Source organism: Aquimarina rhabdastrellae, from assembly GCA_947387485.1.
GTDB lineage: Bacteria > Bacteroidota > Bacteroidia > Flavobacteriales > Flavobacteriaceae > Aquimarina.
In genome coordinates, this window is sequence record CANDNT010000019.1 from 1 (window position 1) to 57,671 (window position 57,671).

At 32.7% G+C, this 57,671-nt stretch carries 38 protein-coding genes, 2 tRNA genes and 1 pseudogene (1 of these 41 running past the window's edge); 17 read left to right on the plus strand and 24 right to left on the minus strand.

What is annotated here, in order from left to right; translation table 11 throughout:
* Positions 1-549: 549 nt before the first annotated feature.
* Entirely contained in the window at positions 550-738 is a 189-nt protein-coding gene (locus ACYEKI_RS18660) for a hypothetical protein (RefSeq protein ID WP_459212732.1), read from the plus strand.
* Positions 739-1,250: 512 nt separating this feature from the next.
* Here ACYEKI_RS18660 and ACYEKI_RS18665 read toward each other — a convergent pair.
* Positions 1,251-2,477: a tyrosine-type recombinase/integrase gene (locus tag ACYEKI_RS18665; protein ID WP_459212733.1), complete on the minus strand. Its 1,227-nt coding sequence runs from the start codon at positions 2,475-2,477 to the stop codon at positions 1,251-1,253.
* Between the two features lie 749 nt (positions 2,478-3,226).
* On the opposite strand from ACYEKI_RS18665, the gene ACYEKI_RS18670 reads away from it, so the two are divergent.
* The 4 genes from ACYEKI_RS18670 to ACYEKI_RS18685 all read left to right on the plus strand — a co-directional run bounded on the left by ACYEKI_RS18670 (position 3,227) and on the right by ACYEKI_RS18685 (position 9,420).
* Positions 3,227-4,888 (plus strand): hypothetical protein, encoded by a 1,662-nt coding sequence (locus ACYEKI_RS18670; RefSeq protein WP_459212734.1) that lies wholly within the window; start codon positions 3,227-3,229, stop codon positions 4,886-4,888.
* Between the two features lie 35 nt (positions 4,889-4,923).
* Positions 4,924-5,970, plus strand: coding sequence for a hypothetical protein (locus ACYEKI_RS18675; protein ID WP_459212735.1), 1,047 nt, complete (start codon positions 4,924-4,926; stop codon positions 5,968-5,970).
* A gap of 24 nt (positions 5,971-5,994) precedes the next feature.
* The gene (locus tag ACYEKI_RS18680) at positions 5,995-8,559 is read left to right on the plus strand and encodes a hypothetical protein (protein WP_459212736.1); all 2,565 of its coding nucleotides are present in this window, start codon (positions 5,995-5,997) and stop codon (positions 8,557-8,559) included.
* A gap of 72 nt (positions 8,560-8,631) precedes the next feature.
* Positions 8,632-9,420: a hypothetical protein gene (locus tag ACYEKI_RS18685; RefSeq protein WP_459212737.1), complete on the plus strand. Its 789-nt coding sequence runs from the start codon at positions 8,632-8,634 to the stop codon at positions 9,418-9,420.
* Between the two features lie 152 nt (positions 9,421-9,572).
* Here ACYEKI_RS18685 and ACYEKI_RS18690 read toward each other — a convergent pair whose 3' ends face one another.
* A complete protein-coding gene (locus ACYEKI_RS18690) occupies positions 9,573-10,112 on the minus strand; it encodes an RNA methyltransferase (protein WP_459212738.1) in 540 nt (179 codons plus the stop codon).
* 479 nt (positions 10,113-10,591) lie between these two features.
* Here ACYEKI_RS18690 and mutS point away from each other — a divergent pair, with 479 nt between their 5' ends.
* The 3 genes from mutS to ACYEKI_RS18705 all read left to right on the plus strand — a co-directional run bounded on the left by mutS (position 10,592) and on the right by ACYEKI_RS18705 (position 13,452).
* A complete protein-coding gene (gene mutS / locus ACYEKI_RS18695; protein ID WP_459212774.1) occupies positions 10,592-13,183 on the plus strand; it encodes a DNA mismatch repair protein MutS in 2,592 nt (863 codons plus the stop codon).
* 94 nt (positions 13,184-13,277) lie between these two features.
* Positions 13,278-13,349, plus strand: a tRNA-Gly gene (locus ACYEKI_RS18700).
* An 18-nt stretch (positions 13,350-13,367) separates the two neighbouring features.
* Positions 13,368-13,452 (plus strand) — tRNA-Leu (locus tag ACYEKI_RS18705).
* Between the two features lie 736 nt (positions 13,453-14,188).
* On the opposite strand, the pseudogene ACYEKI_RS18710 reads toward ACYEKI_RS18705, so the two are convergent.
* The 3 genes and pseudogenes from ACYEKI_RS18710 to ACYEKI_RS18720 all read right to left on the minus strand — a co-directional run.
* Positions 14,189-15,025, minus strand: a pseudogene (locus ACYEKI_RS18710) (recombinase family protein); the annotation flags it as partial.
* Positions 15,026-15,060: 35 nt separating this feature from the next.
* Positions 15,061-15,249 carry a hypothetical protein gene (locus ACYEKI_RS18715; RefSeq protein ID WP_459212739.1) on the minus strand — a complete coding sequence of 63 codons (189 nt, stop codon included), beginning with the start codon at positions 15,247-15,249 and terminating at the stop codon, positions 15,061-15,063.
* 120 nt (positions 15,250-15,369) lie between these two features.
* Entirely contained in the window at positions 15,370-16,002 is a 633-nt protein-coding gene (locus ACYEKI_RS18720) for a hypothetical protein (protein ID WP_459212740.1), read from the minus strand.
* A gap of 237 nt (positions 16,003-16,239) precedes the next feature.
* Here ACYEKI_RS18720 and ACYEKI_RS18725 point away from each other — a divergent pair, with 237 nt between their 5' ends.
* The 3 genes from ACYEKI_RS18725 to ACYEKI_RS18735 all read left to right on the plus strand — a co-directional run bounded on the left by ACYEKI_RS18725 (position 16,240) and on the right by ACYEKI_RS18735 (position 19,576).
* Positions 16,240-16,374: a hypothetical protein gene (locus ACYEKI_RS18725; RefSeq protein ID WP_459212741.1), complete on the plus strand. Its 135-nt coding sequence runs from the start codon at positions 16,240-16,242 to the stop codon at positions 16,372-16,374.
* An 11-nt stretch (positions 16,375-16,385) separates the two neighbouring features.
* Complete coding sequence (locus ACYEKI_RS18730) at positions 16,386-17,723, plus strand: hypothetical protein (protein ID WP_459212742.1); 1,338 nt, start codon at positions 16,386-16,388, stop codon at positions 17,721-17,723.
* 1,427 nt (positions 17,724-19,150) lie between these two features.
* Positions 19,151-19,576: a hypothetical protein gene (locus ACYEKI_RS18735; RefSeq protein ID WP_459212743.1), complete on the plus strand. Its 426-nt coding sequence runs from the start codon at positions 19,151-19,153 to the stop codon at positions 19,574-19,576.
* 545 nt (positions 19,577-20,121) lie between these two features.
* On the opposite strand, the gene ACYEKI_RS18740 is transcribed toward ACYEKI_RS18735, so the two are convergent.
* The 9 genes from ACYEKI_RS18740 to ACYEKI_RS18780 form a co-directional block, all read right to left on the minus strand.
* A complete protein-coding gene (locus tag ACYEKI_RS18740) occupies positions 20,122-21,021 on the minus strand; it encodes a hypothetical protein (RefSeq protein ID WP_459212744.1) in 900 nt (299 codons plus the stop codon).
* Between the two features lie 81 nt (positions 21,022-21,102).
* Positions 21,103-21,570: a hypothetical protein gene (locus ACYEKI_RS18745; protein ID WP_459212745.1), complete on the minus strand. Its 468-nt coding sequence runs from the start codon at positions 21,568-21,570 to the stop codon at positions 21,103-21,105.
* Between the two features lie 314 nt (positions 21,571-21,884).
* Complete coding sequence (locus ACYEKI_RS18750; protein ID WP_459212746.1) at positions 21,885-22,115, minus strand: helix-turn-helix transcriptional regulator; 231 nt, start codon at positions 22,113-22,115, stop codon at positions 21,885-21,887.
* Positions 22,116-22,599: 484 nt separating this feature from the next.
* Positions 22,600-23,214, minus strand: a complete 615-nt coding sequence (locus ACYEKI_RS18755) for a hypothetical protein (RefSeq protein ID WP_459212747.1) — start codon at positions 23,212-23,214, stop codon at positions 22,600-22,602.
* The gene (locus ACYEKI_RS18760) at positions 23,198-29,158 is read right to left on the minus strand and encodes an Ig-like domain-containing protein (protein WP_459212748.1); all 5,961 of its coding nucleotides are present in this window, start codon (positions 29,156-29,158) and stop codon (positions 23,198-23,200) included. Before ACYEKI_RS18760 ends, ACYEKI_RS18755 begins: the two co-directional genes overlap by 17 nt.
* 16 nt (positions 29,159-29,174) lie before the next feature.
* Positions 29,175-32,870 carry an RHS repeat domain-containing protein gene (locus ACYEKI_RS18765; RefSeq protein WP_459212749.1) on the minus strand — a complete coding sequence of 1,232 codons (3,696 nt, stop codon included), beginning with the start codon at positions 32,868-32,870 and terminating at the stop codon, positions 29,175-29,177.
* Between the two features lie 138 nt (positions 32,871-33,008).
* On the minus strand, positions 33,009-33,260 hold the full coding sequence (locus ACYEKI_RS18770) for a hypothetical protein (RefSeq protein WP_459212750.1): 252 nt from the start codon (positions 33,258-33,260) through the stop codon (positions 33,009-33,011).
* 358 nt (positions 33,261-33,618) lie between these two features.
* A complete protein-coding gene (locus ACYEKI_RS18775; RefSeq protein ID WP_459212751.1) occupies positions 33,619-34,053 on the minus strand; it encodes a hypothetical protein in 435 nt (144 codons plus the stop codon).
* Positions 34,054-34,451: 398 nt separating this feature from the next.
* Complete coding sequence (locus tag ACYEKI_RS18780) at positions 34,452-34,697, minus strand: hypothetical protein (RefSeq protein WP_459212752.1); 246 nt, start codon at positions 34,695-34,697, stop codon at positions 34,452-34,454.
* A gap of 76 nt (positions 34,698-34,773) precedes the next feature.
* Here ACYEKI_RS18780 and ACYEKI_RS18785 point away from each other — a divergent pair, with 76 nt between their 5' ends.
* Positions 34,774-35,208 carry a helix-turn-helix domain-containing protein gene (locus ACYEKI_RS18785; RefSeq protein WP_459212753.1) on the plus strand — a complete coding sequence of 145 codons (435 nt, stop codon included), beginning with the start codon at positions 34,774-34,776 and terminating at the stop codon, positions 35,206-35,208.
* Between the two features lie 28 nt (positions 35,209-35,236).
* Here the strand turns inward: ACYEKI_RS18785 and ACYEKI_RS18790 are convergent, their stop codons facing one another.
* On the minus strand, positions 35,237-35,419 hold the full coding sequence (locus tag ACYEKI_RS18790; protein ID WP_459212754.1) for a hypothetical protein: 183 nt from the start codon (positions 35,417-35,419) through the stop codon (positions 35,237-35,239).
* A gap of 157 nt (positions 35,420-35,576) precedes the next feature.
* Between ACYEKI_RS18790 and ACYEKI_RS18795 the strand changes: the two genes are divergently transcribed.
* Positions 35,577-36,011: a helix-turn-helix transcriptional regulator gene (locus ACYEKI_RS18795; RefSeq protein WP_459212755.1), complete on the plus strand. Its 435-nt coding sequence runs from the start codon at positions 35,577-35,579 to the stop codon at positions 36,009-36,011.
* On the opposite strand, the gene ACYEKI_RS18800 is transcribed toward ACYEKI_RS18795, so the two are convergent.
* Together ACYEKI_RS18800 and ACYEKI_RS18805 are read right to left on the minus strand one after the other, a co-directional pair.
* Complete coding sequence (locus ACYEKI_RS18800; protein WP_459212756.1) at positions 36,006-36,215, minus strand: hypothetical protein; 210 nt, start codon at positions 36,213-36,215, stop codon at positions 36,006-36,008. The genes ACYEKI_RS18795 and ACYEKI_RS18800 overlap by 6 nt on opposite strands.
* A 3-nt stretch (positions 36,216-36,218) precedes the next feature.
* Positions 36,219-37,025 carry a hypothetical protein gene (locus ACYEKI_RS18805; RefSeq protein WP_459212757.1) on the minus strand — a complete coding sequence of 269 codons (807 nt, stop codon included), beginning with the start codon at positions 37,023-37,025 and terminating at the stop codon, positions 36,219-36,221.
* 697 nt (positions 37,026-37,722) lie between these two features.
* On the opposite strand from ACYEKI_RS18805, the gene ACYEKI_RS18810 reads away from it, so the two are divergent.
* The 4 genes from ACYEKI_RS18810 to ACYEKI_RS18825 all read left to right on the plus strand — a co-directional run bounded on the left by ACYEKI_RS18810 (position 37,723) and on the right by ACYEKI_RS18825 (position 47,855).
* The gene (locus ACYEKI_RS18810) at positions 37,723-38,799 is read left to right on the plus strand and encodes a hypothetical protein (protein ID WP_459212758.1); all 1,077 of its coding nucleotides are present in this window, start codon (positions 37,723-37,725) and stop codon (positions 38,797-38,799) included.
* Between the two features lie 237 nt (positions 38,800-39,036).
* Positions 39,037-44,664, plus strand: coding sequence for an AAA family ATPase (locus tag ACYEKI_RS18815; protein WP_459212759.1), 5,628 nt, complete (start codon positions 39,037-39,039; stop codon positions 44,662-44,664).
* Positions 44,665-45,289: 625 nt separating this feature from the next.
* A complete protein-coding gene (locus tag ACYEKI_RS18820) occupies positions 45,290-46,597 on the plus strand; it encodes an AAA family ATPase (RefSeq protein ID WP_459212760.1) in 1,308 nt (435 codons plus the stop codon).
* A 1-nt stretch (position 46,598) separates the two neighbouring features.
* Positions 46,599-47,855, plus strand: a complete 1,257-nt coding sequence (locus tag ACYEKI_RS18825; RefSeq protein WP_459212761.1) for a tetratricopeptide repeat protein — start codon at positions 46,599-46,601, stop codon at positions 47,853-47,855.
* Between the two features lie 105 nt (positions 47,856-47,960).
* On the opposite strand, the gene ACYEKI_RS18830 is transcribed toward ACYEKI_RS18825, so the two are convergent.
* From ACYEKI_RS18830 to ACYEKI_RS18860, 7 genes are all read right to left on the minus strand, one after another.
* The gene (locus tag ACYEKI_RS18830) at positions 47,961-48,251 is read right to left on the minus strand and encodes a helix-turn-helix domain-containing protein (RefSeq protein ID WP_459212762.1); all 291 of its coding nucleotides are present in this window, start codon (positions 48,249-48,251) and stop codon (positions 47,961-47,963) included.
* 369 nt (positions 48,252-48,620) lie between these two features.
* Positions 48,621-48,779, minus strand: a complete 159-nt coding sequence (locus ACYEKI_RS18835) for a transposase (protein ID WP_459212775.1) — start codon at positions 48,777-48,779, stop codon at positions 48,621-48,623.
* Between the two features lie 459 nt (positions 48,780-49,238).
* Positions 49,239-52,223: a type I restriction endonuclease subunit R gene (locus ACYEKI_RS18840; RefSeq protein ID WP_459212763.1), complete on the minus strand. Its 2,985-nt coding sequence runs from the start codon at positions 52,221-52,223 to the stop codon at positions 49,239-49,241.
* A 10-nt stretch (positions 52,224-52,233) separates the two neighbouring features.
* Positions 52,234-53,586 (minus strand): restriction endonuclease subunit S, encoded by a 1,353-nt coding sequence (locus ACYEKI_RS18845; protein ID WP_459212764.1) that lies wholly within the window; start codon positions 53,584-53,586, stop codon positions 52,234-52,236.
* Positions 53,586-55,373: a type I restriction-modification system subunit M gene (locus ACYEKI_RS18850; protein ID WP_459212765.1), complete on the minus strand. Its 1,788-nt coding sequence runs from the start codon at positions 55,371-55,373 to the stop codon at positions 53,586-53,588. Before ACYEKI_RS18850 ends, ACYEKI_RS18845 begins: the two co-directional genes overlap by 1 nt.
* A 68-nt stretch (positions 55,374-55,441) precedes the next feature.
* Complete coding sequence (locus ACYEKI_RS18855) at positions 55,442-56,407, minus strand: hypothetical protein (protein ID WP_459212766.1); 966 nt, start codon at positions 56,405-56,407, stop codon at positions 55,442-55,444.
* A 3-nt stretch (positions 56,408-56,410) separates the two neighbouring features.
* Positions 56,411-57,671, minus strand: the 3' portion of a protein-coding gene (locus ACYEKI_RS18860; RefSeq protein ID WP_459212767.1) for an AAA family ATPase. 332 nt of this gene lie beyond the right edge of the window; the window shows 1,261 of its 1,593 coding nt (coding positions 333-1,593); its start codon lies off the right edge, out of view — the gene reads right to left on this strand; the stop codon is at positions 56,411-56,413.

The following is a 57,671-nucleotide window of genomic DNA, read 5'->3' on the forward strand; positions in this document are numbered from 1 at the left end:
AATTGATTAGAAAACTAAAGCTACAAAATTTAACCAAATCCTTACGGTGATATACAGGTAAAATATATGGTTATTATTCCAAGTAAACAGTTAAAAAGTATAACGGTCACTTTAATCTTTGATATTCTATCTTATTAGATTTTACCGTTGAGAATACCATCAATATCAAGTAATAAGTAATAAGTAATAAGTAATTAGTAATTAGTGATGAGTAAAGAGTATAACTCAAGATCAAATCGTTAAGACAAAATCACTTTAAACTTCGATATTTTACATTCGGTATTCTTACTTCTTGTCGTTGTGACTACCATCCAAAGTGAGGTTACTCCCAAGACCAGGTAGGAAAATCCATTCTGTAATTAAGTTGTGAATACCATCAATATCAAGTAATAAGTAATTAGTGATGAGTATAGAGTGTAACTCAAGATCATCGATATAAAATCACTTTAAACTTTGACATTCTACCTTATTACTTCTTGTCGTTGTGACTACCATCCAAAATGAGGTTACTCCCAACGGAAGAATACCTTCAATTTTCACAAGGACGTTGTGAATACCTTCCAAAGTGAGGTTACTCCCAACAGTATTCAATTTCATTACGGAGATCATAAAGTTGTGAATACCATCCAAAGTGAGGTTACTCCCAACTCAAAAACAGGTACCGATACCTTTAACGTAGTTGTGAATGCCTTCCAAAATGAGACTACTACCAACGGGGGTAGAATCGGTAGATTTTAACACTAGTTGTGAATACCATCAATATCAAGTAATAAGTAATTAGTGATGAGTAAATAGTATAACTCAAGGACAAATCATTAATACAAAATCACTTTAAACTTCGATATTTTACATTCTACATTTTTACTTCTTGTCGTTGCGAATACCATCCAAAGTGAGGTTACTCCCAACACAGTAATTGATATGCACTTAGATTCTTTCGTTGTGAATACCATCCAAAGTGAGGTTACTCCCAACCATGGCATATTATATCAGACAAATCAAAGAGTTGTGAATACCATCCAAAGTGAGGTTACTCCCAACGTAACACTGTTTTTAAAAGGGATAAACCCTTATAAAACCTATGATTTCTATAAAGAATAGGATTAAAAAAACAGTTAGTAACTACTATTCTCATGTTAACAAAGATACATTTTTTCAATCCTAATAAAAACTAAGAAAAGTTATGATTGCTTTAGGGCAATTAATACTAAAAAAATATCCCCTAGATAATCTCTAAGGGATGATGTTTTTTAAGAGACATTAGAGAAACTAACAACATCTTGTAGGGCTTTATCTGTAGCAGAATGGTCAAAATAACGTTGATAACCCATAGTAACATTAATATCAGAATGACGATAAAGTTTTTGTAAACTTCTCATCGATATTTTATTTCCAGCAATAGTACCAAAAGTATGCCTAGCAATATGACAACTGACGTTTTTTTCGATTCCAGCTTTTTTACCAATGATTTTTAGATGATAGTTCATAAGGTTTTTTGTTGATTTGATTTTTTGATATATAGCTTTTTTGTTTTTAGGATCAATTCCTTTAAGGAAAGGAAATATATAATCATCATGGCTTGTCTTTAAAGGCTTAAGATGCTCTAGAATTATAAACGCTTCTTCTGGTATTTGTAAAGAGTCTCTTTTTTGATTTTTACCCATTTCATAATATAAACGACCATCATGAATAACATTCCATTTCATTTTGATAACATCAGAAACACGTATACCTGCTAAATAAAAAGAAAATAGAAAACATTGTTGAGTAAGCCAACGAGTTTTCATATATGGGATTTCAACGGTAGCAAAACGTATTAATTCATCTTCAACTAATCCAATGCGATTAGGAGATTCTCCTTTGATCTTATATTTATACGTTGTACCAAAAGGATAGCAATCTCTAGGAATAACTTTATCTCTAATGGCAATATTGAAGATTTTACGAATGTAAGAAAGATTGGATTTGATGACACTTTTTTTATAATCGTTCATTTCTAAATAAGCTATAAAATCTTTGATAAGTTTTGGTTGAATTTCATGAAAACCTATATCTTCATTTCTAATATATTTTTTGAATCTTTTATTATTACAATCGTTATCAATATGAGTTGCAAATTCTTCTCTTTTTAACAAGGTTTCTACCTGTTCATTAGATACATCAAAAAAAGAAACATTAACGCGATTGTTTTTAACACGTTTAACTAAAGTATCAATATCTAGAACTCTATTTTCGATATTATGCTCGGTGATGATTTTTTGAGCTAAAGCGTGTTTTTGTTTTGCAAGTGAATTTAGATTTTCGGCAAAAGGATGAGAACGGCGAACTTCACTTTTTTTAGCATTCCAGTATTTTTCCTCTAGCCATTCGATATGGATATATTTAGGTTTACCATCTTTGGTAATTCTTAAAGCAAAGGAAAATTGACCATGTTTGTTTTTGTTACTTTTGTACAATAGAATTTTAAGAGTTGCCATAAAATGTTTGTTGTTTGATGAATTATAAAACGGGCAATCTAATATTAAATATCTATTAAAAAAATAATGAAATCACATACATTCTAATGAATTCTTTGAAGTTTCTATAAAGGTGTGTTTCCTTGTTTTATCAGTGTTTAAGCGCTTTTTTGTGTATCTCAATACATATTTATTCTTTTTGCGGCAATGGGAAAAAGAATAAGCTTAATAAGTCTAAAATGTTTTTTGAGTGATAAATGAATAATAATAAATTGGTTAGTTTTGAGTGAAATTCGTTACTTCGACTCCGCGATCGAATTAATCTAAATCAACTATCGATAATCTTAACTCTGTATTCGACATTCATTATTCAACATTCATTGACCAGCTTGTCGATGAATTCTTCTTAAATCAAACTCGTAGCCTGAGTCTGTCGAAGGCTAATCCCATAAAGCAAAAATGCTAGTTTCACAAAAAAGCTAACCAAGCTATTTCTTCAACCATAACTTACTAAATAATTATAAAATAACCCTACGGTAAAAAGACAAAAGATAGGGGGATTGCACGCAGACAAAAAAGTATAAGAACTACGTAGTTTAGTGTATCAAAAATACGGTAGAACGATATCAACATAAACTATACAATGCAGTAAAAAAATAAGATATCATCTATAAGATTAAGAAATCTATTGTTCATCTCATTGATAAAAAAAGGATTATAAAACACTATTACTTAGTAAATATTAATTAATTCTATAATCACACTAAATTATGTCACAAAACAATCCGTTGGTAAAAATTACCAACTCGTTGTCATATGCTATAGATGTATATGATGTGTTTAATCCTGCTACAAATGGAGAAACTAAGCCGTACACTTACACTAAGCTAACAACACTAGCTGCCGGAGAAACTCAAGAGGTACAAACGATTAGATTAGCCTCACAATTGCAAGCGATGTATACAGGAAAAATCACTAAGCTTAATGATTTTTACTTTCATCAGTTTCCTATTAAAATAATGTCGGCAGTGCAATTCTCTTTTGGTACCCCACCACCAATAGAGTATACTGTAGCATCTACAGATGAGGATGCGATGGTACAGTCGTTCTTATTTCACAGATTTGCTATGGCAAACCCTAACTCGGCATTGACCAAGAATTTGTATGCAGCCTTAAAAGAAGGGAGCGTAGATAAAGTAAATCAATTCTTTGCAGGAACAAAAAACTTTAAATCATGTACGCTAAGCTCTTGGAATGCGGTAATGACGTGGTTACAGATGTTTACCTCTGGATGGCAAGGCCCATATTACCTGTATGAAAAAGCACCTAACCCAGCGCCACAAGGATATGTACCCGTATTGGTAGCAACGATGAATATTGTATCTACAGCTACAGAAAATACGGCGATCCTTAAGATGTGTACAGAAGATTCAAAAGGAAATCCAGTCTATGCATCAAACCCACAAACCACAACCATTATCATGAATGGCGACGGTACTATGGTCGATAGCAATCCAGGACAAGACGTATCTGTTAGCCTAACTCCAGTATGGATGAATGTGATCCAGACCAGTATGAAAGATGGCGTACCAGTATCTAGTTATATCTCTGGCCCTACAGTAACAGGTACAATAGCAGGTAAAGAAGTAGTGTCTTCTCAAACAGCGAGACAATTACCAGAAAAGCCAGCAAACAAAAGCAAAGAGTCATCGTTTGATGCAGGATTTAACAAGCTGTGTCAAAGCGTAGGACTGATCGTGGGGTTATTGATGCTAGGAGATTTTGGAAAAAAAATGTTCACATCTGCAAAGGATAAAATCACGTCCAAAAAAGAAAAAGCGAAATCCAAAGAAGAGTTCGAAAAAGAAGAAAAAACTATAGATGCTACACCTAACGAGGATATCGTAAATGAGGCTACAGCCAAAGAATCCACATTTAATAGTGATGCTTCTGATATTGCTAGTAATTATTCTGATATCTCTGAATCCTTACAAGAAAATATAATGACAGAGAGTATGAATAATACCATGACAGATATCCAAAGCGAAATTACAGAGCAATTACAAGATGGATTAACACCTACAACAAATTATGAAGAAGCGGTAAGTGATCTTAATAATTCGTTTACAGATGTACAGCAAAAAATCAATGATGGAGATTTAAGTGCAGCAAATAAAGAAATGAATACTGCCGCAGAAAATATCGAGACCACGATAAAAGAGAACGGTAATAGTATGGAGCAATGGGAAAGTGAATCTCTAGAAAAATCTGCCGATACGGTAAAAAATGCTTCAGAAGAATCTAATTCACTTGACGAAGCTCAAAAAGAATATGATAACGAAATAGAAAACGAAACAAACGATTCTGGTTTTAACGAAGACGGAGATTTTGCAGAAACAGAACCTATAGAATCTTTTGAAGCAGCAGTATAAAAAAATAAATCACACACTTTTAAAACCCAAAACAAATGATTATTACATGGTATACAGATCCATCAAAAGGATCTTTTACAGAAGGGAGTACAAAATTCTCATCATATTATCAGTTTGATACCGTATCACAAAAATTTGTACGCATCCGTTTAGAATTAGGGAGATCACCTTCTTCTTCTGGAGGAGACCAAGGGGATACAGGAGCTTTTTTTAAATCAAAAAGATATGTAGGCTTTAGCAACGACCCTACAGTACGTTCTTCTCAACCAGCAAAATGGAGTATTAATAAAGAAGGACAACTTTGTTTTGATGGCAAAGCTTTGCAAACCACACCTAGCAAAGGATTAAATACATACGATACCTCGTCTAATGTGTTTAACGATTCAACGTTTATTCACAAAGGCAATAAAATAACCGAAGAGCCTAACCTACCAGAAGACATAGCGCCTAAGCATTTGAGTTTGATAGCAAATGATGCCGTGATTAAAGGCGGAGGTGTAAACCTTACCGCTGCAAATGCTAGTGGAACAGATTTGGCTACAGCCTTAAAGACAAAAGTAGGAAGTATCGTAGGTAAAGATTTTAAAGATATTACAGACAATGATTTACTGGCAAAACTTAAAGAACAGATTTCGACCATCAAAACCAACGAAATTCAGCCATCCAAAGCCTCTCTTGATACAGCACTAGAAGACGTAAATAAATTACTTACAGAAATCAAGACACAGATAGAAGAGGGAATGTTGATTCCTAATCAAAATCTAGAAAAGGCAGCACTGGATTTAAATGCAAAAATCGAAGCAGCGCAAAAAGCCTCTACATCTGGCGAGGGAATCAAAGAAGCTATTGCAAATCTTGCCAAGTCAAAAACGGCATTAAATACACAGGTAGAAGCAGTAGAGTCAAAATCGTATGAAGCATTAAAGAATCAAGTAGAACAGTCTGATGCAGCGGTAAAAACAGCACAGGCAGATAGTGAACGATGGGAGAATATCGATACAGAATATGCAAATGCAGAAAAGGCAAAAACGATTAATGAATACGAAGAAAGTATAGGAATTGCAGAAACCGAAACGGTATAAATTAATGTTTAGAAATCAAATTCTATGAGTACTACGTATCCTAAGATTACTATAAAGAACTCATTAAAGAAAGGTATCGTGATTTACGATGCCTTTCAAAATGATGAGCAAGATAAAAGTGTCGCTAATTATTTTGGGACATTGACGGCTATCACCACTGTAGCAGCTGGTGAAGAACATACTTTTACACCTATACATGGGCCTATTTCTACCTATATTATTTTTGATACCGATAACAAACCCATTACGCGAGAGTTTTCGATAGGAATGAGTCCAGAAACGTTTACCATTACTCAAGTAGCAGTTGATGTAATGGATTGTACAGAAGCATTTTTAAAACTCATTCAAGATTCACCTACTAATGCAACGGTAGTACAATTTCAGCGTTTGATACAACATGGTAAAGCATCTGCTCAAGAGGTAAATCAATTTTTTCAAAAAACAGAAGACTATAATACGGTAACGTTTATCTCGTATATGCTGGCTGTAGTAGCACTGGCACGTACCCCTAAAACCATAGATAAACCACCACAAGAACAAGAATATAGTTTAAGTACGCTAGCAACATATATGGGATTTGATTGGCCATCGAGTATACCCGATGTAACCCTTTCTCATGTACATTGCTCAGAAACCAGCGAGGCTGTTAAAGTAGGAGGAGAACTCAACATCAATAATGTCACCTTTGCAGATGGCGTACTAGCACATATACTATCCTTTTTACCAGAACCTACTATTAACTTTGCTATTGAGTTTATTTATAATGATGGCTTGTCTACAGGAGTAACCTGTTTAACCTTTGGGTTAGATGAAATTGAGATTCCGATAACAAAGAATAAAGCCTTTTCTATCGAAAAACCAACCATGCTATTGACCTTAAACCCATTGTTTAAGTTTGTAGTATTTGAGATTAAAGCAACCATCCCGTTTAACATTTTTAATAGCCCTACTATTGACGCAAACATTGCGATGACAATAGACAATGTAGAAGCTGAGATAGGAGTAGAACTCACTGGTAATTCGTCTACGCTATTAACACCACCAGGAATAAAAGGATTGCACTTTGACTCTTTTGGGATAGGTATGGGATTAATCTTTGAACCTGCTGGTTTTGCAATAGGATTAGAAGGAACATTTCATATAGGTAATCAAGGACAAGTAGCATTAACAGACGATAAGTTTGCGATTATATGTGAGATGGAAGATGAGGTGCCTAATCCATTATACCTTGCCTTTTATGTTCCTAAGTTGGATTTAAGCGAAGTGATTACACTGTTTACCAATACAACAGTAGATATAGATATACCTGTGACTTTTGAACAGTTATCCTTCCGTTGGGCAGAAAATCCTATGGAACCTGTAATCCTGCCAGATGGTTCTCTAGCACCTATGGGATATGGTTTTAGTGGATATATGAATGTATTTGGTTTAAAGTTTTATGGCTATCTAGAAATAGATATGAATACTGGGATACATGGAACCATTACCATGAGCAAACTAGCTTTTGGAAATTTATTAACTATATCAGGTGATGGTAAAGGAGTAACTATAAAAGAAATTAATGGTAATGCAGTACCTAATAATACCATCCCGAAAACAGCTGCTGATCAAAAAGCAATAAAAGAAGCCACAACCAAGCAATTGATTACTGCTGGAGGACCAGAAATGACCATAAGTACATCATCATCACCATATTTTACAATGGATGCAAAAATAAGTTTGTTTGATTTGGTAAACGAAAAAATTGATGCATCGATAAGTAATAATGGTATTGCTTTTGAACTGGATTATGGCGCAGTACTACAGACCAAAATGTCTTGTGTGTTAAAAGATTATCATAATTTTTCTGGTAACTTTTCTTATGGTATAGATATCAATGTACCATTACCTACTATAGCAGGATTTAGTTTAGGATCGATTCACCTAGATACAGCTTGTTCAGTAAAGTTTGCAATAAGTACTTCTACAGCAGCAATCAAATTTGCCATACAAGGAGCATTTAAATTTGAAGGGGCACATTTACATTTTGGTCCTTTTGAAGCTGCTATTGATATTAGTAAAATTACAGAGGTAATATCTGCTATAGGAGCATATATAGTGGCTCATGCCAAAGATATTTTTGCCGATTTTATTCAAGAAGCACAAAAATGGGCTGGATATGTTAAAGATGCTGTTATCCATGGCGTAACAGATGTAGCCAAAGGATTAAAAGAAGCCTATAATAAAACAGCTACAGAAACCGCATCGATTATGAACTCGGTAGGATATACGGCAACAGATATAGCTTCGGGTATTGGTAGCGCTTATAACTATTCTGCAACACAAATTGCCAAAGCGATGGAAGCAGGTTTTGGTGCTACAGATCAAGTAGTGGCAGATGCTTTTAAAGGTATAGGCATAGGAGCAAAAGCTACAGCAGAAGCGTTACATGATGTCTTTGAATTAGATCCAAAAGATGTGAAAAATGTAATGATAGCAGCACAATACTCAGAAGATGCAGTAAAAGATGCTTTTGAAAGTATAGGAGGCGCATTTAAAGATGCCGCAGATAAAATATGGGGAGCGGTGAGCCATTGGGATCATTGGTAATACTCCTTATAAAATACTATCCAGTAGTGTGATGCTACTGGATATGTTTTTTGGAAATTAAAAGCATTAAAAATGAAAGAAATAATAGCACCAACCACAACATCTTCTTCTTTTTCTGTTTTACAGCGGCTTTATGATAAGGGGCAAAAACATATCATGGAATGGTCTATACAGTTAACTGCCGAGACCGTGCAAGTGCGATATAAGCCTACTGTATATGTATATCCTAGACCTGATTTAAAAGTATATCAAAGTGTATACAATTGTTTACAAGAACTCCAGTGTCCAGAATCAATACTAGCACTACAACAAACAACTCATAAAACAGCCATGTATCAAGGTTTGAGAATACCAGAAGAATCCCATATACCTAAATGTTTGTTTATTCATGAAACAGAGCAAAACTTTATTCATGCTTATCGCTGGCAAACCAAAACAAGTTATGATCAATGTTATTATCACTATCAAAATACAGGGAAAATAGCAGCAAATACCACACGTATTCATAAAACATTGCAGCCATTTTTAAAAGCTATAACGACAGGAGAGGAATTTTATAAGTTTTATGGGATATGGACTCAAGAATTTGAAGGACAGAAGAAAGAAGTATACCTTTCGTTTCCATCACGACCACAATTTAAATGGGTATTACAGGCTATACAACCATTAGTATGTAAAACTGTATATGAACAATTAAAAACATTTGCTCAATTACCGTTTAAAAATATAGGATTTGATACCGTAGTACATCAAGAAAATCCCGTGATGACGATTTATTTTACATATATCCTTGATAAGACATTTCCTGCTAATTATAAAGAAATGCAGCAGTTGAGTTATGATCCCATAGAGGTAATATAGTTTTTGGGTTATTCTTAATTCGATTTTTATCGAAAGTCGGAATATGTATTACGATAGATATGACAATTTCTTTTGTTTAGTTTTCTTTAGATAAACTGTTTAACGAAAACTAATCAACTCATTACTAATCACTCGTCACTTAATAAAAAAACTTAAAACTTTAGTTTACTAAACAAATCCCATAAGACTACACCAGCACTTACAGAAATGTTAAGAGAATGTTTTGTACCGTATTGGGGGATTTCGATTACCGCATCACTTGAAGAAACAATAGCTTGTTGAACCCCTTTAACTTCGTTACCAAAAACTACAGCATAAGTAGTATCTGGTTGAGGTTTAAGGTCTTGAAGCATTACGGCATCTTCGGCTTGCTCGATAGCAAGAACTTGAACTCCGTCTTTTTGTAATGCATCAACGAGTGCAATGCTATCTTCTACATGTTCCCATACAACAGTATCGGTTGCACCTAACGCAGTTTTCTGGATATCTTTATGAGGCGGTGTCGCAGTGATACCACAGAGGTATATTTTCTGGATTAGAAAAGCATCAGAAGTACGAAATACAGAACCTATATTATTAAGACTTCTAATATTATCAAGAATCACAATGATAGGCGTTTTGGCAGTAGCCTTAAATTCGTCTACCGTAATACGATTAAGTTCGCTATTCTTTAATTTTCTGTTCTTATCCATAGCCGCAAAAATATAAAAACTATTGAGTAGGACTATAGTTTTTTTGAGATCAAGACTAATTGTTGTGTTTTTGTATAAGTGACGAGTGATTAGCGATGAGAGATGAGTGAGATTGAATCTATAATTTAAAAGGTTTTTTGTTGTGAAATTGGTTAGTTAGGTAGTTTTTGAGTGCTGTCATCTCGACAAGCTCGATGACCAGACAAGCTCGATGACCAGACAAGCTCCATGACCAGACAAGCCCTGTGATAAGTATAAATCTAAAATTAAAACTCGTTAAGCTACATTCGATATTCATTAGTTATCAATTGGTCTATCGAAAGTATAGCGTAAAATTTGAAATGAGATAAGGCGATGACTAAAAGAACTCTTAAACAATTTCAAAAACGGAAATAGAATGATTATTTTAGCAGCTGATAAAAAATTGATTACCATTGACTGCAAAAAAAGCTAAAAAAGCAAAGAAGGAAACCCCATTAATGAAGCAATACAATAGCATCAAAGCCAAATATCCAGATGCATTGCTACTATTTAGGGTAGGAGATTTTTATGAAACTTTTGGACAAGATGCAATAAAGACAGCAGAGATTCTCAATATCATTTTGACCAAAAAAGGAGCAGGAACAGAAGGAGAAACAGAACTAGCAGGTTTTCCGCATCACTCCTTAAATACTTATTTGCCTAAGCTTGTTAAAGCAGGAGAACGTGTAGCGATTTGTGATCAATTAGAAGATCCTAAACAAACCAAAACTATCGTAAAGCGAGGTGTAACAGAATTGGTAACACCAGGAGTTGCACTTAATGATGAGGTACTACAAAGTAAGAATAACAATTTTTTATGCGCAGTACATTATGGAAAGAAACAATTGGGTGTGGCTTTTCTAGACGTGTCTACGGGAGAGTTCTTAACAACTCAAGGAGACGAAGCTTATATCGATAAGTTATTACAAAATTTCGCGCCAAGCGAAATCTTAATTGTTAAGCAAAAGAAACAAACGTTTTTTAAAGATTTTGGAGAAGATTTTCATACGTTTTTTCTTGAAGATTGGGTGTTTAAAGCAGATTATGCAGAGGAGACTTTAAATACACACTTTGAGACGAGTTCGCTTAAAGGATTTGGGATAGCACACCTACAAGAAGGAATCATTGCTGCAGGAGTAGTGTTACATTATTTGGGCGAAACACAACACCATAAACTACAACACATCACTCGTATTAATCGCATTGCAGAGGATGAATATATCTGGATGGATCGTTTTACGATTCGTAACCTAGAATTATATCACTCGGTATCTAATAATGCAGTAACTTTATTAGACGTGATTGATAAAACGATTTCGCCTATGGGAGGTCGTTTGCTTAAAAGATGGTTAGCATTACCTTTAAAAAATGCTGTAAGCATACATAAGCGACACGAGGTGGTACAGTACTTTTTGGATAATACAGGATTGCATCAAGAAGTACAGCAGCACATCAAGCAGATAGGGGATTTAGAACGTTTAATTTCTAAAGTAGCTACAGGAAAAGTAAACCCTAGAGAAGTGATACAATTAAAAAACTCTCTAGAAGCGATAGTACCTATTAAAGCAGCAGCATTACAAAGTGGTAATGAAGCCTTAAAAATAATAGGAGATACACTACATGATTGTGAGTTGTTACGTCAAAAAATTACAGCTACACTTAATGAAGAAGCTCCAGTTAATATCCTTAAAGGAAATAGTATTGCAAGCGGTGTTATAGAAGAACTAGATGAATTGCGTTCGATAGCTTTTTCTGGGAAAGATTACTTAGATAAGATGCTAGAACGAGAAATGGAAGAAACAGGAATTACATCACTTAAAATAGCATCTAATAATGTATTTGGATACTATATAGAAGTACGTAATACACATAAAGATAAAGTACCCGATACATGGATTCGTAAACAAACTCTAGTAAGTGCAGAACGCTATATCACCGAAGAGTTAAAAGAATACGAAGCTAAGATTCTAGGAGCAGAAGAAAAAATACTGATACTAGAGCAGCAAATCTTTGCTGATTTAATTACATGGATGAACGAATATATCCAACCAGTACAGCTTAATGCAGGATTGATAGGGCAGCTAGATTGTTTAGGATCGTTTGCACAACTAGCGGTAGAAAATCGCTATGTACGACCAGTAATTGAAGAGAGTTATGACTTAGAAATTAAAAATGGTCGCCATCCTGTAATCGAAAAACAGTTGCCTATAGGAGAAGAATACATCGCAAACGATGTTTTTTTGGATAGAGATCGCCAACAGATGATTATGATCACAGGACCTAATATGAGTGGTAAATCGGCGATACTAAGACAAACAGCTTTGATTGTATTGCTAGCGCAAATGGGATGTTTTGTTCCAGCCGATAGTGCTAGAGTGGGTATTGTAGATAAGATTTTTACACGTGTAGGAGCGAGTGATAATATCTCTATGGGAGAATCAACCTTTATGGTCGAGATGAATGAAACGGCAAGTATCTTGAATAATATCTCTGATCGAAGTCTGGTTTTACTAGATGAAATAGGTAGAGGAACGAGTACGTATGATGGGATTTCGATAGCATGGGCAATAAGTGAATTTTTGCATGAACATCCTACAAGACCTAAAACACTATTTGCAACGCACTATCATGAATTAAATGAGATGTGTGAAACCTTTGGGCGAATCAAGAATTATAATGTAGCGGTAAAAGAACTTAAAGATACCGTATTATTCTTGCGTAAGTTAGTTCCAGGAGGAAGTGAACACAGTTTTGGGATTCATGTAGCAAAGATGGCAGGAATGCCACAGCAAGTAATACATCGCGCAAATAAGATGTTAAAGAAGTTAGAAAAATCACATAGTAGTGACGAACTAGCCGAAAAGATAAAAGATGTACAAGAAGATGACGAAATGCAATTGAGTTTCTTCAATCTTGATGATCCTTTATTAGAAGAAATCAAAGAAGAAATACTACATACAGACATAGATACCTTAACTCCAGTAGAAGCATTGATGAAATTAAATGAGATTAAACGTATGTTAATCAGGAAGAAAGGGGTTAAAGCGTAAATTTTTTTAATTTTTTTCTTGAAAAAGCTTTGTAGAACGTAGAAATGTTCTATCTTTGCATCCGCAATCACGATTGCTCGTTCATACAAAGAATGCGAAAGTAGCTCAGGGGTAGAGCATCACCTTGCCAAGGTGAGGGTCGCGGGTTCAAATCCCGTCTTTCGCTCTGAGTACGCACTAACACGCTGAAGTGGTGGAATTGGTAGACACGTTGGACTTAAAATCCAATGACCATTTAGGTCGTGCGGGTTCAAGTCCCGCCTTCAGTACTGAAAGGGAAAGATCATTAGAGATAGGATCTTTCCCTTTTTTATTTTCACTAGTATTCTTTGAGATTGAGGGAATTAGCATAAATAAAGAGTTCACTCTTAAGGTTCGATAACAGTCATTTTCATAATCAAATAGAATACCTTCAGGAAATACAATATGTTGAATAGTTTTTTTAAGCGGTAGATTTCCTAACTCCCACGTTTTTGACAAGTTAAGAGACATATGTAAAGCTATATTAATCGATTTGTTAAGGTTCGATAAATTAACAGGTTTTTTAGCAGCAGCAATATGTAATTCCTCAATTTGTGAATCCAAACGAGATTTAAATTTATCAAATTGTTCTCTTGAAATTTCTTCAAAAACATAACGTTCTTCAAGACGATCAATCTTTTGTTGTAGCTCTAGAATTTTGTTTTGTCCTTTTTCAGCTTGCTCAATTTCATATTGAAATTCTTGTACAAAAGCATTTTTAATAATTTCACGATAAGGAACAATTAAACGCTTATCAGCTAATTGATATTTTTGAAGCTCAGCAATAAATTTTTGATGCATGATTTTGGCACTGCGATTTTCCTTACTACCACGACGATTATTTTTATAATAATACAATCCTTTTTTCTTCACGAGATAGCCTGTGTAATTCGTACCACAAGAAGCAGCCTTTATAAACTGTTTAAGCGGCAGATTTTCATCATCACCATGATGTGATACTCCATAGTTACCATTACGGTTAACAATCTTATTAACGCGAAGAAAAAGCGATTTAGAAACTAGGGGAGGATGTTTTCCTTCAATTACCTCATTTGGGAGGTGAGAAGAAACAATTAAGCCACAATAAAAAGGATTCCTAAGAATGACTCCAATGCGTTTAGGAGTTAATTCAAGCCCTTTTTCTTTTAACTGTCTAGAGATTTCAGCCATGGATAAATCAAGATTAGCCTTTAGCTCAAAAGCAATTTTTAGTAATTCACCATCCTCATTAATTACAATGTTTTGTTCTTTGTGCTTTCCAGCTCCTAAATTGGTATAGCCAATAGGGACATTACCCATCCAATAGCCTCTGCGAAGTTTTTCCTTAATCCCAGTAACAATTTTATCACGACGAAGCTCATTATCAAATTGACTAAAGATATAATATAGATTTTGTTGAAAAGCTCCAGCAGAAGTAGAGGTGTCAACTTCTTGAGTAGCAGAAAGGGTTTTAATTCCTTGTTTCTTTAACTGTTCACTGATAGAAGCTCCATTAGCTCCAGTACGAGAAAAACGATCATAAGAATAGACAATGATATAGGCGACATTTTTATGCCGTTTTACATAGGAAAGCATTCGTTGAAACTCCACACGTTCATCACTACGAGCAGACTCATAAGTACCACCAAAATATTCAACTATAGTATACCCTTTGCGTTTGGCAAAGAGTTCACAATATTTACGCTGAGTATCTAAACTAGCGTTATTATCAGCTTGTTCTTTAGTAGAGACTCTAGTATAGATCACTGCATTGGTATTAGAGCGCATTTGATCATGAGTACTCGTTTTTGCAAATTGTTTAAAAATAGATAAATCGTTCATAAAGAAGTGTTGTAATAATTAAGCAGAAATAAAGATTAAGTGTCACGTAAACTACTGACAATAGCCTTAGCAATAGTTTCCATTTGATGAATTAACTCTTGAGCTTGTTGATTAGAATAATGTTCTAAACCTTCAAAACTTTTTAAACGTTTAGGAGTCATAGGCTCAACAGGATTAAAAATATTAAAATTATTTAAGTCATTGGTACATTTTTTAGATGACATAAAAAGAAAGAAGTGCTTAGCAATCAGAGGTCTTACTGAGGGATAAGCGATTTTCACTGTAAACACAGGTCTTAGTGTTTAAAAATATATAAAAATGAAAATTATCAAGAATAAAACAGATTAAGTTTTTGTATTGATAATATCATTTAACTTATGAAACATTTCTCCTTGCATGCGATACGCATTTTGGAGTTCGACTTGTTGGGCATTGCATTTGGCTGTCAAAGCTTCCATTTGTTTGCGGAGATTAGCTTTTTCAGTAATTTGCTGTACAATAAGTCCGAGAATGGTCGTATTAGAATCTGATAACTCAGTTGAGAGTTCACGACCAAAAACAAGTTTTTCATTAGCAAGAAGATAAGCATAGACTTCTTGTTTGATATCAAGAGCCATATCTTGATGTTGCTCCATGAATTTATCGATAAGTTTAAGAACTTGATCTCTTCTTAAAATAGCTTCAACTTCAGGCGCAATAACTTCTTCGGCAGAAAAAGAGACATCTTCTTTAAAGAAATAATTTGCATCCAGGTTATAGTTCTGAATAAAATGAGCTAAAGACTTTAAAGGAACACCGCTAGATTTCTTTTGCATTAAAGAGATAAAGATTCTATTGGTGGGATTAAGTTCAATAGCGAGCCCATTAAGACTATGAGGTTCTTTTCCCTCTTTTCTATTATGAGCAATAACATATTTAGCAGCCTCTAAGAAACGTTCATAGACGCGTACAAGCGTAGGGTCATCCCAATTTTTCATTTTTAGACGATTCAATTGAACATGATTTTGATATAACAATGATAGTTAAAAAATAACAAAAAATGAAAAGATTGTCTTTTAAATTGATTTTTTAATTATTTTTGAAGTTGTAAATACAAAAGACTTACGATCTCTAATCGATGATCAATTACTTTCCCAAAAATCGATAGTAAGTCTAAACTATGCCCAAAAAGGGTATAGCCTGATATATGTTCAATTGAAAAACACAGCAATAAAATGGAAAAGCAAAAAATAGAAAGAAAACCTGTTGCATCTAATTTTAAAGAACTAAAAAAGAAATTAGATAAATACAGATCTCTGAAATTAAAAAAACGTCCAACAACGATCTATAGAGCCTCACTAGAATCTTAAAATACAATACTATGTATTATTTGAATTATACCCATACGCTAAGAGCGTTAGATGGTTATGTTGCGGTGCATAATAAAGAAAAGACGAATTACAAGGAAAGAGTGCGACCAGCAATGGTCGCAACAGCACAACAGTTATTAAAAATCTATGGAATAGCCCTAGCTAAAGCCTATAAAAGAAAGGCGTTTACCAAAGAGGAATTACCAGCACTACGTACCAATAATGTGCAATTAGCAAAACTGACACATGCCAGTACACGAACTGTACAAAGACACCTAGTGCGATTACAAGCAGCAGGAATCATAACCAAAAAGAAATGGAATGGATCAAAAGCACCATTTGAGCTATGGTTTACGGCTAAAGTATTGTCCTTAAAACTACCAGAAATGCCAGCAGCAGTAACAGCAGCTACACTATTAGATAAAGAAACGGTTGTTAATAACCCTGTGGAAAAGCCTGTTAATAAGCTAAAAAACGAAGTAGATTACAACTTTTTGTCGTATACTGATAATCAGTGTTTTAAAAATAAAAATACGACAATAGGTCGCCATACAGATACTAGTAACACTACTAGTAACATAAATAACAGAATAATAAGGGTTAATAAGTTATTAACCCCCATAGAGAAAATTCAAAATTTAAGTAAAAGGTTAACAGGATACACAGGACAAGAGCGGACTCCGTTACCGCTACGACCTAGTTTGCGAACAGGATACACAACTGGAAACACACAAGAAAAAGCCCTGCAAAAAAACAAAGTACAGGAAAAAGTTGTCTCGTGGGAGGATAAGCCGTCAGAACAGGACAAAAAAATAGAAAGGCAAACTGCCCGCGAGTCACTCCTGCAAAGCTATGCTGAGAAATTATGGGAGGAGGCAAAAAAGAAACTCTACAGAAAGACGCATTTGAGCATGACCCAAGAAGAAATCGCAAAAGAACTCCTGTATGAGTGGTATGCTCCAGTCTCTAATGAAAAATTAGCACAGGTACATGGGGTCTATACCAAACGGATAGAGCTAGTTAGACGATATGTGAATCTAGCCCCTGATGTGCGATATGTACAATTACCCTATTTGTTTTTTGATCCAGAAAATCCAAATGGATTTACACGAACAAAAACATGGGTACATCAAGATTCGGCATATCAAAAGCGCAAACGCATCCAACGGAAATTCTTTGCTATACTGAATTATTTCAAGAGTAATGAAACAGCAGAAAGTAGCAAAGCTATTCCACGATTAGAATGCTTTAAACGCTGTGAAGCAGCTATAAAAACACTAAAGCGACCAGAATTATTACAGGAGTTTTATAAAATCTCGTATCAAATAGTACAACCCGAATCTTCATAAAAAGAAAAACCTCTAATGACAATGTTAGAGGTTAATTCTTTAAATATAACAGTAATTCAAACAATACCCTGGTTAATTTGAGATTATGTGGAAATTTTTGAATGGTGTATTTTAATAAAAACTTCTCGAAACAAAAGTAATCAAGGAGACTATCAGGTAGCTAAACCTGATGTTATTTAAAAGTTATATTGTGGTAAAACCATAATTTATAAGATAATGCAATAGTTTTTGTTGTTAAAAAACATATAAAAAATTATTTGATGTTAAAATAAATAAATGATATTTCATATCTTTGAAAAACTAAAGATGATCTCTAACCATAGACTAAGACCTGTGTATGGAGTCTAATTAAGAATTTTTATAGTACAAAAAACGTTATAAGACCTTAACGCAATATAAAAAGTAATTAGCATGATTGGAGGAAAATAAACAACTAAGACCTGTTGTTGTTTTCTTTGTGAAAGCTTCACAAATTAATCTTATCTAAAGTAAAGAAGACGCTAAGTCCTGCGCTTCCTACTTCCAAAAAATAGAGTTATAAATGCACTTTTTTTAAGAGCCAATATTATTATGCCTTGTAGAAGGGAAAGCTACAAGAAGTATATTCATATACAGGAACTTTAAGAAATGGTCATAAGAACATCAATGTATTATTTATAAGTTGATGATGTTTTCATAGTTGTTTAGTGCGCACATCAACTATGAGAATATAAAATCATTTATAGATAAGCTATAAACTAAAAAGAATTTAATGGTAGAGTAGAAGGGGAAGTCTTGCTATTACTGGTTCGGGAGAGATTGGTTCTTTTCCCGAAAAAGTTGCTATTATTTCTGAGGAGAAAATTCTATAGAGCTGGGAAAAAGTAGAGGATCTTCGGGAAGCCTTGTTATTACTGGTTCGGGAGAGATTGATACTTTTCCTGAAAAAGTTGCTATTATTTCTGGGGAAGAAAATTCCCTAGAGCTGGGGAAAAGTAGAGAATCTTCGGAAAGCCTTGCTATTACAGGTTCGGGAGAGGTTGGAACTTTTTCCGAAAAAGTTGGTGCTATTTCTGGGGAAGAAAAATCCCTAGAGCTGGGGAAAAGTAGAGAATCTTCGGGAAGCCTTGTTATTACTGATCGCGGAAGAATTGACACTTTTCCCGAAAAAGTTGCTATTATTTCTGAGGAGAAAATTCCCTAGAGCTGGGGAAAAGTAGAGAATCTTCGGGAAGCCTTGATATTACTGGTTCGGGAGAGATTGACATTTTTCCCGAAAAAGTTGATGCTATTTCTGGGGAAGAAAATTTACTAAAGCTGGAGAAAAGTGAAGCATCATTGGAAAGCCATGTTATTACTGGTTCGGGAGAGGTTGGAACTTTTCCAAAAAAGTTGATGCTATCTCTGAGGCAGAAAATTTCTTAGAGCTGGAAAAAAGTACTGATTCTTTGGAAAGCCTTGCTATTACTGGTTCGGAAGAGGTTGGTGTTTTTCCCGAAAAAGTTGGTGCTATTTCTGGGGAAGAAAAATCCCTAGAGCTGGGGAAAAGTAGAGATTCTTCGGGAAACCTTACTATTACTGGTTCGGAAGAGATTGCTACTTGTCCCAAAAAAGTTGCTGTTATTTCTGGGGAAGAAAATTCCCTAGAGCTGGGGAAAAGTGAAGCATCTTTGAAAAGCCACGTTATTACTGGTTCGGGAGAGATTGACACTTTTTCTGTAAAAGTTGATGCTACCTCTAGGGAAGAAAATTCCCTAGAGCTGGGGAAAAGTACAGATTCTTTGGAAAGCCTTGTTATTACTGGTTCGGAAGAGATTGCTACTTTTTCCGAAAAAGTAATGATACTCTTCAGGAGAATTTTTGAACTGAAATAGTTTAAGCCTCAAAAAATACAGTCGATATTGTAAAGAAAGATATTCTCAATTCTAGAAAATCATGTTATTTTTTAAATGTAAACCATAAAATAAATATGCTTAAACCATAGTTGTATTTCATTTGTACTTAGATGTCAATCCATTGTAAAATACCTTAGTTTTTAGTCATAAAAAAAGATGTAATACGTGTAATGTTACATCGACTAACGATTCGCTAAGAAAAAGAAATTAACCGTTAGTTTATCTAATCATTATAAACTAACATAAACAATACAACAGTTTCATAATATACTGTTCGTTTTTTGATTGATGAATGAGCCTCTAGTATCCCTCACTAGAGGTCTTCATTTTTTATAGGGTAATAGCATGGCATGAATACTTCTTTGTTTTGGTTAAAGAATAAGAGACGAGTAGAGCATTCGTATTTTGCTTTAAGCAAAAGTTATACAACCTTAGATGCTTTTATAACAATGATTAGGTAAGAGGTTGTTTTTAAATAACTTTTTATGACTTATATTTCTTTGGTTATAACCATATCCAATAGTTTAGTTGCTATTCTTTTTTATCGTTCGATTTAAAACATAGCCGGAAATCCCCCCTAATAATGTCCCAAGAACCTCTCCTGTAATCATTTTGGCTAATCCTAAAATCAAGATAGTTGTCGTTAATAAAAATACTGTAGCTACGTCTAATAAGGTCTTTTTATTAAGAATCTTTGGAGCATCTTTTCCTTTTTTATATGCCCAATATGAGGGAACTAAAAACAATACTAAAATGGTAATACAAAATGCAGGGATTCCAAACCAAATGGCAATTCTATGAATGCTATTATTTTCTTGTTTCTTATCATAAATACTCATGATATTTCTTTCTATAACAGCAACCTCTTTTTGGAGTATAAGGAGTCTTTTTCGTACTTCTGTTAAGGCATTATCAATACTTGAAATAACCTTTTGTTGATCTGCTTTGATTTTTTCTATAGCAAACGTATTGAGAATTCGTTGTTCTTCTTTATCCGATAATCCTATAAGAATACTATTGTTTTGAAGACTTATACTTTTTGGATATTGCGCTTTTGTATTTAATAAAAAGTGTTTTGGAGCAATTTCATGTATCTCGGCTATATTGATGGTTGAACGTAAACTCAAGGCGTTTTCAATCTCATCAATTAGTTCATCTATGGTGATTTCTTCAGCCGTATATTGTTGCCATACTTTTTCTATTTGTGTTAAAGAAATCTGCTTGATTTGAGATAATTCATCAACTAGAATAGTTTGTACTAATTTCCAATCTTTTTGTTCGTTATGTATCGTCGTAATTTCCTCTTCGAGTTTGTTGATTAAACGAATTTGTTGAAACTCACTCTCTGGTACTACAAATTTAGTGTCTTGAGCAAAGAAGAATGAATTGTTAAAAAATATAAGTACAAAAAGTAGGCGATACATGATAGCTGTTATTTTATAAAAATCAAAAGCCCTCCTTCTTTATAGAGAGCTCTTAAATGCATTATATTGTAATGTAAAATACTAATTATTATGTAAATAAAAAGATTTAGTCTGTGGAATATAAACGATCTGTGCAGCACAAATGGTTGCGCATCCTCCTTGTTTTAAACATCGGTTAATTAAAATGGTACAAGAATTACTTCCAGAACATGTTCTTGTCCAACTGTTATTTCCATTTTCACATTCTATGGTATATCTTCCTGTAGAAGATCCTAATGCTTTTTCTTCTGAAGTAATATCTAATACTATGGATAATTGTTCTTGTTTGATGTTGTCTATGACCATTAACTCACCTGTTTCATTCCAGTGATAATCTACATAAACTGCTACATCGTCTTCTGTGGTTAGAGAGGTGATTTTAGAAAAGAAATCTGTTGGTGTTAATGCTTCTTGGGTGGTAGTTGTGATTTCATCTTTAGAACATGACCATATACTCATTGCAATACAGATTACAATCAGCATAGAGTCTTTGATAGTAAAAAATTTCATGATTTTTCAGTAGTTTTTGATTTTTAGGCTTGATTAAAATTGGTTTTATGTTTGTTTTGATGTTAGTAGTTTTAATCCTCTGGTTTTACAAATATAGCTGATAACGTGGTTTTTACGATATGGTTTTACCATATATCTACTATGGAAGTTCTCGGTGATTTTATAACTATTTTATGCTAAACCTCAGTGTTTAAGGGAGTTTTGAAATACTGAAACTAACGTATTTAACCCGATTAAAATACACTTAAATATATGAAAATCATTAGTTTTGATGAATATTACACAAGGTTTTTTACTTTAAAATAACTTTTTATTTATAGAATTCCTTGATTTTTGAGTATGCAGGCTAACTGAAACATAGTTTTAGCTTTGGTATGATCTCTAAGTTTTTTTAATTGTTTTTCTACGGCACTCTTACTGGATGGTGTAAATCCTCTTTGTTCTAAATAAAGAGCGATTTCGATTTGTGTATATCCTTTTGCTAATAAACGGACAATACGTTTTTCTTCACGACTTAGTCGCAAAGGGGGTGTTGATGATTTCATGTAATGTGGCTAGTTTTTAACTCTAAGATAATGACTTTATACTTAGTTTTAATGTTAATAGCTTGTGAGATTACCTAGAAAGATATGCTATAGATAAAACAGAAAAGAATAATAGATAAATTGATAAAAACATTAATTTCCTAAGAACTAAAATTCTTTTTAATTGCTTTTTTAAAGCTGAGTTATTTGTGCTATTGATGACTTCTTTTATATATTTAATACTGATATACACGTTTTTAGTTTCAAAACCATGTCTTTTAAATAATTTAGCACTATTGTCTTTATATAATAAATATACAATTGCTGTAAAGAGTATAATAGGTATCAACTTAAATGGCTTATGATAAAGACTTATTTGTTTTTAGATATATTAGGAAATCACGAAATTCTATGATAGTTTCTCTTTTTTAAATTAGAATCTAGTAAAATAAAAGGCAAGTTTTTATAAAAAACTTGCCTTTCGATCAATTATATAATTAAAAAATTATTTTTGCATTTCTTTAAAGGAGTATTGATTTCCATCAATCGAATATTTTTTCTCCATTAAATCTAACAAACTTTTATCTATATTTTTGGATTCATCAAAAGATTTTGTCTCATAAAATTTATTATCTATATCAGAAAAATATATATATTTTTTCCATCCAGTACTTGAATCATAATATTCAAAAAACAACTCATTCTTTTTCGAAAAAGCAAAAGAAAAATCTTCTTCTTCAATGGAATATATCTTTTGAAGAGCTATTATCTTATCTTCAAGAGTGATATAAAAGATATTAATTACTGGATCCACTTTAAAATTGCTTCCAATTTTATTATTATATTCTAATTTAAGTATATGATAAATATAATTTTCATTTTTAAATTCTTTATTCGATAAAATCCCTTTTTCAGGATAATCTTTTCCTATTATATCATAGTGCTTTAAAAGCCGTAATTCGTTCACTTCACTACTTAATGCTTTATCTCTATAATATTTAGTTATTTGTTTATCTTTATTTAATTGCTCGTTTGTATTTTCAATAATTAATGTATTATTCTTGTTTTTACATGAAATAATAAATAAACAAAAACACATTAATTTAATTACTAAATTCAACTCCTTTAAGTAATTCATTTCTTTTTTTATTTGATATTAATTTTTCTCCATCATTTCCATTTGAAGACGTACTTTTAAAATCTTGAAAATTTAATATAATATTTCCATCTTCATCTTTTGAAATTCGTACAATTCCTTTAATACTTTGATTACCATCTTCATCTTGACTTTTAAAAAATACATCTTTATAAGCTACGTTTGCATCTAATAAAGATGACTTTTTTATGAAAGGACTACCATTCCACCTTAATTCTTTACCTATTTCGAAATGTAGATGTTCATTAGCACCAGATAAACCACTTGCATTACCTGATGTACCAGATAAACCTATTTCTTGCCCTGCCTTGACGATATCACCTTTTTCTACATTAGTTGATTGTAAATGTGCATAAAAATGATAATATATATCTGTAACTTCTTCTATGATCTTATCTTTACCATTATAACCGACTACTTTTGTATAGGTATGAGTTGTTTTTATAGTAACATAATTTCCATAAGAAGAACTCTCTCCTTCAGCAACAACTTCTCCTTCCATAGAGGATCTAACACTTGTTCCTGAAGCTGCATATAAATCATGCCCTGCATGCCATTTTGTTCCATTATTCCTTGTATATCCAGCTCCTAAATTACTTGCTCTATTAACTCTCATTCGTTCCATATCAGGAAGGACATTCTCACAAGGGATACCTGGTGGACAAGGGGAATTGCCATCAGGGTCGATGAAATAAATAGGGTTATTAAATGAATACCCATATGGATTTTTATCTAATTGAATCAATTCATCTGCTAATAGATCAATATTCATCCATCTTCCTAAAGTAGCATCATAATTTCGAACACCAAAGTCATACCAATCTAACCCTAATTCTGCATTTTCTTCTTTGTTAACAAAACCATAATTATGCTTTCTTCCTATTACAAGATTATTATATCCCTTTTGTATCATTCCAAAAGGATAATAATGCTTTTCTTCTTTAATCTCTGTATTTTGATATATAGTACCATTGTTATCCATATCCTGATATGATAATCTAATATTCCCTAGATGGTCTTTATATTGGTAAATATAATCAAAAGTTTCATCTCCTTTAGGTTCTATATAGCCTTCTGCATGATTAAAGAACTCTAATACTCCGTTTTTATAGATAAAATTGCCAGCGTACTCGGTTATAGTGCTATTACTACCTTCGGTTGCAATTTTCTTTTGCTTAATTCCTGTGGCATCGTATACATAGGTAATGTTTCCGTTATGTTCGGTATTAGCAATGTTTACTCCTGTAGGTAGGTTTAAGTGGTTATAGCTGATATTCGTAATTCCTTTGTTACGGTCAATTACCATATTTCCATTTACATCATACTCATAATCATTTCCTGAGTGGGCATATTTTTTAAATCCAAAGGGTTGTGTTACGGCATCGTTTACACTTAATAGTTTGTTTCCTGCATCATAGCTATAGGTTAGGTTATCCATCATTCCAAAGCTTGTTGCGGCTTCGTTTAGGTGTCCTTTTCGCTCTAGACTCAAGATGTTCCCCATCTTGTCATAGCTTACACTACTTAAATCATAGCGTCCGCTATTGCTTATGGCTGCTGTGATTCTGTTTAAGGCATCATAGCTGTAGGTATAATGTCTTAAGGTGTTATCATTAGCTGTTTTCCAATGCGTCTCACTGATATTTCCGTTAAATAAGGCTGTTGCGCCTTGTTCTGGAGTATCATAGTTGAGTCTAAACCCAAACAGATCTGTTCCCAGATTCTGAGTATCATTGATCTGTTTTAACCATCCGCGTACGTTATAGCTATAGTCTACACTTTGTAATGCTGCTGTTGCGGTTGTTTTTCCTCCTACATCTTTTCTGATCAGCTGTCCTAATTCGTCATAGTGGTTGCTTAGGATACGTTCTGTAGGTAGTTCATTGATCTGTTGTTCTTGTGTCAATAAGCGTCCCATATGATCGTAAGTAAACACATCTGTTGTACATAGGATTTTTCCGTCCTTGATATGCTTGGTAAAGGTCTTTAATGGTTTTCCTACAAAGTCTAACTGCGTTAGTGTCCATGTATCTGTGCCTAGGTATTCATTCTTTACTAGGTTCTCCCATAAGCGTCCTTTTTCGTCATAATAATTAGTCGTCGTTATCCATTTATCGGTATCGAGTACGCGTACTTGTCCTACTGTTAGTAATCCTTTTACCGCTGTTGTGGCTGTCATTCCTTCCCAAGTTATGTTGGTTGTTCCTGGATCTAATGGTGGAATGCTTCCTAATGCATAATCATCGTAATAGTTAATCGTCAGTAGTGTCATTCCTGTAGTTGGGAACGCATTCTGGGTATAGTAAAAACTAAGTCCTTCTACTTGCTGTACAGTTGTACGTGCTTCCCATAGGGTAGTGCTTTGGTTCACTACTGTTTGTAAGGTTACTCTATTACGACTATCATTGATCTTTCCTGTATACACTATACGTCCTAAGGCATCGTATTTGGTAAATAACCAAACGCCTTGTGCTTTTAGATTCGCATCTTGGCTTAATACGGGTTGGTCTAGTTTGTTATATACGATAGTTTCCCATCCTTTTCCGGGTACTTTCTTTTCGATCAATCGATTTCTATAATCGTATTTGTATTGATAACAAAGTTCGGCAAGCTCACTTTGACTTACGCCATCTGCTGTTGTTACTTTTGGTGGTACTACATAGGTTAGGTTTCCATACAGATCGTATACATAATAGGTATTGTGTGCGATCTCGTTATTATAGGTACGTTTTAGGATTATTCGTCCTAATTCGTTGGTATATTCTTCGGTGGTATGGTCTTTTCCTGTTGTCCAGTTTTCATCTTTGGTAATGGTTTTATGTAGGCGTTCTGCTGCATAATTCCCTTCTTTAACTAGGCTTGCTACTCCTGCTGTTATCGCTACTTTAAAGTGTACTACTTGATCGGCTATGGTATTGGTTTCCCATCCTGATTTAATAGTATGGTCTGCACTATCGTCTGTACTGGCTTTCCATTGTTTTCCTGGTGCTGCTTGTTTTAGTACTCGGTTTAATGGTGAGGGTTCAAAGATACTTTCGCTATAGGCATTCACCTCGTTTACTGCCATTGCATTAAAGTCGGCTGCATATTTGTTTTGATAATAGCTTTGGATATCCTGTTCAACATTTACGGTTGTATAGCTTCCGTTTGGTGTTTGGGCTTCATATGGTAAATATTGCTTGGATTGTCTTCCGATAGCATCATAGGCTAGATGGGTGATGATGTCTTTTTTATTTGGACTGTTTTTGATGCCTATTTGTTGTTTGGCTCTTCCTAGTCCATCGTAATAGGCTACGGTTTCGATCACATCGCGATTTTGTCTTAGTTCATCGGCTGCTTCTAATTCGCGTTGGTATACTCGTGTATACACATAGTTTTCGTCACTTAAGCTTGGTGCGATATAATAGTCTTCTAGACATCCTTGCTCAGTTCCTGCTATAGTAGGACAGTTGTCATCGGCATTGGCTACATATCCTGTAGGTTGTTCACAGGCTTGTTGGCTAGTATTGGCATCTCCAAATCCATCTCCATCTACATCGGCATACCATGTAGGGATAGTTCCTATGGCATATTGTATCGCTCTGGCTGTACTCCAGCATCCATCGCTACTTCTTGCTCTTAGGTAATATTGTGTTCCACTGGTTAAGCTTATTGTAGTAGTGCTATTGGCACTGCTTGTTCCAGTGGCACTTGTTTGCCAATAATAGGTCACTCCGCTTGGTGGATTACTTCTGGTTAGTACACTTTGCCCACATTCGTTGCTTATGTTTACTGTAGGCGGGGTTGCTGGTACTGTCTTTACATTATAATTAATGGTTCTTGCTGTACTCCAACAGCCTTGACTATTTCTTGCTCTTAGGTAATAAGTAGTCCCACTTGTCCTAGTAATACTATTGGTGCTATTAGCACTGCTTGTACCTGTTGCGGTATTTTGCCAATAATAGGTTACCCCACTTGGTGGATTGTTTCTGGTTAGTTTAGTACTTCCACAATCTTGGGTGATACTTGGTGCTGGTGGGATTGCTGGTACGGCTTTGATCGTATAATTGATAGTTCGTGCCGTACTCCAACAGCCTTGACTACTTCTTGCTCTTAGGTAATAGGTTGTACCACTTGTTCGTGTTATTGTAGCATTAGTACTAGCGGTACTAGTCCCTGTTGCGGTATTTTGCCAATAGTATGTTACCCCACTTGGTGGGTTGTTTCTAGTTAGTATACTACTTCCACAGTTATTGTTTACACTTACTGCTGGTGGGGTATTGGGTACAGTTTTTATGATATAGTTCACTACTCTTGCTGCGCTCCAACAGCCACTGCTATTGTTTCTGGCTCTTAAATAATGTTTGTTCCCTCCAGTTGCTGTCCATGTAGTTCCTGCTAGCAAAGTTGATGTGCTTGTTCCTGTTGCTGACGATTGCCAGTAATAGGTTACTCCACTTGGTGGATTGGCTCTGGTTAAGGTTGTACTTCCACAGTTTTGGGTAATGCTTGGCATCGGTGGGCTTGTAGGTACTGCTTTTACGGTATAGAATACTGAGGTTGCTGTACTCCAACAGCCTTGACTGCTTCTGGCTCTTAGGTAATACTGTGTCCCACTGGTTCTAGTCAGGATTGTGCCACTACTAGCTGTACTTGTTCCGCTAGCACTACTTTGCCAATAATAGGTTACTCCACTTGGTGGATTGCTTCTGGTTAGTATAGTACTTCCACAGTTTTGGGTAGTACTTGGTCTTGGTGGTGCGCTAGGTACTGTTTTGATACTGTAATTTACTGTTCTTGCTGCTCCCCAACAACCTTGACTGCTTCGTCCTCTTAGGTAATAGGTACTACCACTTGTTCTGGTAAGAGTTGTTCCACTACTAGCTGTACTGGTTCCTGTTGCTGTATTTTGCCAATAATAGGTTACTCCACTTGGTGGATTACTTCTGGTTAATACACTATTTCCGCAGTTGTTACTTACGCTTACTACTGGTGGGGTACTTGGTACCGTTTTGATACTATAATTTACTGTTCTTGCCGTACTCCAACAGCCTGTACTATTGTTTCTTGCTCTTAAGTAATAGGTGCTACCACTTGTTCTGGTAAGGGTTGTTCCACTACTAGCTGTGCTAGTTCCATTAGGGTTACTTTGCCAATAATAGCTTATCCCACTTGGTGGTGCTGTTCTTGTTAGTTTGGTATTCCCACAGTTTTGGGTAATACTTGGTGTTGGTGGGGGTGTTGGAAACGCTTTTATGCTATAGTTAATTCTAATGGCTTGACTCCAGCATCCTCCTTGATTGTTTCTTGCTCTTAAATAATAGGTATTCCCACTAGTTCTGGTGATACTTACACTACTATTTGCTGTACTTCTTCCTGTGGTGCTACTTTGCCAATACCAAGTTTCTTCACTTGTTGGATTTCCTCTGGTTAGTATCGATTGTCCGCATTGATTGTTTACTGTGGCGGTAGGGATGGTACTGCCTACATAGTCTTCGTCTATCTGTCCATCGCAATCATTGTCTATCCCATCACATACATCTGAGGCATTGGGATGTAGGGATGCATTGCTATCATCACAATCTAAAGCATTGGCTACATATCCATTGGGAATATGGCAAATACTAAATGGTCCTTGTGCATTAGGATCTCCATAGCCATCCCCATCGGCATCTCTCCAATATTGTTTATTGGGTTTATTAGCATTGCTATCATTACAATCTCGATCGTTGTCTACATAACCTGAGGGCTTGGTTGCACTACATCTGGTTTGTGAGGCATCTCCTAATCCATCCCCATCGGCATCTTTATACCAGATTTTTCCTCCTGGTATATCACAGGGATCGTTACTGCCGCCTCCTGAACTTAATTGGGCATAGCCTATACTACTGCATAAGCATAGCCAGAGTATATATATGTATTTTTGCATGTCTTTTGATTTGATGTTATTCTTGGGTTTTATAGTGGTATTGATTTTCGGATACCAATTTGCCTGCTGCGTCTTTTACCTGTAGTAGCCTATTGTGTTTATCATACTCATAATAGATCGTATACCCTTTTGGATCGGTAATACTGGTTACGCCTATTAATGGATCATAGGTATAGGTGGTTACTAAGGCTTCGGGATGTGCTGCTCGCAATTCGTTTAGCTTTTCGCGTAAAGCGCCCTCTTTTCCTACGTCACCTATGGTACGGTCATCATCCTTATTAGACAATTCTCTTACTATGGCATTGATGTCTATCGTTGGTGATTCTGTATCAAGCTGTTCAAAGTTTTGGATTTGTGCAATGATATAGCGATCTCCATATCCCCATAGGTATTGCGTTTTAGTACCATCAGTCTGTTGTTGTCTAATTGGACGTCCTACTTGATTGTAAGTAAATTCTGCACGTTGTTCTAATGGATCTTCGCCTTTGGCAGTATAAACACGATAGGGTACAGTTTTGCTATAACTTTGTTTATAAGTACTACGCTGCATCCCGATACGTACTCCATCTTGATAGGTCTCTGTCTGGATTGGTGTGCTCACTCGATTGGCTGCTATTAAGGCTTGGATTCCGGCTACTTCTTCTGTTTCAAATTCTCCTCCAGATATGCTTGTTCCATTCTCGATGTCTTTTGGATAACGGTAGGTCATCTTTTGTAGAATACCTTCGCCTTGTTGGGTTGTTTGGTTTCGTAATACATAATCCACCGTTGGGTCATATTCATACTGGGTTGTCGTGGTGATTTGCTGGTCTCCATAATAGCTTGTTGCTCGGGTCTCTATCAAATGTCCTGAGGATATGCTTGCTACATTGACACGTCCATTAAGCGAGGTATAACGTTTGTTTATACATCCTACGATGTTCATATGTGGATAGTCCTCTGGTCGGTTACAAACTAATGGTCTTCCTGGTTTTAAGGCACATAATGATCCGATACAACTCCATTTTGGCTCTAGGTGTTCTATACTGATGGTTCCATCTTCATTGGCTCTAAAGGCTACATATTTTTGCTCTGTATTTTCTACCGTGACCACACTCATCCCTGGTACGGCATCGATATTATAATCTCTATATATGGATTGTTCGCGACTTAGGGTATCTCCGCTGGTGGTATAGCGTAATACTTCTTTGCTTTTTCCTGCTTTAAAATCTGCTCTAAAGTTATTGTAATATGGGGCTGTAGCTACGGCTACTAATCCTGATTTTCCTCCGTAAAACTGATACTCGGTATATCCGTTTTTCATCCCTTGTAGCTCTACTAGTGAAGGGATGTTTCCGCCTTCATCTTCGCCTTCGCCTTGCGGGTCATTATCTACCACAGCTACTGGAGCTACGTTGATTTCTCCATCAATCTCAAATACGTTTTTATAGCCTATATGTACGCCACTTCCTGCTCGTGCTACGCTGCTTCTGCTTATCGTAGTGGTATAGACAAAGGTTTCTCCATCGTGAGATTTTGAGGTGGAACTGCTATAGAGTTTAGGTTCATAGATATTTGATGCCGAGGAATAATCGCTGTCTATAGTCTCTGTATAGCGGTAGTTTTTTATGGTACTGATCTTATTGCTTTCACTATAGTTGGTACGTTTTTTTAGGCGAATTCCTGGATGAACTTTATGGGTCACCACATTGGTCTTATAATGCTTGGTTATTTTTAATCCTACACTAGCTTGTACTGGATTAGGATCTGTTATCACATCTGGATCAGAAACCACCGTTGGAGATCCTGCTACGGCTATGGTTAATTGATACAAGCCTGCCTCGAGTTCTACATTACGGTCTAGTTCACTGCCTCCGCTTTGTTTATACCATACTACTGGAGCTGGGTGATTATCAAAATTTCCGCCATAGCCTACAAAGTCTTCGTATGCTATTTCTCCGCTTGGTCTACTGATTAAAAAGACTCCGAATTGTGAGGAACTTTGTGGGTTGCTAAAGTCTAATTCGTATTTCCCTGTACTTGGGATACGGATGATTCTTGAGACAATCTTTGGGGGTGTTCCATATTTATCCCTACAGTTTCCTAAACATCCTGTGCCATCGCCTTGGTCTCCTCTTACGGTTAATGTCGCTATCGTTTCTGAGGGACGTGCTTTATAGGAAGAACTTTGGTGTGATTCGTATTCAAATACCGTCTTTCCGCCTGTAGGATAGGTGATTGCTGTTAAGGTTCCTATTCTTGCTGTTAATGGATTGGGGTCTCTTTTTGCTCCTGTAAAGTGGGCATTTCCTAATTGTAATTCTGGGTATAAGTCGGTGTTTCCTGTTGCGCCATTATTATAGCCTAAATAGTCTTGTCCTTTGCTTTTTAATGATGGAACTTTTTCTGGTTGTTCATAGGCAAATCGATAACTGTTTTTATAGGTCTCTTCTTGTCCGTAATAGTGTAAGGCGTCTAGCTTTAATCGAATCTCGTCTGGATCACTGTTCTCTGCTGTTTCACTTGCGTTTAATCCAAAGTAACTGTGTTCAAATACTACTTTTTGTAGTGCTATAGCTGTTTGTGGATCAAAAACACTGATAGAGGCAATTCCTGATTTAACATTAGTTGCTTCTATTCCTCCTGAGCCTGCAATCTCATAGGTTCTATCGTATCGCTTTTTATATGCTAGATTCACAATGGTTTTGCTATTGTGCTTGATACTTGATAAAAATACTTCTTGGTTATGGCTTATCGGTTGAAAGGTGGAATAGCTATCTACTCCTGTATAGTTCTCTTCAAAATCTTTGATGGTATTGGTTACCGTCACTGCCTCATGTAAGAACTGTGGGCCTGTAAAGCTTCCATAATCTGTATAGATAAAGTCATAGGTATCTAAACCATTTGGGGAAATCATCTTGGTTAGTCTCCAACTCGCATTATAGTCTTTTTCTATATTATGGGTTCCTAAAGTAGCATCATTTCCTAGAGAATATACTCTTTCTGCTTTTTCAAAATAAAACCTTGTCCCATCTTCGTTAGTGATAATCCATGAGTTTACATCTCCATCTTGATAGGCTATATCTGCTTCTGCTTTGATTCTTGGGTTATTTAAGACTCTTGGTCTAAAGTTATCTCGATAGTCTAAAACGATATGGGCATTAAGTCCAAAGGCATTTACACTAAAATAGTCTGGATGGGTATCTATCGCATTTCTATTGATATGATCTAAGTATTGATAATAGTCTATAGCTACTTCTACTGAAGCAAAGCGGGTACGGTTCTCGATATATTGCTCGGTTTGTGCTCTGGTTAATGCCGAATGCATTAATCCTCCTATGGTGTTATCTGGTAGTCCGTTAACCACTCTACTTACTGCGCCTCCCATGCTTAGGTTCCATCCTAATCCTGAGGGTGTCGAGGGTTGATTGACTTTGATTCCTGAGGCATCATAGGTTAGTCCTATTGGGATGTCCATCTCTAAGCCTTTGTAACTAACTATAGGGATGTCTATCTGTGGGGTTCCTGTATAATGATTGGCAGGGATCTCTCCGTACTTTTGAAAGGCGGCTGCTTCGGGGGCTAATGGCAAACTAAAACTACGCTCCATCTGTGCTAGATAGTCTGGGCCTTCTTCGCCTTCACCATTACCATCGTCTCCGATTTGGGCATAACTGATACTGCTTATGATACACACCAATAGCGTGCACCACAGCTTGCTGTAGTGTTTCATACTCGTTCGTTTTTTGAATTTTTGATTAATTTTTTTAACGCTACAAATTTACGGGTTAACTGTAATATGGGCAAATCTTGCCTCAGGGGATTTTTCCCCTTTTTTATGGAATTTTCTCGCATATATTTCGATTTATGATTATTTACTTATTGTTCGTGACTTTAAATACAATTGGCTTGCTCGACTGATTAATTCTTGTGCTTTGGGTATGGATAATTTGGAATCATAGCATCGATACATCCATAGATATAGGATTATTTCATAGGGTTGATCTTTAAAGAGTCGATGCATAAAGCGATCAAATGGGATATCTAAATGTTTTAGAATTGCACAGAGATAATTCCCCTCGGCTATGGCTGCTTCTTGTTTGGCTTGATAACTGCTTGTCATTACTTTGATATTTGAATTTATGATATGATAGAAAGGCACACTCCTTATAATTAAGGAGCATGGCTCTTTCTGGGCTATTGATGGAATAGACCTCCGTTATTTTCTTTGCTGTTTTTATAAAGAGGTCATTAGTTAGAAAATGACCTCTTTGATTGCACTAACTGAACTTTACCCTATAGTCAATGTTAGATTTTTGGAATGTCGCGCTCTATCGGGGAGGTAATAAGCTAGCGACATTCCTTGTCGCTGGGGTAGCGTTATTTTCTTTGATTTGAAGCCAAGCGTAGCCTAACCCCATGTCTCGTACTACACTTGGGCTTCTTCTTCAATCAAACTATATTGTGCTGTTATTTTATTTTTAATTACTTATCCAGATAGCTTTGTCTTTAGGATGGTAAAACATCTTAAATGTTGTCATATCTGTAAGTAACTCGGATAGACAATTAGATATAAGGGGGATACTGCTTGTTGTATCTTTACTGTATTCTTCCCAATGTTCTGCCAGATCACAGGTCACAGTATATAGGTTTTTATCTGCTTTTTCTGGTAATTCTAAATATATCCTTAGTTCTTTTTGAGCTGTGTGTAGTATTGTGATTTCTTGTTTTTGAGCATTCCACTCACAATGATATTCATAATAATGTGTGGCATCTATTAAAGGTAACTTTTCTATTTCTTTCTGGAATACTGTTATAGGGATTGCTTTATGGAAGTTTTCTTCTGGCGTTGTTGTACTACAACTTAAAAAAAATAGTCCTAGTAATACTATTACATAATTATTAGTGTATTTCATAACTGATTATTATTTTGATTAATATGATATGATTTTGTTATTTTTTTTAAACGTTGTGTTTTTCCTCACCATATCGGTATAACCTAGAAATAAGTTATACCGAGAATTACATGGTGGGAATCCTTAATCATAAAAAAACTATTACCAACTACACATTACTTATCTTGCCTAGTCTTTTTTAACAAAGAGCCTGCCTTAGTCTTACAGACTCTTTGTTTAACACAAACTCAACGTATCGAAATGCTACATTTTAAAACTTAATAATGGGTAGGGAATTTACTTAAAAAGGTATGCTTGTAGATTACTTAATACCTAAACAAATAGTTACCCCAAATGCTCCGCTACCCATATATTTATCAATCAATTAAAAAGTATCTGTTCATATCTACTCTTTATTCTTACATACTTGCTTGTATGTGTACCATTTGTTGAATCATCGTTATGACTTCTCTATTTGCTTTTGAGAGTACTTTTATTATAGATTCTTGTAATGGTATTTTTTCTTTGTAGAGCTTTTCTATTTCTTGATTGAGTATGGTATATCGTAAACTCTTTCCTTGTTCTTTATTAAAATGCTCATACTCTATATTGAGGTATTCTAATATTCTCTTTTTGTAAGCTTGTAGTGTCATGATTTGTTTCAATTGATTATGATTTAATTTCTAAATGATTAATTTTATTACAATTTTACATATAAAAAATGAATAATTCAATTTTAATATGAATTTTATATCGAAAAATATTCTGTTTTTAGTTAAAGAAGAAAATATAAGTAAAGATGCTTTTGGAAAATTATTCAATTTAAAGAGAGGTAACATAAGCTCTTATATAAATGGTAAAGCAATGCCTAAACTTGAAACTCTAATAAAAATCTCAAGTAAATATGATATTCTTATTGATGATTTAATACATATTGATTTATCCAAAAATCAGAAGCAAAACAAAAATGTAAATGTTAGTTTACATGATTTTTCTCAAGAAGAAATCATAAAACATTTATATATAAAAGATGAGGAGTTCTCTAAAAACCCTCTATTATGGATGTATATAAAAATGAAATTATTGGATGATAAGATCGGGAAAGAAGAAGATTTAATCTATAAAATAAAGTCTAAACAAGCTGAAAGTCTGGATAATGTTAAAAATAAAAAGTAGCACCAATGAAATCATTGATGCCATAATATTAATCTCTGTCATCAGGATCTGGTTCTTCTTCTTTATCAGATAAAAAAACGTCATTTGAAACCCCTAACTCATCAATAATTATAGGGTTTTCATTAATCTGGTTTTCATTTAAATTATCTTTTTCACAGCTAATAAAGCTAATTGATAAGAATAGAATAGTGATAGTGAATATAGTTCTCATAATAATTCATTAAAGTTGTAATGAATTAAATTTAGTTTAAACGAATTATTTAGCCAATTAGATATTTTGTTATATTGCTTAGAAGTAATAAAATCAAATCTCTGGATTCAGATTTTATCTGATACTATCAATTTTAAGTCGATTAACTAGTTTTTTAATGATTTTTATATCTAAAAACATAAAATATTTACTTCAAAAAGAAGGTTTGGGAAAAGATGCCTTTGGAAAATTATTTGGGTTAAATAGAGGAACTATCGGCTCTTATATAGAAGGAAAATCAAATCCAAAAATTGAGACTATACAAAAAATAGCAAATCGATATAATTTATTAATAGATGATGTAGTTAATCGTGATTTAGCAAATCAAGATTTAACATTAAAACCTAAGACATCTCTTAATGACTTTTCTCATGAAGAAATAATAAAGTATTTGTATACAGAAGATGAGGAATTATCGAAAAATCCTCTCTTGTGGATGTATCTGAAAATGAAATTTATGGATGAAAGAATCAAGCAAGAAGAATCAAAGGTTAAAGATTTAGAAGAACATATTAAAACCCTTCAATTAGAGAGTCAAAATAAGAAATCATAAATCTTTATATTTTTTAATATCAATTCCACATTTGATCAATTCTCTTCTTAGGATTAATTGATTTAATTTTTGTTCTTTTTTCTTTAATTCTCTTTCAAATAATTCTTCTAAAGATGTTTTAAGTATTTCCTTATCTTCTTCTTTTAGAATGTCTTTTTCTAGCAATTCTTTGAGTAATTGTTCTCTATCTTTTTTTGAAGCCATAATTTATCTATCATTAACTTTCTTAAGAGTATGAAACAATTCATCATCATAATCCTTTATATCTTGTTTTATCTTTTCTTGGTTATTAGGATCAGTTATAGCCGACTCTACAGCAAGCTCTAAATATTTTTTTCTAGTTACTTTGATAAAACTAATTAAAGTTCTGATTTTAAATTTTAAACTATTAAATATATCTATATAATGTTTAATTAAATAAATAGACAGAAAAGATGATAATATTGATAGAAGACCTATCATTAAATAGTAAATTTCAGAATCAAAATCTTGTCGAGGTATTAAAAACCAAGCCACAATAAAAAAAGAAATAAGAAAACTTATGTTATAAAGCATTTTTACAGCTATATATAAATTTCGATCTTTTTTCAGTTTTTTCTTGTTATACAAGAAAAGTCCTAATATAGATAATGAAAAAAACAGATACGGTAATCTGATTCCAAACCCAATCAAAAAAACTCTTTTAGTCCTAAAACCAAACATTCTATTATCAGCTACATTTTTTTGTAATTCTTTTCTAAGTTCTGATAGCGTTCTTTGTTTTTCATTATTTAACAAATCTAGCTTTATAATATAATTCTCAGCACTAATTCTTTTATCATCATATAGTGATCTTAGTTTTTTTGTCTTACTAAGGTGTTTTGAAGTGAGTTCAGATATTTTCTGTTCTAATATGATTACACTTTTTTCTTTCTTAGGGAAATTAATATGAATAAAGGGAGCTATGGATATTACTATACAGCTTATTATTGTTATTAAGTGTATTGTGATATGACTGATTTTTGTCTTTTTCATGGAATAATGTATTCAGAAATAATCTGTATTTTTTTTGATAAAAATATATATTTAAAGATTAATTTCATTACGGTTTAACCACCTATTTTTTTTGTGTAAAATAGATTTTTGCTTTTATATCTTTTCTATTTTATTAAACTGTATAAATTCCCTTTCATCGTCTAAAATGTTATAATCTTAATCTAAAAGGAGCTAAAACCTATAAGTCATTTGTTAATCAGATAATTGTAACGTGTATTTTATAAATGTTATAGTACTAGTTCTTTACATTAAGTAAAATCTCACATTATTCAAGGGGTGTTTATGTTTCAAAAAGATTAAAAAATAAGTTTGAGAATGCTAATATAACAGGAGTTAGCTTTGTTAAATATAAAAAACAGGAAAAGAACTGGAATCCTCATTTCCCTTATAATTGAGTTTGAAAAATGATAACCTCTTCATTATTATGATTTTTGTAATTACGCTTATAAATTAAGGAAAGTATATTCTTACAGTCAGAAAAAAGCCACGGTTACTTATCGATTTTTGAGTATTATAATCTTTTGTAATGAGTTAATTAATTAAATTAAAAACTTATGAAATAGATATATATGAAGTATAAAGGGCATATATCTTTTTACATATTAAACGTAGGCAGTTATTAGAAAAGCCTGTCATTCTGTACAAATTTGAACCTGACATAAAAAAATAAGATAATATGAATTTAGATTTTGTATTTAAATCTCCAGACCATATAAGATATGAAAATGGTAATCACGTTTCGGGCCCTCACGGTGGAGCAGGACGAGCTGTAAAAGTAGAACCAAACATTAATGGATGTGAAGGATATAATGTTAGGTATGGTGATGGTTTTATTGTAACAGTATTTAGTTTGGACGAGAATCACCCAGTTTGGCAAAACAATATTCAAATGACACCAAAACCAATGCGTATTGTAAGTCAAACTGCTGATAAAATAGTTTTGAGAGGATTTCCAGTTCAGGCTCAGTCACCATTTGGTTGGGTGGACTTCAACGGAGAAGATTATGGATTGACTGTAAAAATGAAAAACGGTGAAGTAGAAAACTGCATTTTACATATGCATGACAGAAATATTGATATTGAGTATCTGAAAGAAGATAATCAGCAAACTTCTAATGAACCTGAAATAGTATCGTTAGCCAAAAGAGCAAATGCACAATATCAACAAGAGAGCGTAACAGATGCCCGTCAATTGCTTATGCAGATTTATCGCTCTGTAAAATCAAATCCAGGACAATTAAAAGAAGTAAACGATTTTTCAGCTCTTGGCACAGTATTTTTAATGATGCTTGACCAAAATCTATCAGATGACATAGATACTCAACAAATGATGGCAAGTGTGAGCTATTTGTGTATTAGTAAGGCTATTGAGAAAGATAGTTCTAATCTAAATTTATATAAAGACAGATTATTGATGTTACGAATTGGTCACGAACCATTTAGTTATACTGTTATGAACGGATTGAATATTAATGCAAATCCATTTAGTGTAATGGGTTCAATGGCTACTTATTCATCAAGAGATGCAATTTACAAAATGGAAATAGCAGATCTTGAATTGAACTCAGAACTATATAATCAAGTACCTTTTTTTAAAGAAAGGAAAGATGAATTTGATGAAATGATTGGAAGAGATTTTTTTATGCCTGAAAAAACACTTGAAAATGTAATTAAATCAGGAATTGAAAATCACAAAAAGCTCCTCGAATATCTTGAAAATAGAGTTATGAATGAGGAAGATGTTGATTTTTAAAATAACGAACCGCCAATAACTAAGACTTCGGACTGCTCTCAGAGCAAAGTCTGAAGTTATTATGTATGCCCAGCATGGGCATAACGTCTTTTGTATATTCCGTTTGCCTGCCGAGGGCAGCATATGTTATATACAAGGAACGTTGTGCATAATTCCCTATATCAGTTACAGTCATGAAATAGAGTGATAAAATCTATTAGACTCACATTTTATCAACAATAAAAAAAGAAGTAACAAATGCCATTAAATACAGCACATGAAGGATACGAATATCAGGATTTACTTACTGCGTTTTTTGTTTTGGAAGAATTATTAAACGAGAATGATAGCGTATTTACAATTGATAGCAAAGAACATTCTGACGATAAATTTGACGATTTAACAATATCGAATTCTAATGGTGTATTCAAAAAACAAATAAAGTATAGTAATGAACTGTCCGACCACACAGCAACAAAAGACGATTTTGCCACATCGAATAATTATGACTTAGCTTTTTATGATTTGTTTCGTAGTTGGAATAGTAATCGAGCATATAATTACAGGACTTGTTTAGCATGGAATGAACCAACTGATAAATTGATCGATTTTTTAAAAGTATCATCAAAACCAAAAACATTTGAAAATAATATAACAAAGGTCTTTGAAATAGATATTGATAAACTCTGGCCGACTGGAAATGAGCCAGAAAGTTCTTGGCGAAAATTTAGAACTGAAAGTTCATCAATTAATAGAACAGATTTCGAACTCTTTTGTAATGATTTCATCATTGAAACTAACTTCCCTAAACAAAGTTTAAATACAGATTTTTCGGGAGAACTTGAAGCCATTATATCAAATCAAATCTCAAGATTGGGTATTGGGACATATCCAAATGAACATTACAACATAAAGTCATTTGCATTAGAACTACTAAAACTTATAACAAGAAGCCGTAGTAGAGGATTAGGAATTAGAACAAACGATATTTTTATCAAATTTAATATCAAAACTGACTTTGGTTCAATTGAGCAAATTTTTCCGATTGACAGCCAACGGAATATTAAAACTGAAGACAACATAAATTCCTTTATTACTCAACTGGAAAGAACTAATAAAATAATACTTCAAGGAGAGCCAGGCAGCGGAAAATCATGGTTCGTCCAAAACCTGCAATCTAGATTAAAAGAGAAAGGCTTTCATGTTGTACGACATTATTGTTATACCGAATTAAAAGACAGATTTTCAACGGAAAGAATTACATTAAATGTTTTCTATGGCAATTTGATAAAAGAAATATTAGATGCTTTTCCGCATTTGAAAGACACAAAACATAAAAGGTATGCAAGCAACCTTTATGAATTAAATCAATTGCTTCAAAATATTGATAAGGATACATTGGTAATAATTGATGGCTTGGATCACATCGAAAGAGTTTTTTCCTATAAGCAAGCAGAACTAACATTAAATGACATTGCAATTATTGATGCCATAAATAATTTGAATGTTTCAGACAATATCAAAATTCTTCTTGTATCTCAGCCAATTCATGAACTCAACACCTTAAATGGATATGAGACATTAAATATACCTAAATGGACAGATACAGAGACATTAGATTATTTTGCTAAAAATCAAATCTCTGATATTGAACTGCAGGACGAGAAAAAGCTTCATGAATTACTAACCATAAAGAGTAATGGAAATCCATTGTATTTAAACTATTTGGTAGAAGAGATTAAAACAATTCAAGTATTAACTACTCAAAAAATAAATTTACTTCCTGCCTATAACTACAACCTGAAAGATTACTATCAATACTTATTGGACAAGTTAAATTTAGATAAAACAGTTCCACAAATATTATCAGGTGCAAATTTTAGCCTTACTAAGTTAGAGTTAAGGGAAATAACACATCAAGGAAAAAATGTGGATAAGGCGCTAACTGCGCTAAAACCAATACTCAATGAAAAGTTAACAAATGGTGGTGTTATAATTTACCATGAGAGTTTCCGTCGTTTTATCCTTGAAAAGTTAGAAGAAGACGAAATAGATATTAACCGTGCCATTTTTAAACCAATAATTGATTGGTTTAAAGAAAAAGACTTCTTTAACTATACAAAAGCCTATCGTTTTTATTTTCAGCTACTCTTTGATACCGGTGATTATGATAGCGTATTAGGCTATCTTACAACTGATTTCATAATTCAAAGCATATACAATGGGCATTCATTTGACGCAGTTAAGAATAATTATTACTTTATGGCAAAATCAGCCATAAAAAATGTGGATTTTCCTAACATAATTCTTGCAAATGAATTAAATAAAGTTTTAAGTTCTACTGAAGATGTTTATTATGACGATTTTCATTTATACTTTTCAGCTCTTGGGCATTTAAAAGGTTTTAAATCGGTTTCCGAACATTTAGCTTTTGAGGAGAAGCCTACCTTACCTTTACTTACGGGTTTAGAAGCTTGTTATTTATGTGACCAGAATAATGAACCTTCACCTTGGCATTTGTATTATGACGACTATTTTGCAAATCGAAAAGAAATCTCAATTAGCGAGTTTAGATATTTTATTAGAGGTTTATTGGTTTTGAGAGAAACTCAAAAGTTAGCTAAGATAGCCACAGATGTTTTAGAAAAACATAAAAGATATGTCTCCGTTTTTGCAAATGAACTTGAGATTTATAGCGATAGTGATTATTTGCAAGAATTATATGAGTACGATGATGTTTTATCTAAAATATGTAACTATACTAAGCCTATAGCAAAAACTGAAAAAGATTTATTAACCCTTGCAAATGAAATATTAAGTTTTAATAATCTTTTTGATAGAGAAATATCTACAATTGACTTGTTTTTTAATCAAATAGATGTAAATATTGAGGATGAAAATACAATTAACAATGTTTTAAAATTATTTACGGCAAAAAATTGGTTTTATAATTGGATTGTCTATTACATAAAACTTAAAAAAGCTATATCTAAAAAAGAGGGTGTAGATTACTCAAAAATTGAAGAAGCCTTTAAGTTTCTAATTTACGATACAGAGCCATTTAAAGGAAATCCGAGAACAAGTGACTTGCATTCTTTGGGTGACTATTTATATAATTCATTTAGTGACGGACTAAAGCATTTAAAAACTGAACTTGAATGGAAAGTAATAATAGAAATACTTGTTGAAATTAGTCATAAAACTACTACTGAGATTCAAAAAAATATCGGAGGGCCATTACCTACCGACAAATTATTTCAACTACTTGAGGAATACTCAAACGATACCAATAGAACATTAATAATCAATGAATTTGTAAATCTTATTAATGAAAAAGAAAAATACCAACTTCATTCATATCTTGCAGGATATTGCTTTAGGCTTACAAAACAATATGCTTTAAATAATGATAAAGGAAAGGCGGATAAATATTTTCAAAAGGGATTGAAATTCTTTATCGGCTACACTTTTCGCAGAGATAGAACGATTGAAGACCTACTATATTCTATCGAGAGTTATTCAAACATAAACGAAGTATCAGGTAATGAGTATATCAAAAAAATAAAATCCCTAATAAATGCAGTAACTGACCATACAGACGGTAAGAACACAAAGTGGTTTCCTGTAGAATGGTATCAAAAATACTTTAGAGTTAATCATGAAGAAGCAAGCTTTTACTTACTATCGCAGATTAAAAGGTCATACTATTGGATATATGAAAGGCAACTTCAAGACTTATTAATTTACTCAGATACTAATATTAACCCGACCGTTGAAGCTTTTCTTTTTCTTACGTTTCCAGTAGATGCTGATGAAGACTTTTTGTTGTATGGATTAAACCTAATTGAAAAGTTAAAAAACGGTAACCACATATTAGCAAAGACTTTAACAGAGAATATAATTCAAAAATTAACTAATAGAAAGAATAATGGTTTTAATAACTCATTCATTGAAAAACTGAATTCTATCCTAAAGCACTTTGAATTAGAAAGCTTTAATGCAAAGGGTGCTTTACCTGAGAAAAAGACTTATCCTTACACGATAAACTTATTAGATACATTTAAAGCTCAGAGTATATCTCGTAAACAATTTTCTGAGATGTCTGCTTCAGAAATGATTGAACACTTTTCTGAAAATGAAATAAAGGATACAGACCTTATTTCGCTATGTTATTACTTTGATGATTTGGAGTTTTTGACACCTGAAATCGAAGAATTAGTTGATACAATAGTCCGAGAACATGAGAAATACCGGAAAAACCCAAACGTTGAATTATCTATTATTTTTGATAATGATAATGACATTTCAGCTCATTACTGGATTTCTCAATTTGTATACGAACAGGATGGTTCGTACAACAGCTTTAAGAACAAACAAGCTTTTGAAAAGGCATTTTATATAAACAAAGATATTGCTATTAAATCTTTAACTAATCAAATTGAAAAATTTACGCAAATAGGAGGTTACAATCGTTCAGTATCAAGTGGTCTAATAAATAATTTGATAGGAGTAGGTTACAACAAAGATATTATAGAAAAGATGTGGTCTAACCTCTATAAAGCTACTGATTTTAGACTTCCTGTACAAAAAACAATTTATTGGAATGAAATCCTAAAAGATGAACTGAACCTGAACATTGAAGAAGTTTTCATTTGCCTTTTATTTACACGCTTAGTATCAAATACAACAGAAAGACATCACTGGGTATTTTCGGGATTATGTTATTTATATGAACACCACGCGAACAAAATGGTTAAACCAACAAAGTGGTTTCTGCAAAATCATAAGTTCTTTTTAACAAGTAATCTAATTATAGTTCTTGAAATATTATTTGACATTAGTTCTTCTTCAAAGGAGTATGTTCAAAATTTTAGAGACGAATTAGATGAACTCGTGCCATCGAAGTTTTATTTAGTCAATCTGATAGTAACATACTTATTAGACAAGAGATTTATTACAGATTTAAATGGTCACAAGCTGTTCTATTCTGCCCAAAATGACGCGGTCAGTTTTTTTGCGAATATAAATTATCGAAATAATACAATTAGTAGAAAAGGATTTAGTTTTGATAATGTTGTAGGTAAATATTTGAGTTCTTTTGACAGAGAATTTCAGAAAGAATATCAATTCTTAGGTAACCGAATGATAAATCGATTTGTAAATAATATTTACTCACCAAATTATCAAATTGAGCTTATCAATACACAGTTATATCAGGAATTTGAAAGCTATCCAGACCAACCTGACCTATACGATTTTTTAAAAATTGATTATAAAACCATTATTGCTCAAAATCAATCATATACCAAACGCCCAGATTTACCCAGACCTTCTCAGATTGAGAATAAGTGGGCAAGAAAAAATGTTGACCTAAATGATTGGGTTCGGGTTGGTTATTACGAGTATGAGTTGTTTGAAGTAAAATATGGTAAAAGCAAAGAGTATCGAGTTTTTGAAGGAGTTGTTTTTAACCCTAACCTTGCGGAAAATATTCCATTTTCACAATATAGAATATATCCACCTCACCTGTGGGAAGAAATGGACATGAACGGAATTGATGAATTACTTTGTGTATCATTAATTCAGCAATTAGATATGCTAGAAAACTATAAGGTATTATGGTTAAATACCAAGCTTGTTTTTTGGTTGAACTTACAAATTGATAAATATACGAATGGATTAGCGGCAAAGAATGAATTAGGAGAGATTGTTTTAAAACTAAATCGCTGGTCAGCAGACTATGTAGGTAATGGTGCTATTGCAGGAATTTCAGATGAGATACCAAGATTAGAAGGAGTTGAATTAGTTTGTCGTAAAGACTATTTTGAAAAAATTTGCGATTTCTTTAGTCATGAAAAACCATATTCATATAGATTGAAACTATAAAAAACTACACACAACATTTGTAGCTATTGAACAAGTCAATAATTATAAAATATAAAAGAAGAGAATAAATCTTATTAAAGAGCTACTTTATCGATTAAGAATAAATTAATAAAATTAAAGATCCTTAAAAGAGATATAATACGTCCCCAATTTAACATATAGAGAATTACAAATAAGAGTCTTGATTTTAGCAATACTCTTGCTCAGGTTTTTAGAGAATTTTAGGTATTTTTGAGATTATACGTAATAGCATAAAGCATCATCACCTTACTATCTTGTTGTATATCTATAGTTATTGATCTTTCTCCATCTTATAAATTAGATTAGCGTTCCAAAGACAGGTTCAATTGTACTTTGTCTTTTTCGCTTCATGTATTTCCCCGTATTGCTATGTATTCTAGTTTTATTTTGTTCATAGACTCTTAAATAAACTAAAACTTTTGAGTGGACAGTTATTTAACTGAGAAAGAATAAAAAAAACTCATCAAATCATTCTTTTTCAATATACCTTAGTTTTGGAAATAATATTATTTTAGCTATTACTTGTATAACATTTCTTAATTAAATATAACCAAGAAGAAATGATTACAAAAATATCAAAAAACGATACAATAGTTATAATAATATGAACGAGAATACAATAGAAGATTTACGTGAGGCATTAAAATATTCGCCTGACAATATTCCATTACAACTTTTATTAGCTGAAACCTTAGTCACTTTAAACAGATTAGAAGAAGCAGAAATTGAATATTCTAATATTCTATCAAAATCCAATGATATAAAAGCTAAAATCGGACTTGCAACCGTATATTTTAAAAAAGGTAACTATTCTACTTGTAATGTGATTTTAGAAGAACTTATAGATAACGGAACGAAAGAGATAAATATTTTTATACTTTATGCAAAAGGTCTTTTAAAAGAAGAGTTAATAGCCAAAGCAATTGAAGCGTATCAAAAAGCACTTGCTATAGACCCCGATTATTTTGATGAAGAGTTGGATAGTCAACTACGTCAAAAAGAAGTTATCGAAGTTATAGCAACTGAAGAAGAATTTGATAATCGATTTCTAGAAAAACCCAATATCAATTTTGATGATGTTGGTGGTATGGAAACTGTAAAAAAAGAAATCGAATTAAAAATTATTAAACCACTTCTTCATCCAGAGCTATATAAAGCTTATGGAAAAAAAATTGGCGGGGGTATTTTACTTTATGGACCGCCTGGTTGTGGTAAAACATATATAGCCAAAGCAACAGCTGGACAGGTGAATGCCAAATTTATAAGTGTTAGTTTAAATGATATTCTTGATATGTGGATTGGGAATAGCGAAAAAAACCTACATGAAATATTTGATTTGGCTAGAAATAATACTCCATGTGTTTTATTTATTGACGAAATAGATGCTTTAGGAGCAAGTAGAAGTGACATGAAACAATCTAGTAGTCGACACTTGATCAATCAATTTTTGCAAGAATTAGATGGAATTAATAATTCTAATGAAGGTATATTAATTATAGGAGCAACCAATACACCATGGAATTTAGATCCGGCATTTAGGCGTCCCGGAAGATTTGATAGAATTGTTTTTGTTTCACCTCCAGATATCATAACGAGAGCATCAATTTTAAAACTAAAACTTAGTGATAAACCCATAGGTACTATTGATGTTCAAACTATAGCCAAAAAAACACAACAATATTCTGGTGCAGACATCGATGCTATTATAGATATTGCAATAGAACAAAAACTTGAAGATTCATTTAGTGATGGAATTCCGAAACCACTCGAAACAAAAGATTTAATTAGCGCTGTAAAAAAGCATAAACCAAGTACTCAAGAGTGGTTTACTACAGCAAAAAACTTTGCAATGTTCGCGAATGATTCAGGGCTTTATGATGATATTCTAACTTATATGAAAATAAAGAAATAATATGGTTAGAGATAATAGATTGTCAAAAGTTGAAATTCTTATTCAACAGAAAAAGTTTTCGGCAGCCGAAAAGATTCTTGCAGATTTACTTATAGAAGATCCAAATAATATTCATTTCTTATCTCAACTGTCAGAGATATACCTGCAACAAGATAAGTTTGAAAAAGCAAATACAATAATAGATAGTGCCATAAGTATATCACCTGACGAGTCTTATTTATTCTACATAAAATCTCGTGTCAAAATTCATCAAGATGAATTGAACGAAGCAGAAAGGTATATTAATCAGGCAATAGAAATAGATCCATATGATGCAGATTATTTAGGACTATTAGCACATATCAAATTAGAACGTAAACAGTTTCACACTGCACTTAATACAGCTAATAATGCATTAGAAATAAATGCTGAAAATTTATTAGCATTAAACACAAGGAGTACAGCTTTAAACAAGCTCAATAGAAACGAAGAGTCTTTTGAAACGATAGAAGGTGCTTTGCGAGAAGACCCGAATAATTCTTATACTCATACAAACTATGGGTGGAATTTGTTAGAAACAGGAAATCATAAAAAAGCGCTTAATCATTTTAAAGAAGCTCTTTCTAGTGATCCTAATTTTTATTATGCTCAATCAGGAATGCTTGAAGCGCTTAAGGCTTCAAACCCTATCTACCGTATGTTTTTGAAATATTCATTTTGGATAGGAAATTTAACATCGAAGTATCAATGGGCAGTTCTTATAGGTTTTTATATTGGTTTTAGAGTTTTAAGGAGTATAGCTCGTAATAATGAGACGTTACAGCCGTATCTAACCCCTTTGATAATAGCGCTTGCTTTAATTGCATTTTCTACATGGGTAATTACACCAATAAGTAATTTGTTTTTACGATTTAATAAATATGGGCAATTGCTACTGGATAAAAAGGGAAAAATGAGTTCAAACCTTGTTGCGATAAGTTTTATAACATTTATAATAGGGGTATTTCTATACTTTATTTTATCAGATGATAAGATGTTAGCTATTGCAGTTTTTGGTTTTACAATGATGCTTCCATTAAGTACTATATTCTCATTATCAAAAAACAAATATGGACTTTTAATTTATACTATTGCTTTAGCTGTGATAGGTTTGAATGCAATCGTATATACTTTTCTGAACGATAAATTAGTTAACTCGATGACCATAGTATTTATTTTTGGATTTGTAGCATTTCAATGGATAGCAAATTATATGTTAATCAAAGAAGATAATCAATAAAATGATACTTAAGAGATATTTTAAGTTTGCAATATAAAGCAATCTTAACCTTCATATAAAGAGATAGAGGTGTCGACTGACACCTCTTTTTTAAATAATAAGAGTTTAATTCACGATACATTTTTCTAAAAACTCCATGATACTTTTTCTAGAATAAACAGTAATGTTACCGTGTTTAGCGTAAGTTATAAAACCATCATTACGTAACCTTAATAATTTACCAGTGCTTTTAATTCGTAAAACTTCTTTAGCTTCTTTAGGGGTTAACCATTCATCTTCATCTTTCAATTTTTTAGTGTCAATTAAAGGCTTTACTTCTGCCATAATATTTTGAGTTACTTGATTAATTAGTTTATGAAAAGCTTTAGTTTTCATCATAATGTATTTTACTTTCATAATTGTATAAAAATTTTAGTTTACAAAATAAATTTCAACAAGTATAATCAAGTAATACCCTATAATGAGTTAAGAATTTATGATGAAAAGATTTCCTTTTAGTGATAAATGTTAAATTAAATTTATGTCAAATAGCAAACTTAAAGCATAATCAATCCTTTTGATTTACTAAGAATTACCTCGGCATTATTTTCTAAAAAGATCGATATTTTGTCTTTTACTAGTGCAAAAGTCTTACAAACATTTGTCTGTAAGGCTTTTTTTATTTGTAGTATTATGTGAATGATTGATTTTTATTGTTTTGAGGTTCGATAATTGAAAAAAAGCTTGTTTAGTATATGTAGGTAAATTCGGATTAAAATAAGATGGTTATGTATTAAAAAAGAATTCTACGTTTCTTAGATCTCTAAATTGTGATCTAAAGGCTTTTATTTTAGCATTAAAAGATTCTGCTGCTGCATTTGTACTTCGATTATCAAAATAATTAAGTATAGATTGATAATTTAAACTGATAGAGTTTGCTACAATAGTAAAAGCTTTAAAGAAGAAAAAGAAAGAGCTTCATTTTTTTAATTCTAATTTAAATCTATTTTCTTTTAACTTATTTTAGGAAATAAAAAGTTTCATTTTCAGAAGTAAATATTAAATCTTTTCTGAAAGGTTGTTTATAATTTAATTTTTTTTAAATAAATCTGATTTAAAGTCACTTTTTATCTTGAACAATGTCGATGTCATATGTGCCAAAAAAAACACTTTTAATAGTTTTCTTACCATAATTATTGAGACTAGTACACTTTCTTTAATTACTCCTACTATTAATGTTCTTTTGTATAAATATGAATGCCGATTTTTACCAAAAAAATATTTTCTCAATATAAATAGATCAAGTGTTTTGATCAAAATCTGTTTAATCTTCTTTTCTGCCTAAATTAAAATTTTTCTTAAGCAAAATTCTACTTAAACACTCATTTTATGATAAATGATTTTTTATTGAATATTTCTAACTCTTGAGTCATACAATTCATTAAACCACATATTTTTAAACATAGTGTTTATCTTATCTTCTGTCATTTTGTTGTAAAACTCTAGTTTCTTATCAATAAAGTTTAAAAGCTCAGAATCTATTTCTTCATTAAACTTATCTTTAATATTATCTCTAGAGTTTACATTATTAAAGAAGGACATCAACTCCTCATTGGCATATATATTTTCCTTCATTTTCTTAAACTCAACCTTATCTTCTTCGGTTAAATCAATACCATAAGTATCGTTTAATACTTTGATTATCTTGGTAAGGAAATCATATTCATCTTCTGTATTAGATGATGCGCCACCAGGATTTAACCTTAGGTGTTCTCCATCTTTAGATTCTAATTGTAAATGTTGTGTATATTTATATTGTATTTTATAACTATCGAGCTCTACATCGTTTACCACATGAAGCGGGAGATTAGATTTCGCATATGGTAATACTTTTATAAGAGCTGTTAAGAAAATATACACCTTTTCTAGCTCAACATCTTTATAGGTGATTATTTGACTTAAGAATCGATACAGTTTAACATAAGATCTCGCTGCACTTTTAAAATCAGCTTGTTCTTCATCATTAAATTGATCTTCAAAACGATGAACTACTTCTCTTAAAATAGGTTGTAATTCCTCAAAATTATCTGAGCCTTTAAAAAATATTTCAGCAAAAGCTTCTATTTCTTGTGGATAGTACAGCTCAAATTTTTCAACTAGATTTAAGCTGTCATAAATTGCATCTAGTTCAGTTAGGTTTTCCTTTGTTATATAATTCTTTCCATAATATTGTTGAAAATCAGCTTGTACATCCTCTGGTTCATTGACAAAATCTAAAACCATGGTAGAATCTTTCCCTAGTGCTTTTCTATTTAGCCTAGATAGAGTTTGAACTGTGCTCGTTCCTCCAAGTTTTTTATCAACAAACATCGTATGCATCATTGGTTCATCAAACCCTGTCTGAAATTTATTCGCTACAATTAAAATTCTATATTTAGGTAATTTCAAAGCATCTGGTATACTTATTCTACCTCTTAAATCATTCATTTTAGACTCTGTATATTCTTCACCTGTTTCATCATCTTTCACTGTACCAGAAAAAGCAACTAAACATTCATAAGGCAATTTCATCTCTCGCATTATATCGTCGAACTTTCGTTTGAAACGTACGGCATGTAAACGAGATTTAGTTACCAACATAGCTCTTGCCTTACCTTGTATTTGGTTTTGAGTTTCGGTTGCAAAATGTTCTAGAATAATACGTGCTTTCTTCTCAATGGCATGATCTTGTAAATCTACATAGTTACCTAAAACACGAACTGTCTTCTTTTTTTCATATTCCTTATCATCTATATCACTACGTTTTATAAGTTTATAATAACGTTTAAACGACATATAATTTTCTAAAACATCCAAAATAAAGCCCTCTTTAATGGCTTGTTCCATGGTATATGAATCAAAAGGCTTCTTATCGCCATCCGAAGCTTGTACAGATCCAAACAATTCTAGAGTTTTAGGCTTTGGTGTTGCTGTAAAAGCAAATTGAGAAATATTAGGTTGCTGTCCCTTTTTGCTTATTTCATCTGTGATAACTTCATCTAAGTCTTTTTCTACCGTATCCTTTTTTGCAGCTTCTTCTAAACTTAAAGCTTTTCGCATATGTCTCGATGTTTCCCCAGACTGTGAACTATGAGCTTCATCGATAATTATAGCATAATTTCTATTTGGAAATTCAGAGGTTGCATCAGATATAATTGGAAACTTTTGAATGGTGGTAATTATAATTCGTTTCCCTTCTTTTATGGCTTGTTTTAAATCTTGTGCTGTTTTTTTCTCATCAACATACTCAACCATTCCTGGAATATTATCTATCTGACGTATATTTTCCTGAATCTGTGTATTTAAAACACGCCTATCGGTAACCACAATAATAGAATCAAACAAGGCCTTTGTGTCTGTATAACTTTGGTAAAAATTTGCCAAACGGTATGCCAACCATGTTATGGTATTCGATTTACCCGATCCTGCTGAATGCTGTATTAAATAGTTTTTTCCTGTTCCATCGGTTTTTAATTGTTCTAATAAACGTCTTACAGCTTTTAACTGATGAAATCTAGGAAAAAGTAGTTTGATAGATTTCTTTTCTACAACCGTTTTGGTCTTTTCATCATATATTTTATCAGTATCTTCTTGAAGGTTAATATAATTTTGTACCAAATCTAATACTGAGTCTTTTCTTAAAATATCCTCCCAAATATATGAGGTTGCAAACCCTGAATTGTTTTCGTTTCTTACCCCTTTGTTAAACGGTAAAAAGAAGGTTGACTTACCACTTAAACGCGTAGTCATAAAGATTTTTTCGGTGCCTATAGCAAAATGAACTAAACAACGCTGAAACTCCAATAATGGTTCGCCTTTAGGGTCTCTGTCTTGCATATATTGCTTAATGGCATTGTGATGATTTTGCCCTGTTAAAGCATTTTTTAATTCGGCTGTGACAACAGGAATACCATTAATAAAAAAACAAAGGTCTAACTCATTATTGTTTTTTGTTGAATAGGCCAATTGCCTAATAACAGACAATTTATTTTTACGATACCAATCTTCGTGTTCTGGTGTTTTATTATTCGATGGTTTAAAATACACCAAATCTAAACGCTCTCCAGCTATACGTAGTTTATTACGAAGGGTTTTTAAGGTTTTGTTATTGCGTAAACTTTTGGCTACAACTTCAATGATTTTATCATCGGTTTGTTCAGCAAAATGTTGTTCTATTTTTTGATACTTGGCAAGCTGGCTTTCTTTTATAAATTGAAGAACATCGTAGGATATTAAACATAGCTGTTTATCGTAATTATTTTTATGCACCAAAGTGTAATCATTTACCTTTTGAGTTAAATAATTTACTATATGATCTTCAAAATGTATTTCTTTAGTTCCTCCTGCCATTATTAAAATTTTATTGTTTAGGTGCTACCCAATCTCTAACATCTATTTTACCTGTTACTGCTTCTGAAATTAAAGATTGACGATATTCTTTAAGTTTTTGGATTGAAGTTTGAATTTTCACGATACTATGAGCAAATTGGTCAACTTTAGATTTAATAAAATCTTCTATTTTATTTTGCTCATCTAAAGGTGGTACTGTTAATAATAATTCTTTCGTTTTAGATTGATTTAATATTGCCATTGTTGACGAATTTGATTCATTTTTTATAACCTCTTTAATAGAATCTAAAAAAAATAAACCGAAAAAAGGACTTAATACATCCTCTTTAAATTGAATAGAATTAATTTGCTGATTAGAAAAACATTCTTCCACAACTATAGCAACCTTTCCAAGGGTTGCACCAATTCCAATGAGAAGAACTGTATTTTTAGGATATAGCTTAATATTTAATTCTTTAACTGCTAGTTTAGTTATTTTTTTATTAGATTTAATTAAAAAAAGTGAAATAAAATCTCCTGGTGAAAACCAATTTATACTCCCTTTATCAAAATAAAGCTTATTATTAGTTGGTGGTGTTTTTCCCGTATCTACAGAATCTGTAAGGTGCTTCAATCTTACAACCTCCCAATGCTCAGGTATTTCACCCAACCATTCAATACCACTGTCTTTAAGCTTAACCTCTTTATTTAAACCTTTTGTGACGGCTTCATTAATAATAGCTTGTCGTTGCTCTTTTAGTTTTTCTATTAAAGCTTCTTTTTTTGCAATTAATCGGTCTATTTTGTTGGTGTGGTAGTCTAGGTATGATACTATTTGGACTTGTTCATAATCACTGGGACATAATATAAAAGTATCTTTTAAAATCCTATTGGTTATACTATAGACTTTTACCCCTTTAACCAACCTTTGAATTTGTGACCTATAATAAATTGAATCAAATAAATATGCAAAAAATCTATTTTGACAAACTTGATTTGGACGAATAACTATAGTATGATAACCAGCAAAAGTGTCAACATCTGAATTAAGATATGTGAAGTTTCCAGAACCTTTTAAATCTTCTGATGTGTCTGCAAATACAAAATCGCCTTTTTTTAACAAGGCATTACTATTATTTATTAAATAATTCTCAGAAACAGATTTCAGATTATGGATTTCAGGAATTAATTCAAAACCAAATTTAGAATGGATATCTCCATAGCTTACACATGGAATTCCTTTATCTAGTAAGTTAGATTTCGTTATACTTAATCCTTTAAAATTGGTGAAAAAATATTTAAATCTTGAAACTTGCCAATCTGTAGGTATTCTTCCATAACTACTAACCCCACTATCTTTATATGTAATGTATGCCTTTCCCATTACTTAAATAGATCTTTTAACAGCTTAGCTATATCACTTTCTAAAACTTTGATTTCGGTCTTTATTTCACTAGAAAGTCGTAAAGGTTTATAGTTATAAAAATATTTGGTAAAATTAATTTCATAACCAATACGAGTTTTATCAAAGGCAATCCAAGCATTCGGCACATGAGGTTTTACCTCCTGTTCAAAATAGTTTTCTACATCTTCGGTTAAAGACACATTTTCAGTATCTCTTTTCTTTGGGTCGGCTTTAGGCTGTCCTTTTTTGTCAACAATGGATTTACCAGCTTCATCAACTTTAGGTTGTTCTATGGTTAATTGATAATATCCAAAATCATCATTGTTAAATATCTTAGAATGTTCGCCATCTTCAAAGCTTTGATAAAGGTTTAACAATTTAGATATGTGATCTTTGGTGATTTCATTACGCTTATTCCCTAAACTCTTTTTGTTGGGCTGGCAAAACAGGTGTTGCTCTTTGTCTTTACCGGTACCTTCTGTCTTAATGATTTCTTTAGCATCACCATTAATTAACTGTACTTTACCTTTACGGTGTGGAGCTTTATTATTGGTTAAAAACCAGATATAGGTATTTATACCTGTGTTATAGAACAAATCTTTAGGTAGGGCAACTATACACTCTAACCAGTCGTTTTCTATTATCCATTTTCTAATATCGCTTTCTCCACTACCAGCATTACCAGTAAATAAAGGAGAACCATTGGTAACTACACCTATTCTAGAACCTTCGTGCTCCATTTTAGAAAGCATATGTTGCAAGAAAAGTAATTGCCCATCACTAACTCTTGGTGTACCTGCATAAAAACGACCAGAAGGGTTTAAAGCTTCGTTTTCTATAAATTTTCGGTCTTTTTTCCAAGTTACACCATAGGGTGGATTAGCCATCATATAGTGAAAGGATTTACCAGGGAACTGATCTTCACTAAACGAGTTACCATGCTTAATATTATTAGCTTCTTCACCAGTAATTAAAGCTTCTGATTTAGCAATTGCAAAAGATTGTTCGTTTAATTCCTGACCGTAAGTAACAATAGTTGGTTTATGTTTACTGTTGGCACAAACCTTGTTTAAAATATACTTTTTACCCAAGTTTACCATACCCCCAGTACCACATGCAGGATCAAAGATTGTACGGATCACCCCTGGTTGAGCAAGTTTATCTTCTTCGCCAGCAAATAAGAAACTATTCATTATCTCAATAACATCTCTTGGGGTAAAATGCTCACCAGCTGTTTCGTTAGATTGTTCGTTTGATATTCTGATCAACTCTTCAAAAACATACCCCATTCCATGATTGTCTATAGCCTCGGTATGTAAATCTATTTTACAAATGGCATCAATCATTTCATAGAGTAACTTGTTTTTAATTAAGCGCGCTACTATTTTATCGAATTGAAAACTTTCTAATATCTGCTGAACTTCAGGATTAAAACTATTTAAATAATTGTTAAAGTTAATCTCTATGTACTGAGGCTCATCTTTTAAAGAATGTAATGTATGCTGAGAAGTATTATAGAACTTTAATCCACCAGCAGCTTTACGCAAAACAGGTACTAGCTTCTCTGAAGATAATTTATCCTTAAAGCGTTCAAAGGTTTCTCTTACGTTAGTATTAACAGGCTCTAAAATACAATCTAACCTTCTGATAACCACAAAAGGTAATACGACATCACCAATTTCATTTTTTTTGAAGGCATCTCGTAATACATCATCGGTTATTTGCCAAATAAATCCAACGTCTACTTTAGTATTTTTATCGCTCATGTAAAGGCTTTAATTCTGCTAATAATTTGTTTTGCAAATATGCGAATATTGTGGAGGAATATAAAAGATTAGAACTTCAAGAAACCAGATTTTCTATCACCTATTATATAATCTGTATTGTTTTCTTTTAAAAAATCTAATATTTCTTGAAAGTCTTTTACCCTTTGATTAGCATACTTTAAATTCTCCTTATCACCTAGACTTTCATAATTCAATTCCTTTCCTTTTGATATAAGTAGACCGCTATCATTCCAATAAGTGAATGAATCCCCGGAATTAATTCTTTTATAATTTGTCAAAATAGTCCGATCATGTTCATTGTTCGTTTTTACAATTGTAACATTGCACTTTTTATTTGTGGAGTTTTTTAATCTTTTACTTAATTCTGTTTTCACAAAATCTATTTCGTAATCTACTGCATCGGGCTTAACAAACAAAACTAAACTAACTTTATTCATTGATACTTTTGTAAGTAATTCGATTATTCCGTAGAGGTTATGAATCGTTTCATCACCGTTTTTCTTTGACAAAATATAAGGATCACAAATTATTATTTCTGTTAACGGAAGGGTATATTCCTTTAAATCTTCCCATTTTAAGAATCCTTCTTCTCCTATTCTCCACCTTTTCTTAAAAACATACCCGTCTTGATTAAGAAATATTTTCTTCGTCTCATTAATTTCGTGTCCAGGTAAAGCCATTAAAACAGCACCTGAGTTAAATAGTTTTTCTCCTCCTTCGTCATCGAGCCAATAGATCGATGATAATTGATTGGAGTCAAAACTTATAGTGGTATTGGTTTTTAATGGTCTCTCAGGAAAACTATTATCAAATGTTGTATTTGTATGTTCAACGCCACTTGTTAAAAGTGGAATTAATGAAGAAAGGTTTTTATTTTCTTTTAAAGTTTCTTTCGAAAAGTTAAAGTGAATATTAAGTTGTTCCTTTAATAGTTTTAAAATATTATCAAAAAAAGGATCTTCATTCTGTCCTAAGAAAGATTCCAAGTTGGTTTTATCAATATAAATATTCATCTACTACAATATTTTAAACGCTAATTCTGTATTTACATCAAAAAAACCACTATCAAAATCATTTTTGAATTTACCATCCTCACGGTATATTATTTCATATGGTTGAGTATTGGAATCCTTTGAAAAATAATAAACTTTAAAAGGATTTGGGTTTAACGATTTACTTTCACCATATTTATTTTCATTTGTATAAACCTGTGATTTTCTGATCATATACTCCGAATGTGTTTCTAGAATAAAATTGAAACCATATTTGTCATGTATCTCATAAAAGAAGTCTGTTAATTTAGATTGTAAAGCTGGATGTAGGTTTAATTCAGGCTCTTCAATAAGAATGGTTAATTGTTTATTATGCTTTTTATTTAACCTAATTAGACTTGCTATTTTTAATATAAGCATCATAGCCTGTAAAGACCCCATTCCTTTATCAGAGAGCGATTCAGGTTTAGTTACTCCTTTTTCAAAAACACTGAATTCATAGGCTTCACCTGCTCTCATGTTTATCTTAAAACTATCTCCAATGTCAAAACCTAAAGCCTGTCCATTTTTGTCTGATTCGGAAGACATCCATTTCTCAACAAATATCCACTCTTCTTCACCCTCTTCAATACCTAATTGATGAAATTGATGAATTGCCTGAGACAGAATATTGTTTGTATCTCTTAAATAAAATAAAGCAGATTGCTTTGTAGGATTTGCAGGTATATAATGAAAATCCTGTTGGTTTAATACATTTATTATTCTTGAAGAAAAATCGTTCAAATGTTTATTGTTTCTACTTAGAGCTAATACATTTTGCTGTTCATTTTTAGATAACTTTTCTTTTGGTTTATTTTTAGATTCTATATCATTAACCCAAATAAATTCATCAATAAGATTCTTAATAAAATTTTCAGATTGAATTTTATCTTTATTCTGTTCTAAAATAAATGAAACAGGGTATTGTAATGTATATTCACCATCACCTTTCTTTTTTATGTCTTTATTAAAAAATCTTTTAGCTGCCTTTAACTTTTCAGAGGTAGTAACCAGAGCATGTTGAAGTTTCAGAGCCTCTGGAGAACCTTCTTCTTTAATTTTTTCTCGCTCAATTCGTAATTCAGCAACTGCCTTTTCCAGCTCTTGGATTACATTACTTCTTTTACTATCTAATTCTCCTTCTTCTACAACTTTTTTATTTATTGTGATATTATCATTTAAGTAGTCTATTATTAATCGTATTCCATTTATAGAATCTTTTATACTAAATAAGTTTACTTTTGCT

What these genes read in the sequence shown, in the direction of transcription:
- ACYEKI_RS18810 (WP_459212758.1), top strand. Translation starts at nt 37,723, where the DNA reads ATGAATTTAGATTTTGTATTTAAATCTCCAGACCATATAAGATATGAA.
- ACYEKI_RS18720 (WP_459212740.1), bottom strand. Translation starts at nt 16,002, where the DNA reads ATGAAAAATTGGGATGACCCTACGCTTGTACGCGTCTATGAACGTTTC.
- ACYEKI_RS18795 (WP_459212755.1), top strand. Translation starts at nt 35,577, where the DNA reads ATGATTTTTATATCTAAAAACATAAAATATTTACTTCAAAAAGAAGGT.
- ACYEKI_RS18675 (WP_459212735.1), top strand. Translation starts at nt 4,924, where the DNA reads ATGATTATTACATGGTATACAGATCCATCAAAAGGATCTTTTACAGAA.
- ACYEKI_RS18845 (WP_459212764.1), bottom strand. Translation starts at nt 53,586, where the DNA reads ATGGGAAAGGCATACATTACATATAAAGATAGTGGGGTTAGTAGTTAT.
- ACYEKI_RS18760 (WP_459212748.1), bottom strand. Translation starts at nt 29,158, where the DNA reads ATGCAAAAATACATATATATACTCTGGCTATGCTTATGCAGTAGTATA.
- ACYEKI_RS18840 (WP_459212763.1), bottom strand. Translation starts at nt 52,223, where the DNA reads ATGGCAGGAGGAACTAAAGAAATACATTTTGAAGATCATATAGTAAAT.
- ACYEKI_RS18670 (WP_459212734.1), top strand. Translation starts at nt 3,227, where the DNA reads ATGTCACAAAACAATCCGTTGGTAAAAATTACCAACTCGTTGTCATAT.
- ACYEKI_RS18690 (WP_459212738.1), bottom strand. Translation starts at nt 10,112, where the DNA reads ATGGATAAGAACAGAAAATTAAAGAATAGCGAACTTAATCGTATTACG.
- ACYEKI_RS18715 (WP_459212739.1), bottom strand. Translation starts at nt 15,249, where the DNA reads ATGTCATCTAAAAAATGTACCAATGACTTAAATAATTTTAATATTTTT.
- ACYEKI_RS18725 (WP_459212741.1), top strand. Translation starts at nt 16,240, where the DNA reads ATGGAAAAGCAAAAAATAGAAAGAAAACCTGTTGCATCTAATTTTAAA.
- ACYEKI_RS18765 (WP_459212749.1), bottom strand. Translation starts at nt 32,870, where the DNA reads ATGAAACACTACAGCAAGCTGTGGTGCACGCTATTGGTGTGTATCATA.
- ACYEKI_RS18830 (WP_459212762.1), bottom strand. Translation starts at nt 48,251, where the DNA reads ATGAAAGTAAAATACATTATGATGAAAACTAAAGCTTTTCATAAACTA.
- ACYEKI_RS18785 (WP_459212753.1), top strand. Translation starts at nt 34,774, where the DNA reads ATGAATTTTATATCGAAAAATATTCTGTTTTTAGTTAAAGAAGAAAAT.
- ACYEKI_RS18855 (WP_459212766.1), bottom strand. Translation starts at nt 56,407, where the DNA reads ATGAATATTTATATTGATAAAACCAACTTGGAATCTTTCTTAGGACAG.
- ACYEKI_RS18820 (WP_459212760.1), top strand. Translation starts at nt 45,290, where the DNA reads ATGAACGAGAATACAATAGAAGATTTACGTGAGGCATTAAAATATTCG.
- ACYEKI_RS18770 (WP_459212750.1), bottom strand. Translation starts at nt 33,260, where the DNA reads ATGACAAGCAGTTATCAAGCCAAACAAGAAGCAGCCATAGCCGAGGGG.
- ACYEKI_RS18750 (WP_459212746.1), bottom strand. Translation starts at nt 22,115, where the DNA reads ATGAAATCATCAACACCCCCTTTGCGACTAAGTCGTGAAGAAAAACGT.
- ACYEKI_RS18805 (WP_459212757.1), bottom strand. Translation starts at nt 37,025, where the DNA reads ATGAAAAAGACAAAAATCAGTCATATCACAATACACTTAATAACAATA.
- ACYEKI_RS18800 (WP_459212756.1), bottom strand. Translation starts at nt 36,215, where the DNA reads ATGGCTTCAAAAAAAGATAGAGAACAATTACTCAAAGAATTGCTAGAA.
- ACYEKI_RS18680 (WP_459212736.1), top strand. Translation starts at nt 5,995, where the DNA reads ATGAGTACTACGTATCCTAAGATTACTATAAAGAACTCATTAAAGAAA.
- ACYEKI_RS18740 (WP_459212744.1), bottom strand. Translation starts at nt 21,021, where the DNA reads ATGTATCGCCTACTTTTTGTACTTATATTTTTTAACAATTCATTCTTC.
- ACYEKI_RS18790 (WP_459212754.1), bottom strand. Translation starts at nt 35,419, where the DNA reads ATGAGAACTATATTCACTATCACTATTCTATTCTTATCAATTAGCTTT.
- ACYEKI_RS18745 (WP_459212745.1), bottom strand. Translation starts at nt 21,570, where the DNA reads ATGAAATTTTTTACTATCAAAGACTCTATGCTGATTGTAATCTGTATT.
- ACYEKI_RS18815 (WP_459212759.1), top strand. Translation starts at nt 39,037, where the DNA reads ATGCCATTAAATACAGCACATGAAGGATACGAATATCAGGATTTACTT.
- ACYEKI_RS18775 (WP_459212751.1), bottom strand. Translation starts at nt 34,053, where the DNA reads ATGAAATACACTAATAATTATGTAATAGTATTACTAGGACTATTTTTT.
- ACYEKI_RS18730 (WP_459212742.1), top strand. Translation starts at nt 16,386, where the DNA reads ATGTATTATTTGAATTATACCCATACGCTAAGAGCGTTAGATGGTTAT.
- ACYEKI_RS18685 (WP_459212737.1), top strand. Translation starts at nt 8,632, where the DNA reads ATGAAAGAAATAATAGCACCAACCACAACATCTTCTTCTTTTTCTGTT.
- ACYEKI_RS18850 (WP_459212765.1), bottom strand. Translation starts at nt 55,373, where the DNA reads ATGAGCGATAAAAATACTAAAGTAGACGTTGGATTTATTTGGCAAATA.
- ACYEKI_RS18665 (WP_459212733.1), bottom strand. Translation starts at nt 2,477, where the DNA reads ATGGCAACTCTTAAAATTCTATTGTACAAAAGTAACAAAAACAAACAT.
- mutS (WP_459212774.1), top strand. Translation starts at nt 10,592, where the DNA reads ATGAAGCAATACAATAGCATCAAAGCCAAATATCCAGATGCATTGCTA.
- ACYEKI_RS18825 (WP_459212761.1), top strand. Translation starts at nt 46,599, where the DNA reads ATGGTTAGAGATAATAGATTGTCAAAAGTTGAAATTCTTATTCAACAG.